The 55,001-nt window shown below is 72.0% G+C and carries 42 protein-coding genes and 1 pseudogene; 20 read left to right on the plus strand and 23 right to left on the minus strand.

All coding sequences use genetic code 11. The features are described 5' to 3' along the window. The first annotated feature begins 383 nt into the window (after positions 1-383). The gene (locus ABT025_RS27030; protein WP_350999634.1) at positions 384-1,307 is read left to right on the plus strand and encodes an alpha/beta hydrolase; all 924 of its coding nucleotides are present in this window, start codon (positions 384-386) and stop codon (positions 1,305-1,307) included. Continuing rightward, positions 1,304-2,593, plus strand: a complete 1,290-nt coding sequence (locus tag ABT025_RS27035) for an MFS transporter (protein ID WP_350999636.1) — start codon at positions 1,304-1,306, stop codon at positions 2,591-2,593. The genes ABT025_RS27030 and ABT025_RS27035 overlap by 4 nt, the downstream gene beginning before the upstream one ends. A 181-nt stretch (positions 2,594-2,774) precedes the next feature. On the opposite strand, the gene ABT025_RS27040 is transcribed toward ABT025_RS27035, so the two are convergent. From ABT025_RS27040 to ABT025_RS27065, 6 genes are all read right to left on the minus strand, one after another. Further along, on the minus strand, positions 2,775-4,487 hold the full coding sequence (locus ABT025_RS27040; protein WP_350999639.1) for a dipeptide ABC transporter ATP-binding protein: 1,713 nt from the start codon (positions 4,485-4,487) through the stop codon (positions 2,775-2,777). Then, positions 4,484-5,365: an ABC transporter permease gene (locus ABT025_RS27045; protein WP_350999642.1), complete on the minus strand. Its 882-nt coding sequence runs from the start codon at positions 5,363-5,365 to the stop codon at positions 4,484-4,486. Before ABT025_RS27045 ends, ABT025_RS27040 begins: the two co-directional genes overlap by 4 nt. Then, positions 5,362-6,318: an ABC transporter permease gene (locus ABT025_RS27050; RefSeq protein ID WP_350999753.1), complete on the minus strand. Its 957-nt coding sequence runs from the start codon at positions 6,316-6,318 to the stop codon at positions 5,362-5,364. Before ABT025_RS27050 ends, ABT025_RS27045 begins: the two co-directional genes overlap by 4 nt. A gap of 2 nt (positions 6,319-6,320) precedes the next feature. Beyond that, positions 6,321-7,952, minus strand: a complete 1,632-nt coding sequence (locus ABT025_RS27055) for an ABC transporter substrate-binding protein (RefSeq protein ID WP_350999645.1) — start codon at positions 7,950-7,952, stop codon at positions 6,321-6,323. Positions 7,953-8,160: 208 nt separating this feature from the next. Continuing rightward, positions 8,161-8,262 (minus strand): putative leader peptide, encoded by a 102-nt coding sequence (locus ABT025_RS27060; protein WP_350999648.1) that lies wholly within the window; start codon positions 8,260-8,262, stop codon positions 8,161-8,163. Then, complete coding sequence (locus ABT025_RS27065) at positions 8,234-8,917, minus strand: response regulator transcription factor (protein ID WP_350999651.1); 684 nt, start codon at positions 8,915-8,917, stop codon at positions 8,234-8,236. The genes ABT025_RS27060 and ABT025_RS27065 overlap by 29 nt, the downstream gene beginning before the upstream one ends. Positions 8,918-9,278: 361 nt before the next feature. Here ABT025_RS27065 and ABT025_RS27070 point away from each other — a divergent pair, with 361 nt between their 5' ends. The 14 genes from ABT025_RS27070 (at position 9,279) to ABT025_RS27135 (ending at position 22,045) form a co-directional block, all read left to right on the plus strand. After that, the gene (locus ABT025_RS27070) at positions 9,279-10,742 is read left to right on the plus strand and encodes an FAD-dependent monooxygenase (RefSeq protein WP_350999654.1); all 1,464 of its coding nucleotides are present in this window, start codon (positions 9,279-9,281) and stop codon (positions 10,740-10,742) included. A 27-nt stretch (positions 10,743-10,769) separates the two neighbouring features. Then, the gene (locus ABT025_RS27075; protein ID WP_350999657.1) at positions 10,770-11,096 is read left to right on the plus strand and encodes a TcmI family type II polyketide cyclase; all 327 of its coding nucleotides are present in this window, start codon (positions 10,770-10,772) and stop codon (positions 11,094-11,096) included. Beyond that, the gene (locus ABT025_RS27080) at positions 11,093-12,382 is read left to right on the plus strand and encodes a beta-ketoacyl-[acyl-carrier-protein] synthase family protein (RefSeq protein ID WP_350999659.1); all 1,290 of its coding nucleotides are present in this window, start codon (positions 11,093-11,095) and stop codon (positions 12,380-12,382) included. Before ABT025_RS27075 ends, ABT025_RS27080 begins: the two co-directional genes overlap by 4 nt. Further along, on the plus strand, positions 12,379-13,605 hold the full coding sequence (locus ABT025_RS27085; protein ID WP_350999661.1) for a ketosynthase chain-length factor: 1,227 nt from the start codon (positions 12,379-12,381) through the stop codon (positions 13,603-13,605). The genes ABT025_RS27080 and ABT025_RS27085 overlap by 4 nt, the downstream gene beginning before the upstream one ends. Positions 13,606-13,690: 85 nt before the next feature. Continuing rightward, the gene (locus ABT025_RS27090; protein ID WP_350999662.1) at positions 13,691-13,972 is read left to right on the plus strand and encodes an acyl carrier protein; all 282 of its coding nucleotides are present in this window, start codon (positions 13,691-13,693) and stop codon (positions 13,970-13,972) included. Between the two features lie 9 nt (positions 13,973-13,981). Then, a complete protein-coding gene (gene fabG, locus ABT025_RS27095; protein WP_350999665.1) occupies positions 13,982-14,767 on the plus strand; it encodes a 3-oxoacyl-ACP reductase FabG in 786 nt (261 codons plus the stop codon). A gap of 39 nt (positions 14,768-14,806) precedes the next feature. After that, a complete protein-coding gene (locus ABT025_RS27100) occupies positions 14,807-15,745 on the plus strand; it encodes an aromatase/cyclase (RefSeq protein ID WP_350999668.1) in 939 nt (312 codons plus the stop codon). Continuing rightward, positions 15,742-16,926 carry an FAD-dependent monooxygenase gene (locus ABT025_RS27105; protein WP_350999671.1) on the plus strand — a complete coding sequence of 395 codons (1,185 nt, stop codon included), beginning with the start codon at positions 15,742-15,744 and terminating at the stop codon, positions 16,924-16,926. Before ABT025_RS27100 ends, ABT025_RS27105 begins: the two co-directional genes overlap by 4 nt. A 2-nt stretch (positions 16,927-16,928) precedes the next feature. After that, positions 16,929-17,699 (plus strand): SDR family NAD(P)-dependent oxidoreductase, encoded by a 771-nt coding sequence (locus ABT025_RS27110; RefSeq protein WP_350999673.1) that lies wholly within the window; start codon positions 16,929-16,931, stop codon positions 17,697-17,699. 55 nt (positions 17,700-17,754) lie between these two features. Next, the gene (locus ABT025_RS27115; RefSeq protein WP_350999677.1) at positions 17,755-18,720 is read left to right on the plus strand and encodes an LLM class flavin-dependent oxidoreductase; all 966 of its coding nucleotides are present in this window, start codon (positions 17,755-17,757) and stop codon (positions 18,718-18,720) included. Beyond that, positions 18,717-19,955, plus strand: a complete 1,239-nt coding sequence (locus ABT025_RS27120) for an MFS transporter (protein WP_350999683.1) — start codon at positions 18,717-18,719, stop codon at positions 19,953-19,955. The genes ABT025_RS27115 and ABT025_RS27120 overlap by 4 nt, the downstream gene beginning before the upstream one ends. Then, positions 19,952-20,551: an NADPH-dependent FMN reductase gene (locus tag ABT025_RS27125; protein ID WP_350999686.1), complete on the plus strand. Its 600-nt coding sequence runs from the start codon at positions 19,952-19,954 to the stop codon at positions 20,549-20,551. The genes ABT025_RS27120 and ABT025_RS27125 overlap by 4 nt, the downstream gene beginning before the upstream one ends. After that, positions 20,541-21,209 (plus strand): hypothetical protein, encoded by a 669-nt coding sequence (locus tag ABT025_RS27130; protein ID WP_350999689.1) that lies wholly within the window; start codon positions 20,541-20,543, stop codon positions 21,207-21,209. Before ABT025_RS27125 ends, ABT025_RS27130 begins: the two co-directional genes overlap by 11 nt. Further along, complete coding sequence (locus tag ABT025_RS27135) at positions 21,206-22,045, plus strand: SDR family oxidoreductase (protein WP_350999692.1); 840 nt, start codon at positions 21,206-21,208, stop codon at positions 22,043-22,045. Before ABT025_RS27130 ends, ABT025_RS27135 begins: the two co-directional genes overlap by 4 nt. A 60-nt stretch (positions 22,046-22,105) precedes the next feature. Here ABT025_RS27135 and ABT025_RS27140 read toward each other — a convergent pair whose 3' ends face one another. From ABT025_RS27140 to ABT025_RS27150, 3 genes are all read right to left on the minus strand, one after another. Further along, entirely contained in the window at positions 22,106-23,335 is a 1,230-nt protein-coding gene (locus tag ABT025_RS27140; RefSeq protein ID WP_350999695.1) for a cytochrome P450, read from the minus strand. Between the two features lie 183 nt (positions 23,336-23,518). Beyond that, positions 23,519-24,235: a response regulator transcription factor gene (locus tag ABT025_RS27145; protein WP_502972035.1), complete on the minus strand. Its 717-nt coding sequence runs from the start codon at positions 24,233-24,235 to the stop codon at positions 23,519-23,521. A 123-nt stretch (positions 24,236-24,358) separates the two neighbouring features. Beyond that, positions 24,359-25,048: a TetR/AcrR family transcriptional regulator gene (locus ABT025_RS27150; protein WP_350999706.1), complete on the minus strand. Its 690-nt coding sequence runs from the start codon at positions 25,046-25,048 to the stop codon at positions 24,359-24,361. Positions 25,049-25,186: 138 nt separating this feature from the next. Here ABT025_RS27150 and ABT025_RS27155 point away from each other — a divergent pair, with 138 nt between their 5' ends. The 3 genes from ABT025_RS27155 (at position 25,187) to ABT025_RS27165 (ending at position 28,285) form a co-directional block, all read left to right on the plus strand. Then, positions 25,187-26,686, plus strand: coding sequence for a DHA2 family efflux MFS transporter permease subunit (locus ABT025_RS27155; RefSeq protein WP_350999713.1), 1,500 nt, complete (start codon positions 25,187-25,189; stop codon positions 26,684-26,686). Then, positions 26,683-27,510, plus strand: a complete 828-nt coding sequence (locus tag ABT025_RS27160) for an SDR family NAD(P)-dependent oxidoreductase (protein ID WP_350999715.1) — start codon at positions 26,683-26,685, stop codon at positions 27,508-27,510. Before ABT025_RS27155 ends, ABT025_RS27160 begins: the two co-directional genes overlap by 4 nt. Before the next feature lie 121 nt (positions 27,511-27,631). Next, positions 27,632-28,285 (plus strand): hypothetical protein, encoded by a 654-nt coding sequence (locus ABT025_RS27165; RefSeq protein WP_350999717.1) that lies wholly within the window; start codon positions 27,632-27,634, stop codon positions 28,283-28,285. Between the two features lie 98 nt (positions 28,286-28,383). On the opposite strand, the gene ABT025_RS27170 is transcribed toward ABT025_RS27165, so the two are convergent. The 4 genes from ABT025_RS27170 to ABT025_RS27185 all read right to left on the minus strand — a co-directional run bounded on the left by ABT025_RS27170 (position 28,384) and on the right by ABT025_RS27185 (position 33,582). After that, on the minus strand, positions 28,384-28,965 hold the full coding sequence (locus tag ABT025_RS27170; protein WP_350999719.1) for a Dps family protein: 582 nt from the start codon (positions 28,963-28,965) through the stop codon (positions 28,384-28,386). A gap of 205 nt (positions 28,966-29,170) precedes the next feature. Continuing rightward, the gene (locus tag ABT025_RS27175) at positions 29,171-29,893 is read right to left on the minus strand and encodes an alpha/beta fold hydrolase (RefSeq protein WP_350999722.1); all 723 of its coding nucleotides are present in this window, start codon (positions 29,891-29,893) and stop codon (positions 29,171-29,173) included. A 43-nt stretch (positions 29,894-29,936) separates the two neighbouring features. Then, the gene (locus ABT025_RS27180; RefSeq protein WP_350999724.1) at positions 29,937-30,908 is read right to left on the minus strand and encodes an alpha/beta hydrolase; all 972 of its coding nucleotides are present in this window, start codon (positions 30,906-30,908) and stop codon (positions 29,937-29,939) included. 379 nt (positions 30,909-31,287) lie between these two features. Then, positions 31,288-33,582, minus strand: coding sequence for an ATP-binding protein (locus tag ABT025_RS27185; protein ID WP_350999727.1), 2,295 nt, complete (start codon positions 33,580-33,582; stop codon positions 31,288-31,290). 533 nt (positions 33,583-34,115) lie between these two features. Between ABT025_RS27185 and ABT025_RS27190 the strand changes: the two genes are divergently transcribed. Then, complete coding sequence (locus ABT025_RS27190; RefSeq protein ID WP_350999730.1) at positions 34,116-35,156, plus strand: AraC-like ligand-binding domain-containing protein; 1,041 nt, start codon at positions 34,116-34,118, stop codon at positions 35,154-35,156. A 258-nt stretch (positions 35,157-35,414) separates the two neighbouring features. Here the strand turns inward: ABT025_RS27190 and ABT025_RS27195 are convergent, their stop codons facing one another. The 10 genes and pseudogenes from ABT025_RS27195 to ABT025_RS27240 all read right to left on the minus strand — a co-directional run. Then, complete coding sequence (locus tag ABT025_RS27195; RefSeq protein WP_350999732.1) at positions 35,415-36,158, minus strand: SDR family oxidoreductase; 744 nt, start codon at positions 36,156-36,158, stop codon at positions 35,415-35,417. A 103-nt stretch (positions 36,159-36,261) separates the two neighbouring features. Then, positions 36,262-36,552 (minus strand): Atu4866 domain-containing protein, encoded by a 291-nt coding sequence (locus ABT025_RS27200; RefSeq protein WP_350999735.1) that lies wholly within the window; start codon positions 36,550-36,552, stop codon positions 36,262-36,264. 273 nt (positions 36,553-36,825) lie between these two features. Beyond that, complete coding sequence (locus ABT025_RS27205) at positions 36,826-36,990, minus strand: hypothetical protein (protein ID WP_350999738.1); 165 nt, start codon at positions 36,988-36,990, stop codon at positions 36,826-36,828. Positions 36,991-37,566: 576 nt separating this feature from the next. Beyond that, positions 37,567-38,661, minus strand: coding sequence for a Rieske 2Fe-2S domain-containing protein (locus ABT025_RS27210; protein WP_350999740.1), 1,095 nt, complete (start codon positions 38,659-38,661; stop codon positions 37,567-37,569). Then, positions 38,658-39,713, minus strand: coding sequence for an MDR family NADP-dependent oxidoreductase (locus tag ABT025_RS27215; protein ID WP_350999743.1), 1,056 nt, complete (start codon positions 39,711-39,713; stop codon positions 38,658-38,660). The genes ABT025_RS27210 and ABT025_RS27215 overlap by 4 nt, the downstream gene beginning before the upstream one ends. Further along, entirely contained in the window at positions 39,710-41,353 is a 1,644-nt protein-coding gene (locus ABT025_RS27220) for a phytoene desaturase family protein (RefSeq protein ID WP_350999758.1), read from the minus strand. Before ABT025_RS27220 ends, ABT025_RS27215 begins: the two co-directional genes overlap by 4 nt. Positions 41,354-41,364: 11 nt before the next feature. Next, a complete protein-coding gene (locus ABT025_RS27225) occupies positions 41,365-43,050 on the minus strand; it encodes a phytoene desaturase family protein (RefSeq protein WP_350999745.1) in 1,686 nt (561 codons plus the stop codon). After that, the gene (locus tag ABT025_RS27230; protein ID WP_350999748.1) at positions 43,037-52,363 is read right to left on the minus strand and encodes a non-ribosomal peptide synthetase/type I polyketide synthase; all 9,327 of its coding nucleotides are present in this window, start codon (positions 52,361-52,363) and stop codon (positions 43,037-43,039) included. Before ABT025_RS27230 ends, ABT025_RS27225 begins: the two co-directional genes overlap by 14 nt. 127 nt (positions 52,364-52,490) lie before the next feature. After that, on the minus strand, positions 52,491-53,396 hold the full coding sequence (locus tag ABT025_RS27235) for a sterol desaturase family protein (protein WP_350999751.1): 906 nt from the start codon (positions 53,394-53,396) through the stop codon (positions 52,491-52,493). A 690-nt stretch (positions 53,397-54,086) separates the two neighbouring features. After that, positions 54,087-54,887: pseudogene (locus tag ABT025_RS27240) on the minus strand (non-reducing end alpha-L-arabinofuranosidase family hydrolase); the annotation flags it as partial. Positions 54,888-55,001 lie beyond the last annotated feature (114 nt).

The following is a 55,001-nucleotide window of genomic DNA, read 5'->3' on the forward strand; positions in this document are numbered from 1 at the left end:
CGCGAGCCCGGCACGATCCAAACGAGAGGCCTTGGCCCCGGCCGGGCCCGACGACAGAGCCCGGGGCCTCTGTCCTTGCCTTCGCCATGCCCTGTTCGAACCCGCATGACAGATACCTCGATGCCTGGAGGAACGTACGAATCACCCGTGCGGGCGAAGCTCCCCGATCCGACTGCGTGGACGGGAAGCCCCTGACGGCCGGGGGCCCGCGTACCCCCGGCGGCCAATCCCTGACCGCCTCCTGACCGCGGCCTGTCGGTTCCCCGACCGCGCGGAGACGGAGTTCTGAAGCAGCCCTGAACCGGAATGCCTTGTCCCGGTCCGCAGCCGCAACCGATGCTTGGAGGACAGTGCCCGCGGCGGGCGGACGAGAACGGGGACGCATGATGCTGACGACGACTGCACACCCTGCGCGGGAGGCATTCGCGTCCGGCGGCCTGTCACCGGGGGTCCGCAGGATCACCCTCGACGCGGCCGGGATTCCGTTGTCCGCACTGCTGAGCGAACCCACTGACGGACGTCCGCCGCGCGCGACCGTCGTCGCCCTGCACGGCGGCGGAATGGGCGCCGGGTACTTCGACGGACAGGCGCATCCGGACGTCTCCCTGCTGACGCTCGGCGCCCGCCTGGGCTGCGCGGTGCTCGCGCTCGACCGGCCCGGGTACGGCGCATCGGCGCCGTACCTGCCTGCCGGCCAGCGTCTCCTGGAACAGGCGGCGACGGTCCGCGCGGCGCTCGCCGACGCGCAGGCCCGCCATGTGCCGTCCGGTCCGCTGCTCCTGCTCGCCCACTCCTTCGGCGGCAAGCTCGCCCTCGCCCTCGCCGCGGACGCCCCGCCCGACACCTACCTCGGCCTGGACATCTCCGGCTGCGGACACCGGCCGGCCGTCTCGGCGGCGCTCCTGGACCGCGGGGCACGCACCGGCATGCGCCGGCTCAACTGGGGACCCCTGAGCCTCTATCCGGACAGAACCTTCAGCGAGATCGGGGCAGTCGTCGCACCGATGCCGGAGCAGGAGATCGAATCGGCGCAGGAGTGGGGCACGCTGTCCCGCCGCCTGCTGCCGCGCGTGCGGGTGCCCGTGCGCTTCACCTTCGCCGAGCACGAGGCCTGGTGGCGCCAGAGCGACGCGGACCTCACCGACCTGGCCGAGCAGTTCTCGGCAGCGCCCCGGGTCCTCGTCGACCGGCTCTCGGCGGCCGGGCACAACATCAGCCTGGGCTGCGCCGCCAGGGCGTACCACCTGCGTGCCCTGGCCTTTCTCGACGAGTGCCTCGACGCGGGCGCGCGGTCCGCCCCACGGTGACCGCCGACGCCCGGACCCGCCCCTTCCGGGCCCTGGGGATCCGCAACTTCCGGCAGTTCGCGGCGGGCCAGGTGGTGTCGGTGGCGGGCACCTGGATGATGGTCGTCGCCCAGGACTGGCTCGTCCTGGAACTGACCGGGGACTCGGCGACCGCCCTCGGCACCGTCACCGCCCTTCAGTTCACCCCGATGCTGCTCTTCACGCTCCACGGCGGAAGGCTGGCCGACCGGTACGACAAGCGGACACTGCTGCTGGCCGCCAACCTCCTGTCCGGCCTGCTCGCTCTCCTCCTGGCGGCGTTCGTCCTCACCGGCACGGCCGGACTGACGGACGTCCATGTCTTCGCGTTCTGCCTCGGCCTGGTCAACGCCGTCGAGGTTCCCACCCGGATGGCGTTCGTCGGCGAGCTGGTGCCTCCCGAACTGCTGCCCAACGCGTCGGCCCTGAGCGCCGCGTACTTCAACGTCGCCCGTGTCGCGGGCCCCGCCGCGGCGGGCCTGCTCCTCACCGTCCTCGGGACCGGCTGGGTCATGTCGGTCAACGCGCTCAGCTATCTCGCGACCGTCGTCGCACTGCGCCGGATCCGCCCCGGCGAGCTCTACCGCACAGCCCGTGCGGCGGGCCGTACCCGCGTCACCGACGGACTGCGGTACGTGCGCGGGCGCCCCGATCTCATGATCCCGTTCGCCCTGGTCGCCGGAGTCGGCCTGTTCGGTCTCAACTTCCAGCTCACGCTGCCGCTGCTCGCCAAGACCGTGTTCCACGCGGACGCCTCGTCCTTCGGCCTGCTCACCACCGTCTTCGCCGCGGGCTCGCTCTTCGCCGCGTTCCTCACCACGGCCCGCACCGCGCGGCCCTCCGCCCGGCTGGTCACCGTGTCGGCGCTCGTCTTCGGGGTGATGGAGGCCGCGGTCGGGTGGGCGACGGGCTATCCGGCCGTCGCGGTCCTGCTCTTCCTCACCGGCGGCGCCTCCGTCTACTTCGCCCAGGCCGCCAACCACCGCATCCAGCTCGGCAGCGACCCTCTCTACCGGGGCCGGGTCCTTGCCCTGTACACCCTCATCCTTCAGGGCTCCACCCCACTCGGCGCTCTGCTGGTGGGGTACGTCGCCGAGGCCAGGGGCGCTCGGAGCGCGTTCGTCGTCGGCGGGCTCGCCTCGCTCGGCACCGGTCTCGCCGCCCTCTGCCTGCGTGCGGGCCGCAGCGGGCCCGGGCCCGCCGGGGACGGACCGGGGAAGGGCGGGCCCGCCGCCGAAGACGTGCGGACCGGGAACGGGCGGCCGTGAACGCTCCGCCGCACGTCCTGCTCCGGCCCCTGTCACCGCCCGCGCCGGGCGAACCCTCCGCACCCCGGCCCGCAGCTGCCCGGACGACGGGGAACGGGGGCCGCCGTCTTCGCCGGTCTCCCGGGTGAGCGACGGCCACCGCCGCCCGGCACCTCGCACCCCCGAGGCCGTACCCGTCCCGCTACGCTCCGGCTGCCGCACCGGCACGACGTGAACCGGCGACCGAGGCGAGGAGCTCGCGGGTGTACGGATGGGCGGGCTCCGCGAACACCCGCGCCACCGGGCCGGACTCGACGAGCCGGCCGCCCCGCATCACCCCGACGCGGTGGGCGACACCCCGCACCACGGCAAGGTCGTGCGAGATGAACAAACAGCTCAGCCCCGAATCGTCCTGGAGCTCGGTGAGCAGATCCAGGATGCGCGCCTGCACCGACACGTCGAGCGCGGACACCGGCTCGTCGCACACCACCAGATCGGGGCGCAGTGCCAGCGCCCGGGCGATCGCGACCCGCTGCCGCTGCCCGCCCGACAACTCGTGCGGGCGCCGCCGGAGCGCGCCGGCCGGGAGCCGCACCCGGTCCAGGAGAGCCACCGCTTCCCGGGTGCGCCCGGTCCGGCTGCCCACCCGGTGGGCACGCAGGGGCTCCGTGACGATGTCCCCCACCGTCAGGCGCGGGTCGAGAGAGGCGTAGGGGCTCTGATAGACGATCTGCATGCGGCGCCGCAGCCGGCGCAGCGCCTCTCCGCGCAGCCCGGTGATGTCCTCGCCGTCGAAGTGGATCGTGCCGGAGGTCGGATCGGCGAGGCGGACCAGCAGCCGGGCGGTGGTCGACTTGCCCGATCCCGACTCCCCGACCAGGGCGAAGGTCTCCCCGCGCCCGATCCGCAGGTCCACGTCGTCGACTGCCCGGAAGGGCGCAGCCCCGCGACCGCCCCGGGGGAACTCCTTCACCAGCCCCCGGGCCACGACCAGATCCCTGGTGAGCTCCGTCCGCCGGACCGGCGGGGTCCTCTCCCGTACCGACACCAGGCTCGGCGCGGACCGCAACAGCTCGCGGGTGACCGTGTGCCCGGGGTCGCCCAGAACCTCGTCGACCGGCCCGGACTCGACGATCTCGCCGTCCGACATCACCGCCACGCGCTGCGCCCGGTCGGCGGCGACACCCAGATCGTGGGTGATGAGCAGGACCGCCGTTCCGGTGCGGGCGACGAGTTCGTCCAGGTGGTCGAGGAGAGCCCGCTGCACGGTGACGTCGAGCGCGCTGGTCGGCTCGTCGGCGATCAGCAGCTTGGGCCGGGCGGCGAGGGCGATCGCGATGAGTGCCCGCTGCCGCATTCCGCCGGAGAGCTCGTGCGGGTACTGCCGGGCCCGCAGCTCCGGTTCCGGCAGGCCCGCCTCGGCGAGCAGCTCGACGGCCCGCTGCGCGGCCTGGCGCCGGCCGGCCACCAGCTTGTGGATCAGGAGGACTTCGCCGACCTGCGGGCCGATGCGGCGGACCGGGTTCAGCGAGACCATGGGGTCCTGCGGGACGAACCCGATGTCCCGGCCGCGGTGGCGGCGCATCACCGTCTCGCCGGCCGTGGCGAGATCGGTCGCGCCGAAGAGGATCCGGCCCGCCGTGAGGGCCGCGCCGGGCGGCAGCAGGCCCACGACGGCGTGGGCCGTCGTGGACTTGCCCGACCCCGAGGCGCCCACCAGCGCGACGACCTCACCGGGTGCGACGGCCAGGGAGACCCCGCGCACCGCGTCCACCCGGGCGGTGCCCGAGCGGTAGGAGATCCGCAGGTCCTCGATGCCGAGCAGGGCGGGGGGCGCCCCGGCCGGCCCGGCTCCTTCGGGCTCCGGCGTGGGCCGGTCCGCCGGCCCGTCCGGCGGTGTCAGGGGTTTCGTCATGGGGTGCTCTCCTTCGCCTCGCCGTCGAGGGCGCGTGCGATGCGATTGGCGGCCAGGACCGTTGCCGCCAGGGCGAGTCCGGGCAGCGTGGTCAGCCACCAGGCGGTGGCGAGGTAGTCGCGGCCACCGGCGACCAGCGACCCCCACTCGGGGGCGGGCGGCCGTGCCCCGTAGCCGAGGAACGACAACGAGGACACCTGGAGCACGACCGCGCCGAAGTCCACCGCCGCGTACACGAGGACGGGCCCGGCCGCGTTCGGCAGCACATGCCGCAGCAGCACCCCGTACCACCGTGTGCCACTGGCCCGGGCGGCCTCCACGTACGTACTGCGGGCGACCCGCAGTACCTCGGCCCGCATGATCCGGGCGAACATGGCCACGCTCGTCACCCCGACGGCCACGGCGACCTCGACCGTCCCGAACCCGAGTGCGGTCACCAGGGCGAGCGAGAGCAGCAGTCCGGGCACGGCGAGCAGCACGTCGGTGAGCCGCATCAGCACACTGTCGACCCACCCGCCGGCCGCACCGGACACCAGCCCGACCAGCGACCCCGCCACCAGGCCCACGAGGACGGCGAGCGCCGTCGCCCGCAGGGTGAGGGCGCTGCCGTGCACCAGCCGGGTGAACAGATCGCGGCCGAGCTGGTCGGTGCCCAGGAGGTGCTGCCCGCTCGGCGGCTGGAGCCGGTCGCCGGGAACTCCGGTCAGCGGATCCCCGCCCGCCAGCGCGGCCGGGTGCAGCGCGGCGAGCAGGACCAGGGCGATGAACAGGACGGACAGGACGAGACCGGGCCGGGCGAGCCAGAACCTGACGGCCCTGTGCAGCCGCGCGGTCCGCTCCGGGATCCCGCCGGCCGGGAACGTGCCGAGCGCGGTCACGAGGTCACCGCCGTCGGGCCCGTCGTCGCGATCCGGGGATCGAGCACCGGGTGCAGCAGGTCCACGGCCAGGTTGGCCAGGACGAACGCACACGCCCCGAACACCACGAGCCCCTGGACGACGGGAATGTCCTGCGACGTCACGGCGGTCGCCGTCAGCCGGCCGATCCCGTTGCGGGAGAAGACCGTCTCCACCACCACGGACCCCGCCAGCACATGGCCGACCAGGAGCCCGGCGACGGTCAGGGGAGCGAGTGCGGCGTTGCGGGCCGCATGGGCGAAGTGGACCCGGAGCCGGCTCGCCCCCTTCGCGGCCGCCGTCTCGATGTACGGCTCGGCGAGCGCGGTGCGCAGGCTCTTCGCGAAGACCTGGGCGACCAGCGCCGCTGCCGGCAGTGACAAGGTCACCGCCGGCAGCACCAGCGAGGCGGGGCCCTCGTCACCGAAGGCCGGCACCAGGCCCCAGCGGAAGGAGACGAGCTGGATGAGCACGAGGCCGACCCAGAAGGTGGGGGCGGCCACCCCCGCCGACGGGAGCGACAGCAGCAACTGCCGCAGCCACCGCCGGCGGGTGTACGTGCCGGACAGGGCGACCCCGGCCCCCAGCGGCAGGGCCAGGGCCAGCGTCGCCGTCGTGAGCTCCAGCGTCGCCGGCCAGGCGTCCGCGATCATGCGGGAGACGGGTTCACCGCTGTGGACGGAGGCGCCGAAGTCCCCGCGCAGGGCGTGGCCGAGCCGCGTGGCGTACTGCTCCGCCACCGGCCGGTCGAGTCCGTACCGGCTCCGCAGCGCCGCCAGTTGCTCCGGGGCCACGGACGTACTGTCGCCTCCACCGGCCGCCATCACGGTCACCGGGTCGCCGGGCAACAGGTAGAGCACCGCGAACGACAGGGTGTACGCGGCCCACAGGACGAACACGGCCTGTGCGAGGCGGCGTGCGACATAGGTGGCCATGGTCAGGACAGCCACGCATCGTGGAACTGCGGGTAGGACGTCGAGTCCAGGGTCAGACCGTGCACCTTCTTACTGATGCCGTACACGCTCGCCATCTCGAACACCGGTATCTGGTAGCCCTGTTCGAGCACGCGGCGCTGAGCCGTGGCGACCAGCTCGGCCCGCTTGTCCGGGTCGCTCGCGGCGGCCTGCGCGTCCAGTGTGCGTTCCAGTTCCGGGTCGGTGATGCGGCCGAGGTTGAGCAGCTTGCCGGAGAACGCGGTGCGCAGGACGTCCGGGTCGTTGCGGGTGCCGTTGCCCCAGGCGAGGTCGTAGTCACCGGCGCTGCGCGCCTGTTGGTAGTCGGGCAGGGAGAGCAGCGTGAGGTCGAGGCCGATGCCGCTCTTGCGCAGCTGCTGCTGGATCAGTTCCAGCACGGTCTGGTTGGGGCCGAAGTTGGCGCCCAGGATGACCTTCAGCCTGAGCTTCTTGCCGTTCTTCACCCGGATGCCGTCCGGACCGGGCAGCCAGCCCGCCGCGTCGAGTGTGCTCCTGGCCTGCGCGGGATCGTGGGCGAGCAGCTTCGAGTTGTCGGCGTACCCGCCGGTGGAGCTGGACAGGGCACTGGTCGCGGGGAGATAGCTGGGGCTGAGCACGGTCTGCACGACCTCGTCGCGGTCCACGGCCGTCCGGAGCGCACGGCGCACGGCCGGGTCCTTGGTGAGCGGCCGCGCGGTGTTGGCGCTGAGTGCGACGGGGACTCCCGGGTTGGGCCGGTCGAGCACGGCGAACTGCTGGGACGCGAGGGTGGTCTGGTCCTGCGGGGCGACACCCGCGGTGGCGTCCACCTGGCCCGAGGTCAGGCTCCCGCTGCGCACGCCCGCTTCGGGGACGACCTTGAAGGTGAGCTTGTCCAGATAGGCGGACCCGGGGCGCTTCCAGAGCGGGGAGCCCCAGGTGTAGCCGTTGCGCCTGGTCAGCTCCACCGAGGTGTTCGGGGTGTAGCTGTCCAGGGTGAACGGCCCGGAGCCGATCAGCTTGGCGGTGCAGCGCCCCTCGGCGGGGAGCTTCAGGCTCGCCGGGGAGAGGAGTCCCAGTGTCGCCGTCGAAGTCGCTTGCAGGAACTGGGCGTTGGGACCCTTGAAGGTGACCTTGGCGGTGTACGGGTCGACCACCTCGGTGCTGCGGTAGCCCTGGAGGAACCCGGAGCCCAGCATCGACTTGGCACCCAGGGCGACGACCGCGTCCAGGTTGGCCTTGACCGCCTTGGCGTCGAGCGGTGCGCCGTCGGCGAAGGTGACGTCCTCGCGCAGGGTGAAGGTGTACTGAGAGGCGTCCGGTGAGACCTCCCACGACCGTGCGATCCACGGCACGATCTGCCCCGTCTTCGGGTTCTGGTCGGTGAGCGAGTCGACGAAGGTGCGGGCGGCGTAGAGGGCGTCGCTGGTCGTGGCCTGGTGCGGATCCACGCAACCGGGATCCGAGGACAGCGCGAACCTGAGGTGACCGCCGGACCGTGGCGAGGTCTGTGCCTCGGCTTCGGACCCGGATGTTCCGGAGCAGGCGGTCGCGGTGAGCGGCAGGACGAGCGCGGCGGCGAGGGCGGCCAACGGAGTTCTCGCGAAGAGGCGCGAGGGTGCGGGACGTCTGGACATGAGGGAACGACTCCGGGTGAACGAGAGCGGAAGAGAGGAGGATCGGACCCGACCCGCGCGGGTGGCGGGGCGGCAGGGGCGGGCGGACCGTGCCCGCAGGCAACGCTGTGCACCGGTCCGGCGCAGCGCGTCGGAACCGGCCTCGTGCACGGCCGCCCCGGGCATGCCTGTGACACACGGCTGCCCGTGGGGAGCGGATGGTGGGTCGTCAGTGACCCGGACAGAGGGCGCCGGCGACGCGCTTCAGATCGATGTGCCGACGGGTCGTCAGCGGTACGCGCTCAGACACGGCCCATCCTGAAACCGACACCGCGGACGGTGATGATCCAGTCGGGCGAGCCGAGCTTCGCCCGGACCGCGCTCACATGCGTGTCGATCGTCCGGCTCGTCCGGGCGCCGGGGACATGACGTCCAGGGAACCCCCACACGCCGGCCATCAACGACGCCCGGGAGTGCACGGTGTGCGGCTCCGACGCGAGCCGGTGCAGCAGATCGAACTCCTTGAGGGTGAGATTGACCAGCCGGCCGTTGAGCCGCACCTCCCGCGTCTCCGGGTCGATGCACAGCGAACCGTGAGCGATCGCAGCCGCCCGCGAACTGCGGGCGGGCTCCGGCCGGGAGCGGCGGAGCACCGCGTCGATACGGGCGAGCAGTTCGCGGAATCCGTACGGCTTCGCCATACAGTCGTCGCATCCCGCCTGCAAGCACAGAATCCGGTCGAGTTTCATTCCGGCATCCGTGAACGCGATGACGGGAATATCACTCTTCGCCCGGACAGCCCGACAGACTTCGAGACCGTCGATGTCCGGAAGGAGGAGGTCAATCAGAAAGAGATCGAATTTCTCGTGCCTTTCCAGGGCTTCGGTTCCCGTCGCACAGATCTCCACGTCGTAACCATGACGCTTCAGCTGAGTGCTCAATCGGTTTCCGTTCGACCTGTCGGAATCAACGACCAGGACGCGCATCAATTCCCCCCGTTCCAAGGCGCAGGCACGGCACCCGAAGTGACGGCTCCCAGGCTAGACACGCACCCGCACAACTGACTGTGAGCGGGGTCACAGGGGAGGCCCGATGGGTGGGCCCGGGGCCTTCCCGCGTAGGGATTTGTACTTCCCCTGACATTTCCTTGTCAGTGAGCACGCAGTCGGACGCGGCGCCGAAGTCACTCCGCTCCTCGAACGTCAGAGATGTGTCGGGCCGACTTGACGATCGCCTGACAGCTCCTTGCGCAGGACCTTGAATTTTCTGCCTTGAAAACAAAAAGCGCGGCAGCCGAGGATGTTTCACGTCAGCAGGAATCGAACGGACCGTCAGTCGGGAGACTCCATGGATGCGTCGGTCATCATCGTCGGAGCGGGACCGGCCGGGCTCGTGCTCGCCGGTGAATTGCGTCTGGCCGGAATCGACGTCATCGTCGTCGAGCGCCTTGCCCGGCGCACCGGGGAGTCGCGCGGACTGGGTTTCACCATTCGTACGACGGAAAGCCTCGACCAGCGCGGCCTGTTGGCGCGCTTCGGGGAGGTGGAGACCAGCACACAGGGCCACTTCGGCGGAATCCCGCTCGATCTGGCCGTCCTCGGCGGCACCCACCCCGCCGCCCGGGGCGTGCCGCAGTCCGTCACGGAGACGGTCCTGGAGGGCTGGGCGCGCGAACTGGGCGCCGACATCCGGCGCGGACAGGAGTTCCTGTCGCTCCAGGACACGGGTGAGAGCGTCACCGTACGCATCAGGGACGGCGACCGGGAATCCACTCTCACCGCGCGCTACCTCGTCGCGGCGGACGGCGGACGCAGCACGGTCCGCAAGGCCGCCGGCTTCGACTTCCCCGGCACCGAGGCCACCACGGAACTGCTCCTCGCCGACATCAGGGGCGTGGACGTGAACCCCCGGGCGACCGGGCAGAGCCTCTCGGGCGGGATGGTCATGGCCGCCCCGCTCGGCGACGGCCTGCACCGCGTCATCGTCGGAGAGCGCGGTGCCCTGCCGCGCCGGCGCACCGGACCGCCCTCCTTCGAAGAGGTCGCCGACGTGTGGAAACGCCTCACCGGCAACGACATCTCGGGTGCCGAGGCGGTATGGGTGTCGGCCTTCACCGACGCCACCCGCCAGGCCTCCGAGTACCGGCGGGGCCGCGTCCTGCTCACCGGCGACGCCGCCCACATCCATCTGCCGGCCGGCGGGCAGGGCATGAACACATCCATCCAGGACTCGTTCAACCTCGGCTGGAAGCTCGCGGCCGTCCTGCACGGCACGGCACCCGCCACCCTGCTCGACACCTACCACTCCGAACGCCACCTGGTGGGAAAGCAGTTGCTGGCCAACACCCGCGCCCAGAGCCTGCTCATCCTCGGCGGCGACGACGTGCAACCGCTGCGGGACGTCCTGTCCGAACTCCTCCCGTACGGCGAGGTGGCCCGCCACCTCGCCGCCAAGGTCAGCGGGGTCGACATCCGGTACGACACCGGAACGGGCTCCCACCCGCTGCTCGGCGCACGCCTGCCCCACCTGGAGCTGACCGTCGGCGCCGCCCGCACCAGCTCCACCGCCCTGCTGCGCGCAGGCCGCGGCGTACTGCTCGACCTCACGGACAACCCCTGGCTGCGCCGCCGGGCCGCCCGCTGGCGGGACCGGATCGACCTGGTCACCGGGGCCCCGCACGGCCCCGCCCCCGAACACCTCACCCGCACCACCGCGGTCCTGCTGCGCCCGGACGGCTATGTCGCCTGGGCCGCGCCCGGCAGTCACCACGACCTGCCCACCGCACTGGACCGCTGGTTCGGACCCGCCTGACCCCCGAACGCTCTCAGAGAGGCCACCATGCACAGCAACCTCATCGTTGCCCGGATGGAACTCGGCAGCACCGACGAAGTCGCCCGTCTCTTCGCCGAGTTCGACACCACCGACATGCCGCACCGGATGGGCACCCGCCGCCGCCAGCTGTTCACGTACCGCGGGCTCTACTTCCACCTCCAGGACTTCGACGCAGAGGACGGCGGCGAGCGCATCGAGGCCGCCAAGTCGGACAGCCGGTTCATCGGCATCAGCGACGACCTCAAGCCGCACATCGCGGCCTACGACCCCGCCACCTGGCGATCACCGGCCGACGCCCTCGCGCGGCGCTTCTACCACTGGAGCGCCAAGTGACCACCACCCCGGCCGGACCGGCACGCCGCGTCGTCATCACCGGCGTGGGCGTCACCGCCCCCGGCGCCCTCGGCACCAAGGACTTCTGGCAGCTGATCTCCGACGGCCGCACCGCGACACGCCGCATCTCCCTCTTCGACCCGTCGCCGTTCCGCTCCCAGATCGCGGCGGAGGTCGACTTCGACCCCGAACTCGCCGGTCTCGGGCCGCAGGAGGTCAGGCGCATGGACCGGGCCGCCCAGTTCGCCGTGGTCACCGCCCGCGAGGCCGTCCACGACAGCGGACTCGACTTCACGGCCCTCGACCCGGTACGCACCGGAGTCACCATCGGCAGCGCCGTCGGCGCCACCACCGGCCTCGACCAGGAGTACCGCACGGTCAGCGACGGCGGCAGGCTCGACCTGGTCGACCACCGCTACGCCGTGCCGCACCTCTACAACTTCCTGGTCCCCAGCTCCTTCGCCACCGAGGTCGCCTGGGCCGTCGGGGCCGAAGGCCCGGGCACGGTCGTCTCCACCGGCTGCACCTCCGGTCTCGACGCCATCGGTCACGCCGCCGGAGTCATCAGGGACGGACTCGCCGACGTGATGGTGGCCGGTGCCACCGACGCGCCGATCTCCCCGATCACGGTGGCCTGCTTCGACGCCATCAAGGCCACCACCCCCCGCAACGACGACCCCGAACACGCCTCCCGCCCCTTCGACTCCAGCCGCAACGGATTCGTCCTCGGCGAGGGCGCCGCCGTCTTCGTCCTGGAGGAACTCGACAGCGCCCGCCGACGGGGAGCCCACATCTACGCGGAGATCGCCGGGTACGCCACCCGCTCCAACGCCTTCCACATGACCGGACTGCGGCCCGACGGCAAGGAGATGGCCGAGGCGATCACAGTGGCCCTGGACGAGGCGCGGCTGGACGCCGAGGACATCGACTACATCAACGCCCACGGTTCCGGTACCAAGCAGAACGACCGCCACGAGACCGCGGCGTTCAAGCGGAGTCTGGGCGACCACGCCTACCGGACCCCGGTCTCCTCGATCAAGTCGATGGTCGGCCACTCGCTCGGCGCCATCGGATCCATCGAGGTCGCCGCATCCGTGCTCGCCATGGAGCACCACGTGGTCCCTCCCACGGCCAACCTCCACAACCCCGACCCCGAGTGCGACCTCGACTACGTGCCCCTGACCGCCCGCGACCGGCACACCGACGCGGTGCTGTCCGTCGGCAGCGGCTTCGGCGGGTTCCAGAGCGCCGTCGTCCTCGCCCGCCCCGATCGGAGCACCCGATGAGCGCAGAGACGGTGGTCACCGGAATCGGCGTGGCCGCCCCCAACGGCCTCGGCCTGGAGACCTACTGGCAGGCCACCCTCGCCGGCCGGCGGGCCATAGGCCCGCTGACCCGTTTCGACCCCACCTCCTACCCCTCCCGGCTGGCCGGCGAGATCACCGGGTTCGACGCCGGTGAACTCCTGCCGGGCCGGCTCCTGCCACAGACCGACCGCATGACGCGGCTGTCGCTCGTCGGCGCCGACTGGGCCCTGGCGGACGCGGACGTCAGCCCCGGGGAACTGCCCGACTACGACGTCGGCGTGATCACCGCCGGACACTCCGGCGGCTTCGAGTTCGGCCAGAACGAGCTCAAGGCGCTGTGGAGCAAGGGCGGCCCCTACGTCTCCGCGTACCAGTCCTTCGCCTGGTTCTACGCGGTCAACAGCGGACAGATCTCCATCCGCACCGGGGCCCGTGGGCCGAGCAGCGTCGTCGTCAGCGACCAGGCCGGCGGGCTCGACGCCCTCGCCCAGGCGCGCCGCCAGGTCCGCAGGGGAACGCCCGTCGTCGTCGCCGGCGCCGTGGACGCCTCCCTCTGCTCCTGGGGATGGGTGGCGCAGATCGCCGGCGGCCGGCTCACCACGTCCGACGACCCCGAGCGTGCCTACCTCCCCTTCGACACCGACGCCTCCGGACACGTACCGGGGGAGGGAGGGGCCCTCCTCGTCGTCGAGGACGCCGAGCACGCCCGCCGCCGAGACGCCCCCCGGGTGTACGGCGTGATCGCAGGTCACGCCTCCACGATGGACCCGCGGCCCGGCAGCGGGCGCGCCCCGGGGCTCCAGCGGGCGATCGAACTGGCCCTGGCCGACGCCGGAACCGAGCCGGCCGACGTCGACGTCGTGTTCGCCGACGCCGCCGCCGTACCGGAACTCGACCGGGCGGAGGCCGAGGCGCTCAGCAAGGTCTTCGGACCGCGCGGGGTGCCGGTCACAGCGCCCAAGACCATGACCGGGCGCCTGTACTCCGGCGCGGCGCCACTCGATGTCGCCGCCGCCCTGCTCTCCCTGCGTGACGGCGTCATCCCGCCGACCGTCGGCTCCACCCTCGCCGAGGGGTACGAGATCGACCTCGTGGGTGCCCGGCCCCGCCCCGCCCCACTGCGCACCGCGCTGGTACTCGCCCGCGGCCAGGGCGGCTTCAACTCCGCCCTCGTCGTGCGCGCCGCCGCCGGACAGGGATGACACACCCGCGAACCCGCACCGGCCGTCACCAGCACCCCCGCCCCACCACCGTCCGCAACGTGTCCACGCCACGGAAGGCTCCGCCATGTCCTCGCCCGACACCCACACCGTCTTCGCCATCGACGACCTGCGCCGCATCCTCCGGGAGGCCGCCGGAACCGCCGAGGGGGTCGACCTCGACGCCGACATCCTCGACACCACCTTCAACTCCCTCGGCTACGAGTCGCTCGCCCTGCTGGAGACGGGCGGCCGCATCGAGCGCGAGTACGGCATCGCACTCGACGACGACACCCTGTCCGACGCCGACACGCCCAGGGCGCTGATCGACGTGGTCAACGACCAGCTGACCGCCGCCCGCACCGTCTGAGGAGCCCTCATGTCCCAGCACAACGGACCCGTCGCCCTCGTCACCGGCGCCACCAGCGGCATCGGCCTCGCCGTCGCCCGGCTGCTCGCCGGACAGGGACACCGGGTCTTCGTCGGAGCCCGCAACGACGACAACGTCACCGCCACCGTCAAGGAGCTGCGGGCCGAGGGCCTGGAGGTCGACGGCACCACCCTCGACGTCCGGTCCGCCGACGACGTCCGCGCGTTCGTCCGGGCCGCCGTGGACCGCTACGGCACGGTCGACGTCCTCGTCAACAACGCCGGCCGCAGCGGGGGAGGGGTCACCGCGGACATCGCGGACGACCTCTGGGACGACGTCATCGACACCAACCTCAACAGTGTCTTCCGCGTCACCCGGGAGGTCCTGAACGCCGGGGGCCTGCGGGACAAGGACCGCGGCCGGATCATCAACATCGCCTCCACCGCGGGCAAGCAGGGCGTCGTCCTCGGCGCCCCGTACTCGGCCTCCAAGCACGGCGTCGTCGGCTTCACCAAGGCCCTCGGCAACGAACTGGCCCCCACCGGGATCACCGTCAACGCCGTCTGCCCCGGCTACGTGGAGACGCCGATGGCCCAGCGCGTACGGGAGGGCTACGCGGCCGCCTACGCCACCACCGAGGAAGCGGTCCTGGAGAAGTTCACCGCCAAGATCCCGCTCGGCCGCTACTCCACCCCCGAGGAGGTCGCCGGTCTCGTCGGATACCTCGCATCGGACACCGCCGCCTCCATCACCGCGCAGGCCCTCAACGTGTGCGGCGGCCTCGGCAACTTCTGACAACCCGTCAATCGAGTTCACTGACAGGAGAGTTCAATCATGACGACCCGCGAGGTCGAGCACGAGATCACCGTCCGGGCCGCCGCTTCGGACGTCTACCGCCTGCTCGCCGAGGTCGAGAACTGGCCGCGGCTCTTCCCGCCCTCCGTGTACGTCGAGCAGCTGGACGCCGAAGGCGACCGGGAGCGCATCAGGATCTGGGCCACGGCCAACGGCGAGGCCAAGAGCTGGACCTCCATCCGCATCCTGGACCCCGAGAAGCTGCGGATCCGCTTCTGGCAGGAGATACCCGCCCACCCCGTCGCCGAGATGACCGGGACCTGGATCATCGAGCCTCTCGGCGAGGGGGAGACCAGGGTCCGCCTCCTCCACGAGTACCGGGCCGTCGACGACGACCCGGAGAAGCTGACCTGGATCGACGAGGCCGTCGACCGCAACAGCCGGGCCGAGCTGCCCGGCCTCAGGGCGAACCTCGAACTCGGCACCACCGACGCCGAACTGGCCCTCTCCTTCGAGGACTCCGTACGCATCGAAGGCTCCGCCAAGGACGTCTACGACTTCCTCAACGAGGCCACGCACTGGTCCGAGCGGCTCCCGCACGTCGCCGGTGTCCGGCTCACGGAGGACACCCCGGGTCTCCAGGTCCTGCGCCTGGACACCCGCACCAAGGACGGATCGACGCACACCACCGAATCCGTCCGGGTCTGCTTCCCCCACCACAGGATCGCCTACAAGCAGACCACTCTGCCCGGACTGCTCACCCTGCACACCGGCTACTGGCAGATCGACGAGGACGCCGACGGAGTCACCACCGCCACCTCCCAGCACACCGTCGTCCTGGACCCGGAGAAGATCACCGGGATCCTCGGCGGCGAAGCCGGGGTTCCCGAGGCCCGTGCCTACATCCGCGACGCACTCGGCGGCAACAGCCGCGCCACCCTGGGCCACGCCAGGCAGTACGCGGAAGCCCGGCGTTGACCGGGCCGGGGACCGGGGCCCCGGCGGCCGACGTGATCATCGTCGGGGCGGGTCCCGTCGGGCTGCTGCTCGCCGGTGAACTGCGCCTCGGCGGAGCACGGGTGACCGTGCTGGAGCAACTCGTCGAACCCACCACGGAATCCCGGGCATCCACCCTGCACGCCCGCACCCTGGAGATCCTCGAGGACCGCGGCGTGCTGCGACGCCTGGGCGCCCTGCCCGCAGGCGGACCGGGCCACTTCGGCGGGCTCCGCCTCGACCTCGGCGACGCGGAGCCCGGCCACCCGCACGCCGGACAGTGGAAGTACCCCCAGGCCCGGCTGGAGGCCGTCCTGACGCAATGGGCCACCGGCCTCGGCGCCCGGGTCCTGCGCGGACACCGCGTCACGGGTCTCACGCCCCGCCCCTACCGGGTGGACGTCGAGCACACCGGCACGGACGGCACCACCCACCACTCCGCGGCCGCCTTCGTCGTCGGCTGCGACGGCGAACGCAGCACGGTCCGGCGCCTCGGCGGCTTCGAATTCGCCGGCGAGGACGGAACGCTGGAAATGCTGCGTGCCGACGTGTCCGGCCTCGACGTACCCGACCGGCGCTTCGAGCGGCACCCGCACGGGCTGGCCACCGCGCACCGCTGGCCCGACGGCTCCACCCGGGTGATGGTCCACCTCTTCGGTACGCCCCCCGGCCGGCGCACCGGACCGCCCTCCTTCGCGGAGACCGCCGCCACCTGGGCGAAGGTCACCGGCGAGGACATAGCCCACGGCACACCGCTGTGGCTGAACTCCTTCGACAACACCAGCCGCCAGGCCACCGCGTACCGGCGCGGCAGGGTCCTGCTCGCCGGGGACGCCGCCCACGTCCAGATGCCGGTGGGCGGCCAGGCACTCAACCTGGGCCTCCACGACGCGGCCGCCCTCGGACCACGCCTCGCCGCCCGCGTCACCGGCCGTGCCGACGACGCCGAACTCGACGCGTACCACCGCGAACGCCACCCCGTCACCGCCCGCGCCCTCACCGGAATCCGGGCCCAGGCACGGCTGCTGCTCGGCGGCCCCGAGGTCGACGGAGTGCGCGAGGTATTCGCCGAACTCCTGCACCTGGGCACCGTCCGCCGCCATCTCGCCCGCGTCGTCACCGGACTCGACGCACCTCGACCACCCGCATCCACAGGGAGCTGACCATGAGCAACAGGCTCGAAGGCAAGACCGCACTCGTCACCGGGTCCAGCCGGGGCATCGGACGCGCCATCGCGATCCGGCTCGCCCGCGAGGGCGCCCTCGTCGCCGTCCACTACGCGAACGACGAGAAGTCCGCCGACGCGACGCTGGAGACCATCGAGCAGGAGGGCGGCCACGGCTTCACCGTCCGCGCCGAGCTCGGCGTCCCCGGCGACGTCCACGAGCTCTTCCTCGGCCTGGAACGCGGGCTGAAGGAACGCACCGGCGAGACCACCCTCGACATCCTCGTCAACAACGCGGGCGAGACCACCCAGAACGGCATCGCCCCCGAGGACGTCACCCCCGAGCAGTTCGACCGCTTCTTCGCCGTCAACGCCAGGGCCCCCTACTTCCTGATCCAGCGCGCCCTGCCGTCCATTCCCGAAGGAGGCAGGGTCGTCAACATCTCGTCCGGCCTGACCAGGGTCGCCAACCCCGGGCAGGTGGCGTACGCCATGACCAAGGGCGCCATCGAACAGCTCACCCTCCACCTGGCCCGGCAGCTCGCCCCCCGCGGCATCACCATCAACAGCGTCGCACCCGGGATCACCGACAACGGGAGCCCCGTCTTCGACATCCCCGAAGCGGTGACGGAGATGGCCAAGCTGTCCGCCTTCCAGCGCGTGGGGGAGGCCGGGGACGTCGCCGACGTCGTCACCTTCCTCGCCACCGACGAAGCCCGCTGGATCACCGGCTCCTTCGTCGACGCCACCGGCGGCACCCTCCTCGGCTGAGCCCGTCCGCACCGCCCGGAACGGGCCGGCCATCCACCTTCGAAAGGCACCTGTCATGGACGTCGGACTCCTCTTCGACCTGCGCAACCCCGGCCAGTGGCACCGCCCCTGGGCCGACCACTACGCGCGGACCCTGGAGTTCTGCGAGGAAGCGGACCGCCGTGGCGCGGGCGGTCTGTGGTTCACCGAGCACCACCGCTTCGAGGACGGCTACCTGCCCCAGCCGCTGACCTTCGCGGCGGCCGTCGCCGCCCGGACCCGCCGTGCGCGCATCGGCACCTCCGTCGTCCTGCCGGCCCTGCACCACCCCGTCGACATCGCAGAGCAGGCCGCGATCGTCGACATCCTCAGCGACGGCCGGCTCGAACTCGGCCTCGGCGCCGGCTACCGCGTCCCCGAATACACGCTCTTCGACGCCGACTTCGGCCACCGCTTCGCACGGACCGAGGAACGCATCGCCGAGATCCTCCGCCTCTGGCGCGAACGCGGCATCACGCCCCTGCCGGTCCAGGACCCGCCGCCCGTCTGGGGCGGTTTCTACGGGCCGCGCGGCGCCCGGCTCGCAGGCCGGCTGGGCATCGGGCTGCTCCACATCTCACGCGAACGCTTCGCGCAGTACCGCGAGGGCCTGATCGAGGGCGGCTACGACCCGGCGACCGCCCGCGTGAGCGACCTGGTCCCCCTCCTGCTCTCCCGCGACCCGGAGGCCGCCTGGCACCGTATCGGCCCCCACCTGGTCCACCAGGTGAACTCCTACCGGCAAGGAGCCCTCCAGGGCACCGCCTTCGACGGCCCGCCGCCGCTGACCATCGAGGACCTGCGCGACCCGGACGCCAAGGACCGGCGCGGACTGCTCGACATCCTCACCCCCGAGGACGCCGCCGTCCGCGTCAAGGAGCTGACCGCGGGGCTTCCCGTCAAGCACCTCATCTTCTGGGCGAGCATCGCCGGCATGCCCGACGACCTGGTCGCCGAGAACCTGGAGCTGGTCACCGAACAGCTGCCGCGTCTCCTGTCATGACGCGCGCGAACCCGGCCCCCGCCACCCGCGCGTGGGCGCTGCTGCTCGTCCTCTCAGGGAACATGGTCCTGGACGCGATCGAGGTGTCGCTCGTCCTCGTCGCTCTGCCGGTGATCGCGGACGACCAGGGGCTGTCGCTGCTGACCGTGCAATGGCTCATGAGCGGCTTCGCCCTCGGGTTCGCCGCCCTGCTGACCACCGGGCCACGGCTCGCCGCCCGGTTCGGCAGGCGTCACGTCTACTTCGCCGCGATGCTGGGGTTCGCCCTCGCGTCGGTGGCGGGCGGCCTGGCGGACGGGCCCGCCCTGCTCATCACGACCCGGGTGGTCAAGGGCGCGTGCGCTGCCCTCACGGCGCCGATGGGGCTCGCCATCATCGGCACCGCTTTCCCCGAAGGCCCCGAGCGGCGGCGGGCCGTCTCGGTCTACTCGCTCTTCGGGGCCGCGGGATTCACGGCAGGGCTCCTGCTGTCAGGAGCCCTCCTGGAGGCCGGCTGGCGCTGGATCTTCCTTGTGCCGGCTCCCGTCGCCCTGGTCCTCCTGCTGTGGGGGCTGCGTGTGGTGCCCCGCGAGGAGACCGTCGCACCGGCCCCCGCCGCAGACCGCGGCGGGCCCCCCGCGGCCGGATCACCCGGGCGCGACCACGTACTGCTGCGGACCTGCCTGGGCGCGGCCACGCTGAACGGCACCTACCACGGGCTGCTGTTCCTGCTCACCTTCCAGATGCAGGCGGAGCGCGGCCTGTCGCCCTTGACCGGCGCGCTCGCGCTGCTGCCCGCCTGTGTGCCGCTCGCCGTGACCGTGCCGTTCGCCGGGGCCCTGGTCCGGCGCCACGGAACGGGACGGCTCATCGCGCTGGGCGCCGCGGCACCCCTGCTCGGATATCTGCTCGCCCTGTGGCGGCCTCCCTCCGGCGCGTACCTCACCGGCGCGCTGCCCGTCCTGCTCCTCGTCGGCGCGGGGTTCGTCCTGTCCTTCGCCGCGCTCAACATGCGGGCCGCCGAAGCCGTCCCGCCGTCCCGCCGCGCCACTGCGATCCCGCTCTACCAGACGGCCGTGCAACTCGGCGCGGTCCTGCTCATTCCGCTCACCGCCTGGCTCCTGACCGCCTTCGACGACCTGCGCCCGGCCCTCGCCCTGCTGGCCGCCGCGGCGGCCGCGGGCCTCGCCGCAGCCCTCCCCGGACTCCGCGACGGCGGACGTCCCCGCCCCCTCCTGCAGAAGGAAGCCGCATGACCAGCACCGCACCGCCCCTCTCCCTCGCCGTCATCACGGCCAGCGTCCGCGACGGACGCCTCGGTCCGACCCCGGCCGAATGGTTCGCACGACAGGCCCGCACCCGGCCCGAACTGGACGTCCACACCGTCGACCTGCTCGCCCACCCCCTGCCCCTGGTGCTGCCCGCACCGGGCCAGGAACCGCCAGCCGAGGCGGTCCCGCACCGGGATGCGCTGCGTACGGCACTCGCCCGGTCGGACGCCTTCGTCGTGGTGACCCCCGAGTACAACCACAGCTTTCCCGCCGCTCTCAAGAACGCCCTGGACTGGTTCCTGACCGAATGGGCGGCGAAGCCGGTCGGGTTCGTCTCCTACGGAGGGCTGGCCGGCGGGCTGCGTGCCGTCGAACAACTGCGGCCGGTCTTCGCCGAACTGCACGCCGTCACCGTCCGCGAGACGGTCAGCTTCCACACGGCGTGGGAGGCCTTCGACGGTGGGGGAGAGCCACTCGACACCAAGGGCAGCGCAGGTGCCGCCGAGGTCCTGCTCGACCAACTCATCTGGTGGGGCGCGGCGTTGCGCACCGCCCGTGCGGAGCAGCCCTATGGGAGCTGAGCCCCGGGCCGCGGCCCGCCGCGGCCCCGACATCGCCCGAGCGGACGTCACCTCGGTCCACATCACCCACTGGTACGCCCCCGACCGGGCGGCCGCCCTCGCCCTGCTGGACGACGTGGCCGCCCAGTGGACCGCCGCCGCATGGCCCGATGGCCTGCTCTCCTTCCACGGATATCTGAGCACGGAGGGCGACACCGTCCTCGGCTACGTCCAGGCCACCCACCCCACCGCCCACCACGACCTCACCCGCACCCTGCACGGCCCGGCGGCCGCCGGGGCAGTCTCCTACCGGCTGCACACCAGCGTCGTCCTGGACCCCTCGGGAACACCGCCCGGTGCCGTCGTCGTCGCCACCTTCGACGTCGACGGCGCCGAGCGTCAGGAACGGATCGTCGAATCCGTCGCGAAGGCCGTCACCGAGGCACCGCCCGCACAACGCGACGGCATGATCAGCGCCCACTTCCACGCCGGCACGGACGGCAGCCGGGTGCTCAACTACGCCGAGTGGACCAGCGACGGGGCGCATCTGGCGTTCCTCGAAGGGGCCGCCCGCGCCGCCACCCTCCGGGCCACCGGCGCGACGCCCGGGGTGCGCCCCATCGGCTTCCGCCGCTTCCACCTCCACCACGGCATCACCCCCGACAGGAGCGACACATGACCATTCTGGTGACCGGAGCACGCGGGCGGGTGGGCGCCGCCGTCGTACGCGGACTGCTTGCCGCCGGGGAGAAGGTGCGGGCAGCGAGCACCGACCCCGGGGCCCTGACGACGCTGCCCGACGAGGTGGAGCGGATACGGCTCGACCTGTCCTCGCCGCAGGGCCTGCGCGAGGCCCTGCACGGCGTACAGAAGATCTTTCTGTACGCCCAGCCGGCCGGCGCCGCCCGTCTGGCCGATGCCGCGGCGGCAGCCGGAGCCGGGCACATCGTGCTGCTCTCCTCGCTCGCCATCGACACCCACGGGGCGGGCACCAGCCCGATCGCCCAGCAGCATGTGCTCGTGGAGGACGTGCTGCGCGCCTCGGGGCTCGGGTGGAGCTTCGTCCGGCCCGGCGGGTTCGCCACCAACGCGCTCCAGTGGGCGCAGGACATACGGGCCGGACGCCCACTGCGGCTCGCCTACCCCGAGACCTACAGCGAGCCGGTCCACGAGTCCGACGTCGCCGACGTCGCGGTCCGCGCACTGCTGGACGAGGCACATCGGGGCGCCACACTGCGGGTCACCGGACCCGAGTCCCTGTCGGCACGGCGGCAGGCGGAGCTCGTCGCAGCGGCCGCGGGCCGGGATGTCCTGGTGCGGCTGATCTCGCCCGAGGAGTACCGGGAACAGCTCGCCGCGTTTCTGCCCGCACCGGTCGTCGACACACTCCTCGACTACCAGGCGGCGCGGGACGGACGGCCCCAGAAGACGGCCGACGACGTGCAGGCCGTCCTCGGCCGTCCGGCGCTGTCCTTCGCACAGTGGGCGGAGGACAACGCCGGGTCCTTCCGCTGACAGCCCCGGACGTGAGCGGCGCCCCCCGGCCGGGAGGCGCCGCTCACCGCTGTGCCGGCCCTACCACTCGACGGGCAGGCGCGTGACACCCCGCATCACACGGTTGGTGTTCCATTCGACCTCGTCGGCGGGCACCGCCAGGCGCAGGCCCGGCAGCCGGCGCACCAACGTCTCTATGACCGAACGGAGTTCCAGCCGGGCGAGCGGGGCCGCGGGGCAGTGGTGCGCCCCGTGCCCGAACGCCACATGCGGGTTGACCGCCCGGTTGAAGTCCAGTTCCTCCGGGTTCTCGAAGACGGTCCCGTCCCGGTTCGCGGCGTCGTTCTGCGCGACCACCGCGTCCCCCGCGCGCACCAACTGCCCGGCGAGCTCGAAGTCCTCCACGGCGATCCGGGAGAACGGCGCCACGCTGGTGGCGAGCGGTGTGTAGCGCAGCAGTTCCTCGACCGCGGAGGGCACCAGTGCGGAGTCCTTGACCAGGGATTCCCACAGCAGGGGCCGGGAGAGCAGGGTGTAGAGGAAGTTGCCGGTCTGGTTGGCGGTCGTCTCGTGCCCCGCGGTGAGCAGATCCACGGCGAACACGGCGAGTTCGCCCTCGGTCAGCCGGTCGTCCCCCTCGCGCGAGGTGACGAGCCGGCTCAGCAGGTCCTCGCCGGGGTCGGCGATCCGCCGCGCGATCAACTCCCGCAGATAGGCGTCGAGGCTGTCCCGCGCCGCTTGGATGGTCGAGGGATCGGCGACCGTCAGAGCCATCATCGCGTCGGTCCACTCACGAAACCGTCCGCGGTCCTCGACCGGCACACCGAAGGTCTCGCAGATGACCGTGATGCCCATCGGCCAGGCCAGCCCGGTGGCCAGGTCGGCGGGGGACCCCGACTCCTCCAGATCGTCCACGAGTGCGTCGATGATCGCCTGCACCCGCGGCTGGACGGCGGCCACCTGACGAGCGGTGAAGGCCTTCGCCGCGAGCCGGCGCAGGCGTGTGTGGTCCGGCGGGTCCATGCTGAGGAGGGAATCGGCCTGCTGGATCAGCGGGCTGGAGCGCGGGACGTCCTTGCCGACGGCGGCCGCCCGGCTCAGCCGGGGGTCGGAGAGCGCGGCGCGTACATCCGCGTACCGGGTCACCAGCCAGGCGTCCCCGCCGTGTGGCATCGTGACCCGCGCGACGGGCTCCTCGCGCCGCAGCACGGCGTAGGCCGGATCGAGGTCGAGGCGTTCGGAGGTGAAGCCGGAGGCGTGGTAGGGGCAGGAGGAGAGTGCATTCGAATGCCCGGAATCAGTCGTCGTCATCGGAAGGGCTCCGTCTGTGAGGTGAACCAGCACGCGGACCCTGCCGACTCTAGATTCGGCCGCTTTCCGTCTCGGTCAGCCTTTTCATGGCATCTCGACAATTCGTTGTCAGGAAAAGGAAAAGCGGCGGGGACGGGAGCGGGGCCGGCGGACGTGGGTGTCCCTCCGGCCCCGCTCCGTGTCTCACTCGTGCCCGACTCTGAACCCCACCCCGCGGACGGTTCTTATCCAGCTGCTCTGCCCCAACTTGCTGCGCAGGGAGCTGACATGGGTGTCCACGGTGCGAGTCGCCCGGACTCCGAGCAGATGCGGCATCGGGTCCTCCCAGATCTCCGTCATCAGCCGCTGCCGGCTGACGACGCTCTCGGAGTGCCGGGCGAGGTAGTAGAGCAGATCGAATTCCTTGCGGGTGAGATCGACGGGGCTCCCGCGCAGCAGGACTTCGCGGGATGCCGCATTGATGCGCAGCGTGCCGATCGAGAGGACCGTCAGGGATTCCCTCAATCCCGGGCGGGCGTGCCGACGCCGGGTCACGGCCTCGATGCGCGCCAGGAGTTCGCGGAATTCGTAGGGCTTGTCGAGGCAGTCGTCCGCGCCGGCCCGGAGGCCGAGGACCCGGTCGAGTTCACTGCCGCTGTCGGTGAACGTGATGATCGGTATGTCCGCGTCCTCGCGGATACGCCGGCAGACTTCCAGTCCGTCGATGTCGGGCAGGTCGAGGTCGAGCAGGACGATGTCCGCACCACGGTGTGCGTTCAGCGCCGTCGCGCCGTTGCCGACGGAGGTCACTTCGTACCCGTGGCGTTCGAGCGCCCGGGAAAGTTCGCCGCTGCTGTTGTGTGAGTCCTCCACCACGAGAATCTGCACGATGTCTCCCTTGATCCGATCGAGTACACGCACGCAGACGATGTTCTCTGCGGAGCCCCGGATCCGATGGCAGGTGTCGACGGTCTTAAAGAAGCGTTCACGGAGGTTCACGAGCGCTTCGCGTAGGACCGATTTCAGCTGCCGTTGTGCGTCAACTCACTTGCTAGCAGCCTGAGTTGACGCACCGTATGCCTGGAGGAAGGTCCGGACCGCCGACTGTGCCACCTGGCGGATCTCCGCCTCGGGCACGGCTCGGGTGCCGAGCTGGGACCGGGCCTCCATCGGGCCGGTCAGCAGGGCGAGGAAGTGTTCGGCCGCTTCCACCGGATCGCAGGGCCTCAGCCGGCCGGCCAGGGCCAGCCGGGCCAGCCGGTCGGCCAGCGCTTCCTTGAGCCGGCTCGCACCCCGCCCCCAGACGATCTCCAGCAGGTCGGGGAACTGGGTGATCTCTGCGTAGAGCAGGCGCCGCAGCGCCCAGGACTGCTCGTTGCAACATCGCAACAGCAGGCGGTGCGCCAGGACTTCGAGCCGGACGGACACGTCGTCCTGCGGTGTGGTGGTGTCGGCGCCCGCCCCGCTCCCGGCGGGGAACAGGTCGACGACGGCGAGGTTCTGTGCCATGACGTCGTCGGCCGCCGCCTCCATCGCGCTGCGGAAGACGTTCTGCTTGTCGCCGAGGTGGTTGTACACGGTGTGCTTGGCGACTCCCGCGACCTCGGCGATCTCCTCCATGCAGGCGCGGGCGTAGCCCCGTTGCGCGAACACGGTGAAGGCGGCACTCAGGATCGCCTGCCGCTTGTCGATGCGGCCTCGCGACGGGGTCTTGGGGGTACTCGTTCCGCTCACCCCGTCATCGTACCCGCCCGACCCGAAAAATGCACCGATGAGTGCAATGAAGTAGGACAGCTCGTTGAAAACGCTCCAGCAAGTGCCATACGCTGCACTCGCCAGTGCAATTCTCGCTCGATCTCACCGGAGACAGTCATGGCGCATGCACAGGACGAACGCCTGGATCCCGCACTGCGGCGGCTGATCGGCGTGATCCTGTTAGGCGGGATCATGGGGATCCTCGACGGCTCGATGATCGCCGTCGCGGCCGACACCCTGGCCCGCGAATTCGACACGTCGCTGTCCACCATCAGCTGGGTGTCCACCAGTTACCTGCTCGCGCTCACCGTCTCGATCCCCGTCACCACATGGGCGGTGGACAGGTTCGGCGGACGCCGGCTGTGGCTGCTCGGCCTCGTCGTGTTCCTCGTCGGCTCGGTCGCCTCCGGTCTCGCCTGGAACGCCCCCAGCCTCATCGTCTTCCGCATCGTGCAGGGACTCGGCGCCGGACTGCTCGACCCGCTGATGCTCACGCTGCTCGCCCGCGCCTCCGGACCCGCCCGCGCCGGGCGCGTGATGGGCCTGATGGGCGTCGTCGGCTCCAGCGGCCCGGTGTTCGGCCCGGTCGTCGGCGGCATCATCCTCCAGGGTGCCGACTGGCGCTGGATGTTCCTGGTCAACGTCCCCATCGGCCTGGTCGCCCTGGTGCTCGCCCTCAAGTTCCTGCCCGCGGACACCTCCACCGAGAAGCCGCCCGCCGGTAAGCTCGACATCCTCGGGCTCGCCCTCATCGGCCCCGGCGTCGCGGCCGGCGTCCTCGCTCTCTCGCAGGCGGCCGAGCAGGCCGCGTTCGCCGTCCCGTCGGTTCTGGTGCCGCTGATCCTGTCCGTCCTGCTGCTGGGCGGATACGGCTTCCACGCCCTTCGCCGGCGCGGCGAAGTCAGGGCCGCACCACTCATCGACCTGCGCCTGTTCAGCCGCGGCAGCTTCGCCGCCAGCGTCACGGTCGGCTCACTCGTCGGCCTCGCGACGTTCGCCAGCCTCTTCGCGCTGCCCCTCTACCACCAGCAGGTCCAGGGCCACGGCAGCTTCGAGGCGGCCCTGCTCCTGGCCCCGCTCGGCATCGGCTCCGCCCTGTCCATGCCGGTGACCGGCCGGCTCTCGGACCGGGTCGGCTCACGCAGCCTCGTACGGGCGGGCGGCGCCCTCGCACTGCTGAGCGCCCTCGCCTTCACCCGTATCGGGGCGGACACCTCCGAAGTGTGGCCGGCGGTCGCCGCCTTCACGATCGGCGTGGGCCTCGGTGCGGTCGGCGCACCCACGATCGCCTCGCTCTACCGCACCCTGCCGGGGCACCTGGTCCCGCAGGGAAGCTCGGTGCTCTACATGCTCAACCAGCTCGGGGCGTCGATCGGTATCGCGCTCGTCGCGCTCGTGATGCAGACCGCGGGCGACGGAGACCCGGTCCGCGGATTCCACGCCGCGTACTGGACCGTGTCCGTCGTGCTCGTCCTCGTACTGGCGGCGGCGACCCTGCTGCCGGGCCGCCCGGCGCCCACCCCCGCGGAGGACGCCGGTGAAACCGGTGAGACCGCTCACCCGGAGCCGGCCGAAGAGATCTCCGCATCCGTTCACGCACAGGGAGAAGGCAAATGAGCACCCTCGTCATCGCCGGTGGCACCGACGGCATCGGCAGAGCACTCGCCGAGCTCTTCCTCAGCCGCGGCGACACGGTCGTCGTCATCGGCCGGAACCCCGAGAAGGGCCGGCGCTTCCTCGACGACGCGCGCGCTGCGGACGCCGCCGAACGGGCCTTCTTCGTCACGGCGGACCTCAGCCTGCTCGCGGAGACCTCCCGTGCCGCCGACGAGATCCGAGCCGCGTTCCCCACCGTCGACGCCCTGGTGCTCTGCGCCCGCCACTACCGCTCCCGCCGCACGGAGACCACCGAGGGCTACGAGGAGAACTTCGCACTCTTCTACCTGAGCCGTCACGTGCTGGGCCAGGCGCTCGCCGAGCCGCTGTCCCGGGCACGGCACCCGGTCGTCGTCAACGTGGCCGGTCCGGGAGCCGGACTCGAACTCGTCCAGTGGGACGATCTCCAGCTCGCCCGCCGCTACCACGGCGGGGCCGCGCTCGGCCAGGGCGGAAAGCTCAACGACCTGCTGGGCGTCGGCTACGCCGAACAGTACGGACCGGCCGGGATCCGCTACGTACTGATCCATCCCGGCGTCACGGCCACCGGCTTCTCCGGCGAGTACGACGCCGAGACCCTGCCCCACATCCGGTCGATGCAACGAAACGCGAAGCCCGTCGGGGCCGCGTTGCCGCCGATCGTCGACGCCATCGACAAGCCCCCGTCCGAAGCGCTCAGCGCGTTCGTCGAGGGCCGTCGCATCCCGGTGGACACCCGCGGCTTCGACCCGGCGGCCGCCCGGCGGCTGCGCGACCTCACCGACCGGCTCCTTGCCGGGAGTTGACACACTTGACGAAGACCTGCAACGGCGGCCCTGGGAAGCGGACCCGCCGCGAAGGAGACTGAGGAGGCGCCGGCCGCCTCCTCAGCTCTCGCGCAGCAACCGACCCCCAGGAGCCCGCACCATGTCCTACGTGTCCGCCGACCCCGTACGCGTCGTGCTCGACGATCCGCGCAGCGCGGCCGTCCTCGTCACCACCCTCGCCACCCGTGGACCGGACGACACCCGGCGGACCGCCGAACAGGCCGTCGCCGACGCGCTCCGAGGGCCGTGGCCCGAAGGGCTGCTCTCCCTGACCGTCTACACCAGTAGTGACGACGACTCCGTCCTCACCTACGCCCAGTGGGCCACCGAGGATCAGCTGCCGCCCCCCGGCGGCCCGGCCGAAGCGGGCACCGTCTCAAGGGCGTTCCGCCACTACCGGGCGGTCCGCGGCACCGCTGTCGAGGAACCGGCTCCCGTACCGGAGTCGTTCCCCGCGGCGTTCTTCCCCACCGAGAGCGAGCAGGCCGCCCGTGCGTGGCTCGACGGGCTGCTCGCGGGGGAGGAGCGGAGCGAGGGCGAGGACCGGGCCTACCCCGGCGCGATAGCGGCCCACCTCCACATCGCCGTGGACGGCGGGCAGGTGCTCAGCTTCTCCGAGTGGGTGGCCGAGGGGCCGGCCGTCGACCACATCGAGGCGGTCTGGGCACCGGTGCTCAAGGACTTCGGGGGCACCGGAACCCTCTACCGCCACCACCGCACGCTCCTGCCCGGGAGCACGGCCACGTCGTTGTGAGGGGGCGGGCTCCGAACCGCCGACGGAGCGCGGCGTGCGGCGCCACCGCGGGGACGGCCCGCGCTCCGTCACCCGGCGGCACCTGATCGCGGTCGCGCTCAGCTACGGACCAGCGGGGTGTCGACCAGGTGCTCGGCGAGGACCCACGCCTGAAGCTCCCCGGTTCGGACGACCTGGGAGACCAGCAGGTCGTTGGTCCCGTCGTCACCGAGCCCGGCGGCCCGCGCGGCGGCGTCGTGTGCGGCCACCAGGATGGCCTCGTGGGCCTCCAGGAGCCGCGACAGCATCGCGGGGACCTCCTCCACGCCGTTCGGGGGCCGCGGGATCGACGTGATCTCCGCGGCGTGCCGGGGGTCGCCGACCGCGACCCCGCCCAGTGTCTGGACGCGCTCCGCGAGGGCGTCCACGATGTCGAGCTGTTCCCCGGCGTGCTTGTCCAGCACCAGGTGCAGTTGGTAGAAGGTGGCACCCCGCACGAGCCAGTGGTGCTTCTTGTACAGACCATGAAGGATCTGGGTGTCCGCGAGCAGTTGGTTGAGGCGCTGGCACGCGTACATGCGCGCCTCGTAGGACAGGCCGATCGGGAACTGCTTCACCGTCCCGAACTCCTGGATGACCTGGCCCTTCTGATGCAGCCTGGGCTGGCTTCCGCCCACGGCGGGTGAGTCTGTGACGGTCATGGTGCGCCTCCTGCGGTGCATGTCGATGTACGGACCCGAGGGACGCGAGGCGTCCGGACGGGGGTTGGCCGGCAGCGCACCCGCCCGACGGCTCCGGCGCGGAACGCCGTGAGCGGTCGCGGCGGGGGCCGCGGAAGGAACGGGCCGCGCGTACGCGCCCCCTGAGAGGCGTACGCGCGGCCAGGTGGCCGGTTCGCCGGCTCTGTCAGCCCGTCGCGCGTACCGCGTCGAGGATCAGCTGTGCGACAAGCTGCGGCCGGGACACCGCGACGGCGTGCGAGGCGCCGTCCGCCTCGACCACGGTCGCCCCGGCCCGCCGCGCCCCGAAGCGCTCGACCTCGGGGTTGATGGCCCGGTCCGCCCCGGCCACCAGGGCCCAGGACGGCTTGGTCTTCCACGCCGCGGCTGTGGCCGTCTCGGCGAAGGCGGCGGCAGCCAGGGGGCGCTGGGCCAGGGCAAGGACCGTGGTGACGGACTCGGGGACGTCCGCGGCGAAGATCTCGGGGAAGGCATCGGCCGTGATGGTGACCTCGACCGCGGGCTCCGCACCCGCCACCGGGTACGTGGTCTCCTTGAGGCTGCCGACCAGTGCCGAGAGCGGGAAGCGGCCCTGCAACTCGCCCAGGCTCTCGCCCTCTTCGAGCACATAGGCCGCCACGTAGACGAGGCCGACCACGTTCTCCGCGGTACCCGCCACGGTGATCAGCGCACCGCCGTACGAGTGTCCCGCCAGTACGACGGGACCATCGATCTGGGACACGACCGACGCGATGTAGGCGGAGTCGGCCGCCAGGCCGCGCAGCGGGTTCGGCGGTGCCACGACGGGGACCCCGTGGCTCCGCAGCTCCGTGATGACTCCGGACCAACTGCCGGCGTCGGCGAAGGCACCGTGGACGAGGACGACCGTCGGCAACTGCTGGGTGGTCATGTCTGTTCTTCTCCTTGGTGAGGCAGAGTGGAGGCCGGCCGGATCAGCGGGTGGCGAGAGCCGTACGCAGGGTGCTGACGGCCAGGTCGATGGCTGCCTGCGCCGCATGGGTCCCGCGCAGCGCGTTGAGCATCACGAAGTCGTGGATGACGCCCTGGAAGCGCACGGCCGTGACCGGGACACCTGCCGTACGCAGCTTGGCCGCGTAGGCCTCGCCCTCGTCGCGCAGCACGTCGGCCTCGCCGGTGATGACGAGGGCCGGGGGCAGCCCGGTGAGCTGCTCGGTGGTGGCGCGCAGCGGCGAGGCGGTGATCTGCGCCCGCTCGCTCTCGTCGGTCGTGTACTGGTCCCAGAACCACTGCATGCCGTCGCGGCGCAGGAAGTAGCCGGTGGCGAACTGGTGGTACGAGCCGGTGTCGAAGGCCGCGTCGGTGACCGGGTAGAACAACACCTGCTGGACCAGCGGGACGTCTCCCCGCTCCTTGGCCATCAGGGTCAGCGCGGCACTCATGTTGCCGCCCACGGAGTCGCCGGCCACGGCCAGTCGGCTGCCGTCCAGGTCCTTGGAGGCGCCCTGCCCGACGATCCACCGGGCGACGGCGTAGTTCTGCTCGACGGCCACCGGATAGCGGGCCTCGGGTGACAGGTCGTACTCCGGGAACACCACGGCGGCACCCGTGCCGACGGCGAGTTCGCGCACGAGCCGGTCGTGGGTGTGGGCGTTGCCGAACACCCAGCCCGCACCATGGATGTAGAGGATCACCGGCAGCGGGCCCTCGGCGCCGGCGGGCCGGACGATCCGCGCCCGGACACTGCCCGTGGGGCCGTCGGAGACGGTGATCCACTCCTCGTCCACCGCCGGCATGTCGATCTCGCCGGACTGCACCTCGTCAACGGCCTTGCGGCCGTCGGCGGGAGCGAGGTCGAACAGGTACGGGGGGTTCGCGGTCGCCTCGGCGAACGCGGCCGCCGCCGGTTCGAGTACGGGCACGACGGGTTCCACGGCGTCGGACATGTGCATCTCCTGGGGGATTCAAGGGGGTGGCGCTGCCGCCGGATTCTCCGGCCGGTGTGCGGGACGGCTGCGGGAGCCCGCTCTGTCCCGGCCTCCACGCTACGACCGCCGGACCCGGGTGAATTGTCCGTCGGTGCACTGGTTCTGTACCGCGAGTGCACCGACGTGACGGTGATCCCTGATCCGGCCCCACACACGGTGATCCCTGATCCGGCCCCACACGGAGAGGCACGGGGAGAACGGTCCCTGTGCACGGAGAGAACGGAACCGGACGCATGGGGCGCCTACCGTGGACGACGTCGCGACCGACCTCGCGAATGGCTCCGCGGCCTGCCGACCTGCCGCCGGCACGGGACGGACATGAGGAATGAGCGACCTCTCAGGCGCCGCGGAGCCCGCCGAGCTGTTCGCGTGCCTCGGCGACGGCCCGCGGGTCGGCGTCGGTGCCCAGGGTCACCACGCGGGAGTAGACGTCGCGGGCCTCCACCGGCCGCCCGGCATCACGCAGCACGCCGCCCAGGTCGATCAGCCGACGGCTCTCCAGCGAGGTGTTGCCCGTGTCGTGACAGACCCGCAGGGCCGTCCGCAGCTGACTGACCGCCTCGTCCCACTGCTTCAACTGGGCATACGTCACGCCCATGTTGGAGTGAAGTTCGAGGCGGGTGATGTCGGCGATGTGCGGTTCGACGCGATCGCCGGCCTCCTCCAGGAAGGCATAGGTGCGCCGGTAGGAGGCCAGGGCCTCCTCGGACCGCCCCTGTGCCATCAGGCTCAGGGCGTGGTTGTGCATGCACTGGAGACTGCCGTGCACATCACCTGCGGCGTCGAAGAGTTCGGCGGCCCGGCGGACGTCCTCCCCGGACTTCGCGTGATCGCCGGCCTTGCGGAGCGCCCAGGAGCGGTACTGGTGCGCCCACGCCTGCTGCATCGGGTCGTCCGCCCGTCGTGCGGCGTCGAGTGCCTGGCCGGCGCGGGCGACGGCGTCCCGGAGGCGGCCCTCGCACACGAGCAGTGCCCAGGCGTGGTAGTTCAGCTGGGTCGCTTCGAGCAGGGGATCCCCGAGCGCCTGGGCGCTCGCGGCGGCGGTGGCGAAGACCTCCGGCCAGTGCCCCCAGGAGATCCACTGGTCGGAGAACCAGTGCAGCGCCTCGGCCACCTCCACCACGGACGCGTGCTCGCCGGCCGCGGCGGCCGTGCGCACCGCCGCGAGCCAGTTGGCGCCCTCCGCCTTGAGCCAACGCCGGGCCAGGTCGGCCGACGACAGGTCGACCGCTCCCCGCCAGTCCGCCGGGGGAGCCCCGTGGCCGGGTTCGAACCACCGGCCCGCCACGACCGTCGTCCGCAGCAGCCAGTCGTCCAGCGCTGCCGCCGCCCGGACGACGTCCTCGGCACTCTCGTCGGCCGCCAGACGGGTACGCGCGAACAGGCACAACAGGTCGTGCAGCCGGTACCGGTCCCCGTCCGAGCCCAGCAGCCCCGCCTCGACCAGTTCCTCCAGCGTGTCCTCGGCGTCGAACAGCTCCTGTCCGGTCAGCTGCGCGGCGCCCGCGGCCCCGGCGTCCGGGCCGGGTATCAGTGCGAGCCTCCGGAACAGCCGGGCGGCAGTGGGGGTGAGCTGGCGATAGGAGAGGTCGAAGGCGGCGGAGACCCGGAGGTCTCCGGCGGACAGCGCGTCCAGCCGCCGGTCCTCCATGGCGAGGCGGTCGGCGAGCCTGCGCACCGACCAGCCGGTGCGGGTGGCCAGCCAGTTGCCTGCCACCCGCAGAGCCAGCGGCAGGTGGCCGCAGAGCCGGGCGATGTCGGCGAGCGCGGCGGGGTCCGCCGCCGTCCGTTCCCCTCCGATCAGTCCCGTCAGGAAGTCCGCGGCCTCCGACGGCGTCAGTTCGCCCAGCGGAAGCCGGTACACGCTCTCCAGCCCCGAGAGCATGCGCCGGCTGGTCACCATCACCATTCCCGCCCCGGTGCCCGGCAGCAACGGGCGGACCTGCGCCTCGTCCCGTGCGTTGTCCAGTACGAGCAGGCAGCGGCGTTCGGCCAGCAGCCGCCGGTACAGCCCGGGGTGCCCCTGCGGCCCCGCCTTCGCCAGTTCTCGGTCCGCCACCTGGAGCGCCTTGAGCACCGTGACCATCAGCTCGGCGGGACCCGGCGGCTCGTCGTCCATGCCGCGCAGGTCCACGACGAGCTGCCCGTCCGGAAACCGGCCGGCCAGCTCACGTGCCGCATGCAGTGCGAGTGTGGTCTTACCCGTCCCGGGCGGCCCCGAGACCGCCACGGTCACCGGAGGGGCGGCCCGGCTCCCCGGTCCGTCGCCGGCCCGGCCACTTCGGGCGGCAGCGGCTTCCGCGAGCCCGGCGAGTGACGTCAATTCGCGGGACCGGCCCACGAAGTCGTCGATCCCGCGCGGAAAGGCCCGTACCCCGGCCGGGCTGTACCCCGTACTCCGGCCCGCGCGGGCGGTCGCCAGCAACCGTTCGCGGTCTTCTTCGCCCAGCTCCAGTCCGTCCGCGAGGGCTGCCACCGTCCGTCGCTGGGGAGCGGCCCGGCGTCCGCGCTCAAGGTCTCCGATGCCTCGTACGCTGACGCCCGAAGCCTCGGCGAGCCCTTCCAGGGTCAGCGAGGCCGCGACCCGCAGCTCGCGCAGCGCGGCTCCGAAAGCCCCAAGATCACCGGTCACTCCGGGCTCCTTGTCCAACCGTGTCCCCGTCGGCGGCCCCGAGCACGGCCATCCGAGTTTAACAGTGCAGGTTCGCAGGTCAGAGGCGGTCCGGTCGCCTCCCCGCACCCGGCTGCCGGCATCCGTCGGACGACTGGCATCCGTCGGACTCCCGGCATCCACCGGACTCCCGGCATCAGCCCGGCTGTCGACACGCGGCTCTCGGCATCAGCCCGGCTGTCGATACGTGGCTGCCGGCACCCGCCCGGCCCCGGCAGCCCACGGGCCCCGGCTGTTCTGCCGCGTTCTGCCCGTGTTTCTGCCTGCCTTCTGCCTGGAGTGCCGGACGCCGGGCTGCTTGGCTGGTCGCAGCGGGGAACCGGGCCGCACTGTCGCGGCCCGGGCCCGTCGCGAGGAGTCGCTCCCGCGACGGGGCATCCGTGCGTGGCCTGGCAGAGCCGTCGCCTCGTCGAGACGGCGAGCATCAGCCAGGTCCGTGCGGGCACGGATGTCCGAGGTCTCCGCCGTTGTCGCACGGATGAGAGGAGAGCCGGATGAGTCCGGTGCTGACGACCGCCACGGCGGCCGACGAGGACAAGCTCGACCACTGGCGCCAGGCGGTGGAGCAGGTACTGGTGCCCGGGACCGTCGCCCTGCGCGGCGACCGCCCCTTCGAAGGGCGCATCGTCACGCACCGGGTGGGAGCCCTGCGGGCCTGCGCCGTCGAGGCCGACGCACACCGCTTCAGCCGGAGGGCGGCGCACATCACGCGCTCGCCGGAGCCGGTCGTGGTCATCGCCCTCCAGATGTCGGGCACGACGGTACTCACCCAGGACGGCCGGTCCGCCGTCGCGAACCCCGGAGACCTCGCCGTCTGGGACACGACCCGCCCGTACTCCCTCGACCATCCGGAACGCTTCTCCACCGGCGTCGTCCACCTGCCGCGCCACATGCTGGGGCTGGCGGACGAGGACCTGCGCCGCGTCACCGGCCGCGTGTTCGCCACGGACCGAGGGTGTGCCGCGGTTCTGAGGCCGTTGCTCACCACGCTGGTCGCCGCCGCCCACACGTTCTCGCCGGCTGCGGGAGGTGGCCTGGTGAACGGCCTCACCGACGTGTTCGCCGCCCTGGTCGCCGAGACCGCGGAGGACACGGCCGCGGACGCCCCGAACGCGCGTCATCATCTGGTGCGACGCGTCCGTGACCACATCGACGAGAACCTCGCCGACACCGCGCTGTCACCGGAGTCCGTCGCGAGGGCGAGCCATATCTCGGTGCGCTACCTCCACCGTCTCTTCGAGGCCGAAGGCATCACGGTCAGCCGGCTCATCCAGAGGCGCAGGCTGGAGGCGTGCGCGCGCGAACTGGCACGCAGCGGCCGTACGGCACCCACTGTCTCGTCCGTCGCCCAGCGCTGGGGGTTCGCCAACCCCACCCATTTCAGTCGGGTCTTCCGCGGCGCCTACGGCCTTCCGCCCCGTGAATGGCGCACCATGCGCCTGGCGGTCGGAGACACCGACCCCAGGGGCGGAGAACGGAGCCCCTCCCGGCCGGCCGGGAGTACGCCGGCGGCCCTGGTCACGACCCCGGCCTGAACCAGCGGTTCGCTCCGGGCCCGTGCCGGAGCGGACGGTCGGGTCGGGTACGGTCCGGTCCGGTCCCCGCAGGCCGTGGCCGCGCCGGCTGTCCCGCGGAACCCGCCGCCGCACACTCGTATGCGAACAGAGCGCTCGCTGGACGCGGCTTCACGGGACCTCGTGGCGGACGAAGCCGCCCCGTCCCGCCCCACCCCGCCCCGATCCGACCCGCCCCACCCCGACCATGAGTGGTGGGGAAGGGGGCAGATGACCGGCTCAGGACTGGCCGGCGGTGGGACGGACGATGATCTCGCTGACGTCGACGTCGGCCGGCTGGTCGATGGCGAAAGCGATGGCCGCACCGACCGACGAGGCCGGGATGGCGACGCTGCGGAAGGTGCGCATCTCCTCGCGGCCCTCCGGATCCGAGATGGACTCCGCCAGTTCGGATTCGGTGACACCCGGGCAGATGGTGGTGACGCGGATATCGCCGCCGACCTCCTGCCGCAGACCTTCCGAGATGGCCCACACGGCGTACTTGGTGGCGCAGTAGACGGCCGCGGCCGGGGAGACCTGATGGGCGCCGATGGAAGCGATGTTGACGAACTGGCCGTGGTGCTGGGCCCGCATGACCGGCAGGGCGGCCGCGATGCCGTGCAGGACGCCGCGGATGTTCACGTCGATCATGCGGTTCCACTCGTCGAGCCGGAGTGCTTCCAGCTTGGACAGTGGCATCACCCCGGCGTTGTTGACCAGGACGTCGACGCGGCCGTGCCTGCTGTGGGCGCCTTCGACGAAGAGCCGTACCTGTTCGGCGTCGGTCACATCCAGAGGGCGGAACTCGGCGCTGCCGCCGGACGCCCGGATGCCCTCGGTGAGCTCTTCCAGCCGGTCGGCACGCCGGGCACCGAGAACGACATGGTGGCCCCGTTCGGCGAGCAGCTTGGCGGTCGCCTCGCCGATTCCGCTGCTGGCGCCGGTGATGAGGACGATCTTCTGGCCGGGGGAGGTGGTGGTCATGGTCGGAGAACTCCTTCGGAGCGGAGGAGCCGACGCGGCGAGTTGTTCCTCGAACCGCGCAGGCCGAGAAGGGGAGTGGCGATGCGTTGCCGCTCGCCGGACTTCACCGGCGGGACTTCCGCCCGGCGCGCGGATCGTCCTCGCGGTAGAGCACGAGGTGCTCGTGGAAGAGAACGCCGTCGCGGACATCGCCGGTGGCGGTGAATCCGGTGTCGTCGACGTAGTCGAGGTGGCTGCCGGTGACCGTGTAGCGGCCGGTGTAGGCGCTCGGGCGGTCGCCCCGGGCTTCGTCGTAGACGCCGTTGGGCAGCAGCTCCTGACGGATGAAGCCGTCCGCGGTCACCCACATCCCGACGTACGCATGTGGGTCGCGGGGTGTGTCGTTGCTGGTCATGGCTCCAACCCTCGGTGCTGCGGAGGGATGCAACCAGGCCGCGGTTTCCCTGGGTGCCGCGCACCCACCGTCGGGGGCGCCAAGGGCGTACGACAGGGGCCACGGACGGGAGCGGCCGGCCCGGGAGCAGAGGGAGAAGCCGGCCGGGGAAGAGGCCGGTCAGGGAAGAAGCCGGTCGCTCCCCGGTGTCCGAGGGGAGCGGAGGCGGCGCACAGAGACGCAGCAGAGGAACTGCCTCCGGCCGGGAGGCACGGGGACCGGAGTCCCAGCGGCTCAGAAACCTGGCCGTCCGATCGGTCTGACAACCTCGAAGCCGTCGAAGAAGGGGCCGCGCATCCGGGGTTCCTCATCATCGACAGTCCTCGGAGGGACCTCGGCCACGGCGGCATCCTCGATGCCGTGATCGCGGACGCCGTCGGCGTCGACGACTTCTCCCACCACGCCCCCCTGCGGCGAGCAGACCGCGGCTGCCGAATACAGCTCATCGCGTCGCCGAAAACAGCCCGCCACCGATGGTGGAAGACAGCGTGGCGGTGCGCCACAGCCGCAACGAGGGCCGTCCGCCGTACGGGCTGAACGACGACGAAACCAGTACGGACGAAGGGGCGGAAGCCGACCTCCGAATCGGGTCCCGGACGTGGGGGCCCGCTGCCGGTGCGAGGCGCGGGCAACTGAAGGGGCCGGCCGGCTGGTGGACCAGGGATTCAAGGCCGCCGTTGCCCGCCGCTCAGGCGCAAAGTCCCGGAGAAGTCGACCCAGTTGCCGCCGCCCCCTTCCTGAACCGCTTTCGTGCAGTTCAGGAAGGGGGCGGCGGCAACTCGTCCGTCAGATGTCCCGGAAGGTACCAGCGAGCGCCGTGACCTGCGGTGATGGGCGTGCGGTGGCCCCTGGCCTGCGCGAATGGCCTTTCGGCTCTTTCATGCTCGTGCCGTTTGATGGGGCCGGAAGTCCCAGAAGAGTCCCACGGGATTCCCACTGCTGACGGGTGCCTTTCGGCTTCTCGGGGCGGCCGGGCTACGTCACGCTGCTCTCCGCATCCCCCGCCGCTCCCCGCATCACCGACGACGGCACCCGCGCCCGCAGCCGGTCCGGCGGGTAGAACTGCCGGGCCCAGTGGCGGAACGGGCCGATCGGGCCGTCGCCGCGGGCCAGCCGGGGCGGAGACACGTACCCCTTCGTCGCCCAGACAGGGAAGTCCTGGGACACGAAAGCGCAGTTGCCCCGGAACATCACACCCGCCAGCATACGGTGTACCGAGCCGCTCACCCAGCGGGCCAGCGGGGCCGGGAGGGCGGCCGGCTCGGCCACCTCGAAGCGGCTCGTCTGGCGCAGCTGGAAAGCCGCGGGCGCGATCATGGTGGTCGTGTATACGGCACAGGTGCGCACCCCGAACCGAGGGAGGGCCGTGCACACGTGCACCCGGCTGATCCCGTTGCCCTCCAGCGTCACCTCCAGCGGACTCGCGCCCAGCAGTGGCACCCGCTCCTCGGAGCGCACCGAGATCCGGAAGGATCGCCCCTCGAAGACCGCCGGCTCGGCTACCTCCGACGCGCCCCAGCCGTGCAGCGGCGTGAAGTGTCCGATGTCCACCGTGTTCTCGACCACGTCCTGGCTGTGCCCCGCCATCTCCCACGCGGCCAACCGCGGCGCCCGCGTCCCGAGCGTGTGCCAGGGCGTGAGCTCCCAGTCCGGCGCCCGCCCGTCGTGGTGCCGCCACACGAAGACGGCGCCGTCGACCTCGCGCACCGGCAGCAGGGACAGATCCGAGGACGGCGGCGGGGGCGTGCCGTACCCCGTACGCGTGCAGGCGCCGTCCGGGCCGAAGGCGAAGCGGTGGAAGGGGCACAGCAGTTCGTCGCCCTCCAGCGCGCCGAGCCCGAGGTGCGCCCCCAGGTGCGGGCAGTACGGGCGTACCGCTCGCACCTCGCCGTCGCGGAGCCGGTAGAGCACCACGTCCTCGCCCTGGAGCGGCCGGGTCAGCAGCGCCCCCCGCACCACCTCCGAGGAGAACGCCACCGAGAACCAGCCGTCGGGGTACGGCAGGACCGGCCCGTGCGCGTCGGCGGGGCTCGGGCCCTCCGTGAGCGCCCGGGTGTGGCCGCGCCTCACAGCTCGACCAGCACCTTGCCGAAGGACGCCGCGCGGTCCGTGTACAGGCTGCGGTAGGCGGCGGGAATGGCGTCGAATCCGTGGTGCACGGTCTGCTGGTAGCGGATCTCGCCGGCGCGCACCAGCGGCCCCAGCTCGGCGTGCAGCGCCGCCCAGTTGTCCTCGGTGAACCACTCCAGCGCGAAGATCCCGCGGATCGTCGTGCGCGGGAACATGATGTACGGCAGTAGCCGGGGCCCGGTCCACTCGCCGCCGACCTGGCTCGCCCACTGCCAGCACACCGCGACCCGGCTGTCCACGGTGAGCATCGTGAAGACGGTGTCGGTCATGACCCCGCCGAGGTTGTCGAAGTACCGGTCGACGCCGCCAGGAGCCGCCTTCGCCAGGTCCTTGCGGAGCTGCGCCGGGTCCCCGCCGTGCCGGAAGACGACGACGGCGTCGAAGCCGAGCGCCGTCAGCCGCGCCGCCTTCTCCGGCGAACCGGTCGTGCCCACCACCCGCGCGCCCGCCCGCTTCGCCAGCTGCCCGGCCAGCGTGCCGATCGCGCCGGACGTGCCGCTGATCAGGACCGTGTCGCCGGGCCGTACGGCCAGGAAGGTGGTGAGGGCGCCCCACGCGGTCATCCCGGCGCCGCCGAGGATGCCGAGCGCGGTGCTCAGCGGCAGCGCCTCGTCGTAGTGGGCCGGGTCCAGCTTCCGGTACGCGGGGAAGACCATCGGGAACGTGCCGGTCTGCCACAGCGCCCCCGCGCCGTTGCTGACCAGGTGGGTGCGCCAGCCGCCGAAGCCCTGCACGAGGTCCCCGACGCCGAACATCGCCCGCGGTCCGGCCGCCAGCACCTCCATGATCGAGTCGGCGCCCATGTGGTCGCCCACCGGGGTGTCCAGGGCGATCCCGTGGAGGTACGGGTCGACGGAGACGTACCGCGTGCGCAGCAGCATCTCGTCCTCGGCCAGGTCGGTGTCGAGCTCCTCCACCACCTTCCCGTACATCCGGTCCACGTCCGGCACGCCGTCGTTGTGCTCGCTGACGATCCACTTCTCGGTCTTCACGGGGTCGCTCCTGCGGGTTCGATGAGCTGTACAGGGAGAGGGGCGCTGTCGTCGACGGAGGCGGTGAACGGCCGCCCGTCGTCGCGGCAGACGAAGTGCATGACGTGACGTCCCGAGGCCGCGGCCCGGATCAGGCCGCCGGTGGTGGCCCAGACGCCGGACAGATAGAAGTCCGCGAGCCCCGGCAGTCCCGGACCGTGTCGCTTGACCTCCTGCTCCACGGTCTCGCCGCTGTCCACGAACGGCTGCCAGCCGAGCACCGTGCCGTCGTAGTTGCCGGTGTAGCGGACCTGGGTGAGGGGGGTGGACACGTCCCGCACCACGATCGCGTCCCGCAGCCCGGGGTGCCGCTCGTCGAGGAAGTCCACGATCGTGTCCCGGACCTGCCGCTTGGCCCGCTGGTACTGTCGCCCACGTCCGACCGGCAGCGTGTGCAGCTCCTCGCCGCGGCGGATCCGGGTGAACTGTTCGGGACCGGTGCTCAGCTCCCGCCACGGCGCGATGTCGCAGAAGTACGTGGCGTACACCACGGAGGTGCCCGGCGGCGACAGCTCCGGGTAGTGGCGGCTGCGGAACTGCACGTTGACGCTGGGATGCCGGATGCCGGTGAGCCGTTCCGCGACCGCGTCCTCCAGGAGGTACGTGGTGCAGGGCTCGCCGTCCGGGAAGGGCCGGCGCAGCCCCAGGAAGACCGTGAGGTAGCCGGGGAAGACCATGTCGGGTTCCGTGATGGTCCGGGTGTACAGCTCCCGGTACGTGTCGGTGAGGTAGCGGCCCTTCAGCAGGTCCAGGAGCGTGGTGCGCCCGTCGCAGGCGGAGACCACGATGTCCGCCCGCAGCTCCGTGCCGTCGCTCAGCCGGACCCCGGCCGCCCGGTCGTTCTCCACCAGGATCTCCACGACCCTGGCGTTGTAGATGACCTCGCCGCCGAGCCCCCGGTAGCGCTCCTCGACCGAGCGGGCCAGGCCCAGCGAGCCGCCCTCGGGGACACCGGCCGAGGCGTCGGCGTGCGCCGCGAGCTGGAAGTAGAACGGCAGCACGGGGAAGTTGGGATGCTTCTCGTACAGGATGAAGTTGAACGCCTCGCGCAGCAGCGGGTCCCGGAAGCGCTGCGAGTAGTCCCGCATCAACGTGCCGATGGAGCGCCGGATCACGTTGAAATAGGGGACCAGGGACGCCAGCATCCGCCAGCGCTCCAGGCGGCCCATGAGCCCGACCGGGGTGAGGAACGGGTAGCGGGCCAGTGCCTTGCGGAAGGTCCGCAGCCCGGCGCAGAAGTCGCGGATCACCCGGGCGTCGCCGGGGGAGAGGGCGAGCAGGTGCGCTTCGAGGCGGTCCGGATCTGAGTAGAAGTGGACCGCCCGCCCGTCCCGGCCACGCACCGTGTTGAACACGTCGAAATTGCGCATCCGCTTGCCCTGGAGCGCGCCGAGCTCCAGCCAGATCTGGTGCATCTCGTTGCCCGGCCCGCTGCCGAGCAGCCAGCTCACACAGCAGTCGAGGGTGAAGTCGCCCCGGTCCCAGGCCGTGCAGGAGCCGCCCGGGATCTCGTGCATCTCCAGCACTCTGCTGTGATAGCCGTTCATCTGGGCGTAGCAGCCGGTGGAGAGCCCGCCGAGCCCTCCGCCGACGATCAGCATGGTCCTTCTGGTCATTCGGCCACCGCCGCCTTCCCGGCGTCGCCCCGTTGTTCGAGTCGTGGCAGCCGGCCCAGCTTCCCGGGATGCCATGGCCCGGCACCCTCGCTCGGCCAGGCCCGGAAGTCCCGGCCCAGCTCGTCGCAGAGGAACTGGACCGCGTACCGGCCGCTGGTCGCGGCCCGGATCAGGCCGCCCATCCCGGTCCACTGCCCGGCCATCGAGAAGCCGCTCAGCCCCGGCAGCCGCATCCGGTCCCGGTTCACCAGCGCGGTCGACACGTCGTCGGCCTCGGAGAACGCCTTCCAGGCGAGGATGCTGCCGTAGGTGTTGCCGGTGTACCGCTCCGTCGTCGCCGGCGTCGCCACGTCCACCAGCTCGATCCGCTCATCGAGGCCCGGATGACGCTCGGCCAGGAAGCCCCGCAGGAAGTCGACAACCTCCTGCTTGCGCTCCCGGTACGCCCGCCGGTCCGCCTTCCGCAGATCCTGCCAGGACCGGTGGTCGGTGAAGTACGTGCAGTGCAGCACCGACTTCCCGGCAGGCGCGAAGCCGTCGGCGTAGTCGGACCGCCGCTGCACCACCAGACTGTGCTGGAGGCTCCCCGGCAGCGCCGCGCCCCGCTCCGGACCGAGGAGGTACGTGGTGCTGTGTGGCTCACCGGCGGGCAGCGGGCCGTCGATCCCGACGAACGCGGAGACCACCGCCGGGTACAGGTTGTCCGGCCGGTCCAGCAGCTCCGTGTACAGCCGCTCGGTGCGCGGGCTGCTCCACCGCCCCTCCAGCAGCCGGTCCAGCACCGTCGGCCCGTCGCAGGCGGCGATCACATGATCGGCGAAGTGCTCCTGCCCGTCCCGCAGCCGTACGCCGACCGCCCGCCCGTCCTCGACGAGGATCCGCTCCACCCGGGCGCGGTAGCCGATGTGCCCGCCGAGCCCCGTGTACCGCTCCTCCACCGACCGGGCCAGACCCAGCGAACCGCCCTCGGGGAAGCCCGCGTTGCCGTTGAAGGCGCAGGACATCGTGAAGAGGAAGGGGAGCAGGGGGAAGCCGGTCAGCTCCTGGAGGAACATGTTTGGGAACGCCTGGCGCAGCAGCGGGTCCTCGAAGCGGTCCGCGAACCGGCGCATCGGCGTGGCCGCGGTGCGCCAGTACAGCCGGAACGCCGGCAGGATCGCGAGCAGCGTTCGCGCCTTCTCCGCCAGGGACTTGAGCGGCGGCGGCTTCAGCTCCCAGTGCGGGGCGATCCCAGCGAAGCGCCTGAGATCCCGGCAGAACGCCCGGATCAGGCGCTCGTCGCCGGGCGAGAGCTCCAGCAGGTGCTTCTGGAGCCGGTCCGGGTCGTTGTAGAACGTGACGGACCGGCCGTCCTCCGTCACCACCCGGTTGAACTGGTCGAACAGGGTGATCCGCTTCCCGTCCAGCGCCCCGAGCTCCCGCCACACGTCGTTCGCCCCGGTCCCGGGTGCCGTGCCGATCAGCCAGTCGATGCAGTAGTCGAAGAGGTAGCCCTGTCGAGCCCAGGCGGTGCAGCAGCCCCCCGGCAGCACGTGCTTCTCGAAGATCCGGCTCTCCAGCCCACTCATCTGCGCGTAGCAGCCGGCGGCCAGACCCGACATGCCCGCGCCGATGATGATCACCCGGGGCCGCCCGCCGGGAGGCCGGGCCTCCCAACGGGGCCCGCCGTCACGCACGCCCATGGGTGGCACCTCCCGCCAGCAGCGCCCGGACCAGCTCTGCGTTCCCGTCGAGGAACGAGCCGTCGAGCATCTCGGCGTGCCGCCCGTGCCCCTCGCGTACGGTGCACCCGGCGGCGGTGACCCCGTGCCAGCCGCCGGGCTCGTCCGCCGCGAAGCGGAGCAGCTTGTCCTGGTCGGAGATCACCGCGATCGGCGCGCCGAGCACATCGAGCGACGGGTGAGCACCGCAGTGCGCCAGGTACTCACGAGCCTGCTCCACGGTCTCCCGGGCGACGATCTCGGAGCCGGTGTGCCGCCGTAGGTGCTCCGCGAGCTCCGCCTCGAACTCGGCCAGGTGCTCTTCGCCGAGGACGACGGCCTCGGCGATCCGGTACGAGTCCATGATCAGCACGAGGGCCACCGCGCGGCCCCGCCGCTCCAGCTCCCCGGCGATCTCGAACGCGAGGTTGCCGCCGAGGGAGTAACCGAACAGCGTGTACGGCCCGCCCGGGTGCAGCTCCTCGGCCAGATCCGCATACCGGGCCGCTTTGCCCGGACCCGACAGGTAGTTGAACGCGGCGAAGCGGTGCTCGGGCAGCCGCGCCGCGAGCTGCCGGTACACCAGCCCGTGCCCGCCCGCGGGCGGCAGGCAGAACACCGTCGCCGCCGGGTCCGCGCCCGGGTTGAACCACAGGTACGGCTCGGCGCCGGGCAGCCGTCCGGTGACGACGTCCTCCAGGGTGCGGGCCATGCCGTGCAGGGTGCTGGTCTGGAACAGCCGCCCGACCGGCACCGACGCGTTGAACTCGGTCCGCAGGTGGTGGATCAGTTCGATCAGCTTGATCGAACTGCCGCCCGCCTCGAAGAAGTCGTTCCGCAGCCCCGGCCGCTCCAGCCCGAGCAGCGATCGCCAGTGCGCTGCCATCCGCGTCTCGTACAGCGTCACCGGCGGTTCGTACCTCTCCGGTCCCGCCTCCGCGCGCGGCTCCGGCAGCGCGCCGAGATCGACCTTGCCGTTCGCGGTCAGGGGCAGCGCGGACAGCTCCGTGAAGTGCGCCGGGATCAGATACGTCGGCAGCTGCTCCGCGAGGTGGCGGCGCAGCTCCCGGGCGTCGGCCACCGCGCCCGGCGCGGGCACGCAATAGGCGCACAGCACGTTCTCGCCCGTCTCGTCCCGCCGTACCGTCACGCACACCTGCGCCAGCTCGGGCCGGGCGGCCAGCCGCGCCTCGACCTCCCCGGTCTCCACCCGGTGGCCGCGCACCTTCACCTGCCCGTCTGCCCGCCCGCGGAGGTGCAGCATCCCGTCCGCGTCCCAGTGCCCGACGTCCCCCGTCCGGTACAGCCGTACGGGTTCGCCGCCCGGTTCGAGGGTCACGAACCGCTCGGCCGTCCGCTGCGGATCGCCCAGGTAGCCATCGGCGACGCCGGCGCCGCCGATCCACAGCTCACCGGCCACCCCCGGCGGCACCGGCTCGCCGTGCCGGTCGAGGACGTACAGCTCGCTGTTGGGCAGCGGCCGGCCGACCGGCACCATCCGGCCCGGCTCCAGCCCCTCCGCCGGCCCCTCGTAGTAGGCGCTGTCGATGGTGGCCTCGGTCAGCCCGTACGAGTTGACCACCCGGGTCCCCGGCCCGCACAGCGCGACGAGCCTCCGGTGCTCGCCCGCCCGCCAGGCGTCCGAGCCGACGATCACCAGGCGCATGAACTCCAAGCCCAGGCCCCCCCGCTCGCAGTGCGCCAGCAGCCCGCGCGCCACCGACGGCACGAACTCGCCGCAGTCCACGCCTTCCGCGCGCATGGTCCGGTAGAGCCGCGCGGTGTCGAGGAGGAGGTCCCGGTCGACGAGGACCAGCGACCCACCCGAACACAGCGCCCGGACCAGGTCCCCGGTGAACACGTCGAAGGAGACGCCCGCCATCTGCAGGTGCACCCGGACGTCGGAGTCCAGCCGGTACTCCTGCTGCCAGGCGACGAACACCGAGGCCAGGTTGCGGTGGCTGACCCGCACCGCCTTGGGGCGGCCGGTGGAACCCGAGGTGTGGATCACGTATGCCGTCTGGTCGAGACCCACGACCGGCTCCGGCCGCTCCTCGCTTCCCGGCCGGTCCAACTCATCGAGGGTGACCGGCCGTCCCGGCAGCCGGGCCGCCCGGCCCCGCCGCCCGTCGGTCAGAACCAGCGTGGCCCCGGCGTTCTCCATCAGCTCGGCCAGCCGCTCCGTAGGGTGGTCCGGGTCCAGAGGCAGATACGCGCCCCCGGCCCGCCACACCGCGAGCAGCGCGATCACCAGCTCCGGCGACTTCGCAAGACGCACCGCCACCACGGTCCCGGCGCCGACGCCGCGTTCGCGCAGCGAGGCCGCCACGCGCCGCGAGCGCAGGTCCAGCTCCCGGTAGCCGAGCCGCCGCCCGCCCGGCACGGACACCGCGACCGCCTCCGGGAACTGTGCGGCGATCTTCCCGATCAGCTCGTGCACCGGCACGTCGTGGTCGATCCGCCGGCAGATGCCGCCGAACCCGGTGACGATGCGCTCCCGTTCCCCGGCCCTCAGCATCGGCAGCCGTCCCGCCGGGCGCTCGCCCTCCGCGCGGGTCAGGCCGTCGAGGAGGTTCCGGTAGTGCGCGGCCATCCGACGCACTGTCGCTGCGTCGAACAGGTCGGTGTTGTACTTCAGCACGCAGTGGAAACGCCCGTCGGACCGGTCCTCGTACGCGGACAACGTGACATCGAACTGCCCCTCCTCCTCAGGGAGTTCGATGTACTCCAGGGTGTACCCGAAGCGCTCCACGGACACCTTGTGGGTGAGCAGGATGAACATCGCCTGGAAGACCGCCGAGCGGCTCGGGTCGTGCTGGAGGCCCAACTGCTCCACGAGCAGCACGAACGGGTACTCCTGATTGTCGAGGCCCCCGAGGACCGTGTCCCGCACCCGGCCCAGCAGCTCGGCCACCGACGGCTCCCCGGCCAGGCTCACGTGCAGCGGCAGCGGATTGACGAAGTAGCCGTAGACGGAGGCGAACTCCTCCTCGGTGCGCCCGGTGACGGGGCTGCCGACCACGATCTCGTCCTGCCCCGACCAGCGGTGCAGCAGCAGGTAGTACGCGGTGAGCAGCACCGTGAACACGGTGACGTTGTGCTCCCGGGCCAGCGTCTGCACCCGGGCGCTGAGCTCGTCGTCGAGCTGGAAGAACTCGGAGGCGCCGTTGTCGGTCTGCACCGCCGGGCGCGGCCGGTCGGCGAGCAGTTCGAGCGCCGGGACCTCCCGCGGCAGGTGTTCCCGCCAGTACTCCAGCATCCGCCGCGCCTCGGGCCCGGCCAGGAAGCGGTTCCGCCGGTTGAGGAAGTCCAGGTAGCGGGCCCGGACCGGGGCCAGCTCCGCCGGCCGGCCGGTGCGCAGCCCGTGGTAGACCTCGAACAGCTCCTCGATGAAGGTGAAGGTGGAGATCGCGTCCGAGACGATGTGGTGGACCGCCTTCATCAGCACCCAGCGGTCGGGGGCCCGTCGGAACAGCCGCAGCCGCACCAGAGGATCCCGCTCCAGGTCGTACGGCCTGCGGTACTCCGCTACCAGCCGGGCGCGGACCTCGTCCCAGGGCAGCCCGGACACATCGAGAAGACCGGTGTCGGCGATGGCGTCGGGCCGCACCCGCTGGACCGGACGCCCGTCCTCGGTGGTGATGTTGACGCGCAGACTCGGATGCCGGGCGATCAGTGTCCGGAAGGCGTCGAACAGCAGCTCCGGGTCGAGCTCCGCGCGCACCTCCACCGCGCCGCCGATGTTGTACGCGAAGCCGTCCGGGTTGAGCTGCCGGAGGAACCACAGGGCCTGCTGGTTGTGGGTGAGTGGGTAGCACGACTCGTCGGTGAACAACTCCACCGCCGTCTCCGCCCCCGGACCCCCGGCCGCCGCGAGCACGGTCAGCCCCGCGTGCAGCCGCTCGGTCAGCTCGCTCACCGGCCCGTTGCTGAGCAGCGCCACCACCGGCAGCGAGACCCCGAGCTGGGTGTGGGTCCGGGCCCGCAGCTCCATGGCGAGCAGCGAGTCCAGACCGAGCGAGCCGAGCCGGGCGTCCGCGTCGACCAGCTCCGGCCGCACCCGCAGCACACCCGCAGCGAGGGCCGCGAACCGCTCGGCCACCAACGCCGTACGCCCCGCCTCGTCGGCGGCGCGGAACGCGTCGAGCAGAGTGCCGCCCTGCCCCGCCGGGACCTCCCGCGCCGCCGCGGCGGCGAGCGCCGACACCAGCGGCGGCGGGGTGGGATACCAGGACAGGAACACCGGCCAGTCCACCACCGCGGCCACCAGCAACTGGGCCCGGTCCTGCCCGATCACCCGCTCCAGGACCGCCATGCCCGCATCCGGCGCCAGCGAGCTCATCCCGCGCGCGTCCCGGTAGTGGGCGACCAGCCCGAGCTCCTCGATCATGCCGGTGGCCCACGGTCCCCAGTCCAGGCTGAGCGCGGGCAGACCGAGCGCCCGGCGGTGATGGGCGAGCGCGTCCAGGAACGCGTTCCCGGCCGCGTAGTTGACCTGACCGGCCGTGGTCAGTAGCGAGGCGACCGACGCGAACAGTACGAAGTGCTCGACCGGCTCGTCGCGCAGGAGCCGGTGCAGCAGGTACCCGCCGTGCACCTTCGGCCCGTAGCCCGCGTCGAACGCTTCGCGGTTCAACGACGGCAGCAGGACGTCCCGCACCTGTCCCGCGAGGTGGAACACGCCCCGCACCGGCGGCAGACCGGCGGCCCGGCGCCCGGCCAGCCAGCTCTCCATGGCCGCTGCGTCGGTCACGTCCGCCGCGACGACCAGCACCTCTGCGCCGAGCGCTTCGAGCTCGCGCAGGAACGCGACCCGCCGCCCCTCGGGGCCGGCCGGATCGAGCCCCCGCCACGCGCCGCGCTCCGGCACGCCGGTGCGGCCGAGCAGGACCAGGCGCCGGGCCCCGCGCCGTACCAGGGTGCGGCAGAGCAGCCGCCCCAGCGCCCCGAACGCGCCCGTGACCAGATAGGACCCGTCCGCGCGCAGCCGCAGCGGCAGCGGACGGGTAAGCCCCGCGGGCGGACGCAGCCGGCTGAGGTGCCGCCGCCCGGACCGCAGCGCGATCTCGCCCTCGCCGTCGTCCGCCGTGAGCGCGCGCAGCAGCGCCTCGGCCTCGCCGGGACCCCCGGCCGGGTCGAGATCGATCAGTTTGCCGCTGTGACCGGTGAGCTCCTGCTGCCACAGCACCCGGCCGATGCCCCAGGCGGGCGCGCCGAACGGCTCCACCGGCTCGCCCGGCACCACGGCCTGGGCGCCCCGGGTGACGATGTGCAGGCGCCCCTCCGGGCACGCCTCGGGCAGCACCTGGGCGAGCAGGACGAGCGAGTAGCCGCCGACCGTGCCGATCCCGTCCAGGTCCGCCGAGCCGACCGTGTCCAGCGGGGGCAGATCGAGGTTCCACAGGTGCACCACGGCTCCGAACCCCGGCCCGAGTTCGTCGAACAGCCTGCGCAGATCGGCCGCCGAATCGGGCCGCACGGTCATGTGCTTGGCCCCGCTTCGGTATCGGCTGCCCGGGCGGACCAGCCGGCACTGCCCGCCGTGCGCCACGACCGCCTCGGCCAGCCGCGCGCCGAGCCCGCCCTCGTCGGCGAAGACCACCAGGTCGGGCGCGGGGGAGCCGCCGGGACCGTCCCCGGTCCCCTCGGCGGCCTGGCCGTCCTCCGGCGCATCGGTGGGCGTCTCCTCCCAGACCACCTCGGCCAGCCAGCCGTCGATGGTGCCGAGCTTCACCGCGGAGGCCGCCCGGTCCACCGCCGCCGCGCGGAAGCCGCTGATCCGGCCGAGCGGCGTCCCGTCCTCGGCGTATAGGGCGAGGTCGCCGACCAGTTCCTCGTCGCTCTCCGCGGTCACCGTCGCGTGCGCCCACAGGGCCCGGTCGCCGACCGCGTCCAGCCGCAGCTCCGCGATGCCGACGGGCAGCCGGATCCCGGCGGACCGGCCGTCGTCGGGCGTCATCGCGGTGAGCATGGTCTGGAAGCAGGCGTCCAGGAGCACGGGGTGCACATGGCAGTCCGCGGCCCCGTCGCCCATGCCCGGGGTGGGCCGGATCAGCGACAGCGCCTCGCCGGGCGCCGTCCACACCTCGTCGATCGCCCGGAACGCCGCGCCGTAGTGGTAGCCGAGCGCCGCCAGCTCGCCGTAGCACGCCTCCCGGTCGAGCCGACGCCCCGCCCGCGCCCGTACCGCGTCCGTGTCCAGCGGTTCCGCGAGCCGGTATGGCTGCCCGGTGCGGACGACCCCGCTCGCGTGGACCGTACGGTCCGGAGCCCCGGTCCCGGAACCGGCGAAGGAAGCGATGGTGAACCCGGCCTCCTCCGGCGCGAACGCGAGCTGGACGGTCGTCGCCTCGCCGTCGGGCAGGAACAGGGCCCGGGAGAACTCGACGTCGGCCAGGGTCGCCGTATCGCCGCCGGTCAGGGCCCGGACCGCCTGCGCGGCCATCTCCAGGTACCCGGCGGCCGGGAAGACCGTGCTGCCCTCGATCCGGTGGTCGGCCAGGTACGGCAGCCGCTCGGTGTCCAGGCGGCTCTCCCAGGTCGGCTGCAGCGCGGAGGTCCGCCGACCGAGCAGCGGGTGGTCCAGCCGGCCCAGCCGGATCTGCCTCACCGGTGCGGGCTCCACCCAGTACCGCTCCCGCTGCCACGGATAGCCCGGCAGCGGCACCGGCCGCCCCACGGGCTGGAGCACCGACCAGTCAACGTCGACGCCCAGCGTGTACAGCTCCGCGAGGGAGCGGGCGAACCGCTCGGGCTCGTCCTCCCGGCGCCGGATCGACGGCAGCGTCACCCCCTCGACGGCCCGGCCCTCCAGGCACTCCCGGATCGAGTGGCCGAGCACCGGGTGCGGACCGATCTCCAGGAACAGCGTGTACCCGTCGTCGACCAGCCGGTCGACCGCGGCACGGAACCGGACGGGCCGCCGGACGTTCTCCCACCAGTACGCGGCGTCCAGCTCCGGCCCCCGCGCACGCCCCTCGCGGGCGGTCAGATACAGCGGGAGACCGGCGGTGCGCGGTGCGATCCCGGCCAGCGCCTCGTGCAGCTCGGCCTCGATCGGGTCCATCCGCACGCTGTGGTAGGGCACTTCGACGTCGAGGAACCGGGCGAAGACCTGCTCCCGCTCCAGCCGCCCGGCGAGCTCCCCGAGGGTGTCCCGGTCCCCGGACAGCGTCACCGACGCCGGGCTGTTCACGGCGGCGACCGACACGTGGTCCCGGTACGGGCGGACCAGCCGCTCGGCCTCCTCCTCGGACAGGTTCGCCGCCAGCATCACGCCGGTGCCCGCGAGCCGGTGCTGGAGGGCGCTGCGCGCCAGCGCGATCCGGACGGCGTCCTCCAGGCCGTACACCCCGGCCTGGTGGAAGGCCGCGATCTCGCCGGTGCTGTGCCCGACGACGGCGTCCGGCCGCACCCCGTGGTGTTCCCACAGCGCCGCGAGCCCCGCCTGGACGGCGAAGTTGGCGGGCTGGGCGAGCCAGGTCTCGGCCATCCGGGACTCCGCCTCGGGCCGGGTCAGCTCGTCGAGCAGCGACCAGCCCGCCTGGCGCCTGACCTCCCGATCGCAGCGCTCGACCGCCTTCCGGAACACGGGCTCGGCGTCCAGGAGCTCGCGCCCCATGCCCCACCACTGCGGCCCCATGCCGGTGAACACCCACACCAGCCGCTGCGCCCCGGGCTCCCGGAGGCGGCCCCGCACGGCCCGGGGGTGCTGCTCCCCGTGCTCGCAGGCGGCCAGTACCTCGTCGAGGGAGCCGGGCGGGTCGAGGGGGGAGTGGACGACGGCGAGGCGCTCCTCGAAGTGCTGGCGGCGGTGGGCCAGGGTGTGCCCGAGGTCCGCGAGGGGCACTCCGGCGGCGAGTTCGCGGCGGACGCCCGCGGCCAGTTCGGCCGGGCCGGACGCGTGCCGGGCGCTCAGCGGGAGGACCGAGCGGGCGGGCGTCCGGGCCGTCGCGTGCGGCTCCTCCGGCGGGCGGGCCGGCGCCTCCTCCAGCAGGACGTGGGCGTTGGTGCCGCCGAAGCCGAAGGAGTTGACGCCTGCCCGCGCGGGTCCCTCGTGCTCCGGCCAGTCGACCGGTGCGGTCGGGATCTCGAAGGGCAGCGCGGCGAAGTCGATGGCGGGGTTGGGATGTTCGAGGTTCAGGTGCGGTGGGATGAGGCGGTGACGGAGGGCCAGGGCCGTCTTGATCAGGCCCGCGACGCCAGCGGCGGCCTCCGTGTGCCCGATGTTGGTCTTGACCGAGCCGACGTAGCACCGCGCCCCGGGCGCCCGGCCCTGCGCCAGCACCCGGCCCAGCGCCCGCGCTTCGATCGGGTCGCCGACGGGGGTGGAGGTGCCGTGCGCCTCGATGTACTGGAGGCTGCCCGGTGTCACTCCCGCCTCGGCGCAGACCCGCTCGATGAGCGTGGCCTGGGCGGCGGCGCTGGGTACGGTGATGCCGTTGGTGCGTCCGTCCTGGTTCACCCCGCTGCCAATCACCACGGCGTGCACCGGGTCGCCGTCGCGCAGCGCGTCCGAGAGACGCTTGAGCACCACGACGCCGACGCCCTCCGCCCGTACGTAGCCGTTGGCGGAGGCATCGAAGGCGCGGGAGCGTCCGTCGGGGGAGAGGAAGCCGCCCTTGGTCTCGGCGATGGTGTACTGCGGCGCGAGGTGCAGCAGGGTGCCTCCGGCCACGGCGAGTTCGCTCTCGCCGCGCTGCAGGCTCTGGCAGGCCAGGTGGACCGCGACCAGGGAGGAGCTGCACGCCGTGTCGATCGAGACGCTGGGGCCGCGGAAGTCGAGGCAGTGCGAGATGCGGTTCGAGACCATCGTCATCATCGTGCCGGTCGCGGTGTGCGCGGCCAGCGTCTCGAAGCCGAGGTCGGAGAACTGCAGGATCTTGTAGTCCAGGGTGAAGGCGCCGATGAAGACGCCGACGTCCCGCCCGGCCAGTTCGGCGGGCCGCTGCCCGCCGTCCTCCAGCGCCTCCCAGGACACCTCCAGGAGCTTGCGCTGCTGCGGGTCCATGTGCTCGGCCTCGCGCGGGCTGATCCCGAAGAAGTGGGGGTCGAACTCGTCGAAGCCGTCGATGTAGCCGCCCCGGCCGCCGGTCAGCCGGCCCGGCTTGGCCCGGTCGCGGCTGCCGAGGGTCGTGGTGTCGTACCGGTCCGCCGGGGTGGGGACGAGACAGTCCCGGCCTTCGATCAGATTGCGCCAGAAGGACCGGTGGTCACCCGCGTGTCCGGGGAGCCGGCAGCCGATGCCGATGATGGCGACCTTGTCGCGGTGGGCGGCGCTGGGTGAGTCCGTCATGGTCCAATCCGGTGGAGACGACGCCTCGGTACGGGCCGGGCGGGGGTGTATGGGGGCACGGCGCCGGTACGGCGCGGTACGGGGCGGGGAGGTCGCGGTACGGAGCGGGTGTGCGCGGTACGGGGGACTACGCGCTGTGGGGCGGGCGGCGCACGGGGTGGAGCAGGCTGGCGACGATCGAGCCGGTCTCCGGGAACGTGGCGCGGTCCTTGACACCGACGATCGCCGGGCGGCGATCCGGTCGCCAGGTGAAACTGCCGAAGAGGCGGTCCCAGACCGAGAGGTCCACGCCGAAATGACCGGCCTCGGCCAGGTCGGCGCTGTGGTGCAGCCGGTGTTGCTCGGGGCTGGCCAGGACGTGGTGGAGCGGACCGAGTCGGACGTCCACGTTCGCGTGCACGAAATATCCTTGGACAAGGGTGAAGAGCGCCACCGCGAAAAGGCAGTCGGCGGAGAATCCGAGAAATCCCAGAGTCAATTGAACCGTGCCCTGTTTGAGGGCGACATCCAATAGGTGGTTGACGCCGTTATTGGCGACGTTCACTTTTTCCGGGACGTGATGAATTCCGTGTACCTTCCACAGCCACCGATTGGAATGCGCCCAGCGGTGGGCGAGGTAGCCGGTCAGTGAAGAGGCCAGCAGAGCGAGGGGCACCTCGGCCCCGAGCGCGAGCCCCGGTCCCGTGACGGGGGTGGCGACCAGAACGGCCGCGACGACTGACTGGCCGAGCACGGCGCCGACCATGGTGAACCCGAAGTAGGCTGCGTACCAGCACAGTTCCCGGCCGCTTGGGTGCCAGTCGGTCCGGTACGGGATCAGCCGCTCCAGCGCCGCGAGATAGACGATGGTGCCGATCAGGAAGAGCTGGACGGCCCGGCCCCGGTCCCAGTCGAAGCGCAGAACCGAGGTGAAGAGCCAGACTGCGGACAGGAGCAGAATCGGGTACGCGGCATAGCGGAGACACTCGCGGGCGGACGCGCCGGTGGTCCACACATTCGCCGGCAGCGACCCCGTATCGGGTCGATCTTCCATGCGGAGAATCTCCATCACATCCGAATAGGGAGTTCCCAGAGTAGCAGCGGACGTGAGGGGTCGTGAATGAGTGAACGGCGTTTTTTGGCCAGCGCGGCAAGGGGGCGCACGAGGGTAATTTATAAGAAGAAGTTCTTTTTATTGTTCGGTGCCTGTGGGGCGGGGTGGGGGGACGGGGTGCCTGTGACCGGAAGTAACGGTTCCGCACTCGCGTGGGCGGCGCCGGCCATGCCGGTCGCCACCCGCGTAAGGAGCGGTTGCCGCGGGGTCCGGGCCCGGCGGATATGCCCGAAACCATCGTCCCGTGGGGGCGCGTGTGGGGCCACGGGCGGAACACGAGCTGTACGACTCGGGCGGCCGGACCGCACCGCAGCCCGCATTGCTCGGTTGTGAACCATGCGACCGATGCGGGCGTAATGAATCTGAATCAGATCACGCCCTCGAACTGCTTCCGCAGCCGTGCGTGATACGGGCCGTAATCGCCGACCGGCAGGTACGGCTCGGCATACTCCCATTCCAGGTCCGTCAGTTGCGCCCGTGTCGTGCGTTACGGACTACCGGATCCCCCCGTGCCGTGAGGGCAGAACACACATGTTGATCACGACCCGATACGTGCCCTGACAGCCGGTGGTACACCCCGGAAGGGCGAGGGGAGCCCCGGCCGCCGAGTGGCCGGGGCTCCTCCGAAGGTCAGCGTTGCAGGGTGAGGAGACCTGGACGCCAGGGCAGTTGGTTGTAGTCGCCGCCGGCGGCGGGGTCCTTGCCCTGGTAGAGGAGGCGCAGGTTGCAGGGGTCGACGGTCATGGTCTGGTCGGGGTTGTCACGGACGAGATCACCGTGACTGATGTCGTTGGTCCAGGTGGCGCCGCTGTTGGCCTTGCCCGCGAAGGGGGCGCTCTCGCTCGCGGCCTGCGGGGTCCACGACCCGTTCAGGCTGGAGGCCGTGAAGGAGCGGAAGCAGCGGCCGTTGGCACCCATCGCCTCGACGATCATCAGGTACTGGCTCCGGCCCTGGACCTTGTAGACCTGCACGCCCTCGAACAGGTTGGCCTTCGTGTCGTTCATGATCGTCGTGTACGACGAGCCGAAGCTGCCCGGGAAGTTCCCGATCGGCATGCTCGCCCGGTAGATCTTGCCGTTGTCACCGGCGAAGAACAGGTACATGTTCTGGTCGTCGGCGATCAGCGTCTGGTCGATCGGGCCGGTGTCGGAGCCGGAGATGCTCCCGGTGAACAGGGGTTGCGGGGAGGACCAGCCGTTGGGGTTGGTGGGGTCGCTCGACGTGCGGTAGACGAAGGCCGACGCGCCCCATTGGCAGGACGGCATCCAGATGTTCTTGGGCGCGAAGTAGAACAGGGTGGGCGCCACTGCGGCCTGGCTCATCCCGGTCTGGCCGGCCGACGCCATGTCCGACCAGTTCGTGAAGGGGCTGAACATCATCGACCCGTATGACGATCCCGACACGTTCGCCGCGTAGACCAAGGGCTGTCCCGTAATCCGTGGTGGATCAGCGCGCGGCGTCGGATGCGGTGCATCGCAAGGCGGAGGAGCGTCCGCATACTGGATGTATTCGGACGTTCCGACAACGCGGCGAGGTGCCGTAGC

The sequence above is a fragment of the Streptomyces sp. NPDC002809 genome, assembly GCF_040295435.1.
GTDB lineage: Bacteria > Actinomycetota > Actinomycetes > Streptomycetales > Streptomycetaceae > Streptomyces.

Coding starts and splice junctions, on each gene's coding strand:
- ABT025_RS27030 (WP_350999634.1), top strand. CDS start 384: ATGATGCTGACGACGACTGCACACCCTGCGCGGGAGGCATTCGCGTCC.
- ABT025_RS27040 (WP_350999639.1), bottom strand. CDS start 4,487: ATGACGAAACCCCTGACACCGCCGGACGGGCCGGCGGACCGGCCCACG.
- ABT025_RS27050 (WP_350999753.1), bottom strand. CDS start 6,318: ATGGCCACCTATGTCGCACGCCGCCTCGCACAGGCCGTGTTCGTCCTG.
- ABT025_RS27055 (WP_350999645.1), bottom strand. CDS start 7,952: ATGTCCAGACGTCCCGCACCCTCGCGCCTCTTCGCGAGAACTCCGTTG.
- ABT025_RS27065 (WP_350999651.1), bottom strand. CDS start 8,917: ATGCGCGTCCTGGTCGTTGATTCCGACAGGTCGAACGGAAACCGATTG.
- ABT025_RS27070 (WP_350999654.1), top strand. CDS start 9,279: ATGGATGCGTCGGTCATCATCGTCGGAGCGGGACCGGCCGGGCTCGTG.
- ABT025_RS27075 (WP_350999657.1), top strand. CDS start 10,770: ATGCACAGCAACCTCATCGTTGCCCGGATGGAACTCGGCAGCACCGAC.
- ABT025_RS27085 (WP_350999661.1), top strand. CDS start 12,379: ATGAGCGCAGAGACGGTGGTCACCGGAATCGGCGTGGCCGCCCCCAAC.
- ABT025_RS27090 (WP_350999662.1), top strand. CDS start 13,691: ATGTCCTCGCCCGACACCCACACCGTCTTCGCCATCGACGACCTGCGC.
- fabG (WP_350999665.1), top strand. CDS start 13,982: ATGTCCCAGCACAACGGACCCGTCGCCCTCGTCACCGGCGCCACCAGC.
- ABT025_RS27100 (WP_350999668.1), top strand. CDS start 14,807: ATGACGACCCGCGAGGTCGAGCACGAGATCACCGTCCGGGCCGCCGCT.
- ABT025_RS27110 (WP_350999673.1), top strand. CDS start 16,929: ATGAGCAACAGGCTCGAAGGCAAGACCGCACTCGTCACCGGGTCCAGC.
- ABT025_RS27115 (WP_350999677.1), top strand. CDS start 17,755: ATGGACGTCGGACTCCTCTTCGACCTGCGCAACCCCGGCCAGTGGCAC.
- ABT025_RS27120 (WP_350999683.1), top strand. CDS start 18,717: ATGACGCGCGCGAACCCGGCCCCCGCCACCCGCGCGTGGGCGCTGCTG.
- ABT025_RS27125 (WP_350999686.1), top strand. CDS start 19,952: ATGACCAGCACCGCACCGCCCCTCTCCCTCGCCGTCATCACGGCCAGC.
- ABT025_RS27130 (WP_350999689.1), top strand. CDS start 20,541: ATGGGAGCTGAGCCCCGGGCCGCGGCCCGCCGCGGCCCCGACATCGCC.
- ABT025_RS27135 (WP_350999692.1), top strand. CDS start 21,206: ATGACCATTCTGGTGACCGGAGCACGCGGGCGGGTGGGCGCCGCCGTC.
- ABT025_RS27140 (WP_350999695.1), bottom strand. CDS start 23,335: ATGACGACGACTGATTCCGGGCATTCGAATGCACTCTCCTCCTGCCCC.
- ABT025_RS27155 (WP_350999713.1), top strand. CDS start 25,187: ATGGCGCATGCACAGGACGAACGCCTGGATCCCGCACTGCGGCGGCTG.
- ABT025_RS27160 (WP_350999715.1), top strand. CDS start 26,683: ATGAGCACCCTCGTCATCGCCGGTGGCACCGACGGCATCGGCAGAGCA.
- ABT025_RS27165 (WP_350999717.1), top strand. CDS start 27,632: ATGTCCTACGTGTCCGCCGACCCCGTACGCGTCGTGCTCGACGATCCG.
- ABT025_RS27170 (WP_350999719.1), bottom strand. CDS start 28,965: ATGACCGTCACAGACTCACCCGCCGTGGGCGGAAGCCAGCCCAGGCTG.
- ABT025_RS27175 (WP_350999722.1), bottom strand. CDS start 29,893: ATGACCACCCAGCAGTTGCCGACGGTCGTCCTCGTCCACGGTGCCTTC.
- ABT025_RS27180 (WP_350999724.1), bottom strand. CDS start 30,908: ATGTCCGACGCCGTGGAACCCGTCGTGCCCGTACTCGAACCGGCGGCG.
- ABT025_RS27190 (WP_350999730.1), top strand. CDS start 34,116: ATGAGTCCGGTGCTGACGACCGCCACGGCGGCCGACGAGGACAAGCTC.
- ABT025_RS27195 (WP_350999732.1), bottom strand. CDS start 36,158: ATGACCACCACCTCCCCCGGCCAGAAGATCGTCCTCATCACCGGCGCC.
- ABT025_RS27200 (WP_350999735.1), bottom strand. CDS start 36,552: ATGACCAGCAACGACACACCCCGCGACCCACATGCGTACGTCGGGATG.
- ABT025_RS27220 (WP_350999758.1), bottom strand. CDS start 41,353: ATGCTGATCGTCGGCGGAGGGCTCGGCGGGCTCTCCACCGGCTGCTAC.
- ABT025_RS27225 (WP_350999745.1), bottom strand. CDS start 43,050: ATGGGCGTGCGTGACGGCGGGCCCCGTTGGGAGGCCCGGCCTCCCGGC.
- ABT025_RS27230 (WP_350999748.1), bottom strand. CDS start 52,363: ATGACGGACTCACCCAGCGCCGCCCACCGCGACAAGGTCGCCATCATC.
- ABT025_RS27235 (WP_350999751.1), bottom strand. CDS start 53,396: ATGGAAGATCGACCCGATACGGGGTCGCTGCCGGCGAATGTGTGGACC.